Source organism: Nostoc paludosum FACHB-159 (assembly GCF_014698835.1).
GTDB classification, from domain to species: domain Bacteria; phylum Cyanobacteriota; class Cyanobacteriia; order Cyanobacteriales; family Nostocaceae; genus Nostoc; species Nostoc paludosum.
Window position 1 is genome coordinate 1 of sequence record NZ_JACJTU010000045.1, and the last position, 52,282, is coordinate 52,282.

Below are 52,282 nucleotides of genomic sequence, written 5' to 3' on the forward strand. Positions count from 1 at the left end.
GTGGGAGGTGTGGGAGGTGTGGGAGGTGTGGGAGGTGTGGGAGGTGTGGGAGGTGTGGGAGGTGTGGGAGGTGTGGGAGGTGTGGGAGGTGTGGGAGGATGGAGAAGCATTAATTCTCTTTCTTCCCTCACTTCCCCCACTCCCCTCTCTCCCGACTCTCCCCACACTCCCCACACTTCCCCATCTCCCCACACTCCCCTCTCTACCCACACTTCCCCATCTCCCTGGCAATTACAGGGTCATGTTGAGTTACGAAATGTCAGCTTTGGGTACAGTCGTGTAGAACCTCCTTTAATTGAGAATTTCAGCTTAGTTGTCAAGCCAGGGCAACGGATAGCGCTTGTGGGGGGTAGTGGTTCTGGTAAATCGACGATTGCGAAATTAATTTGCGGGCTTTATCAGCCTTGGGGAGGGGAAATCTGCTTTGATGGTGTAGGGCGATCGCAAATTCAGCGTTCTGTGTTGGCTAACTCGCTGGCAATGGTTGAACAGGATATCTTTTTATTTGCCGGGACTGTGCGGGAAAACATTACGCTTTGGGATTCTACTGTGTCAGAAGCTGATTTGGTGCGGGCTTGCCAGGATGCAGCTATTCATGATGCGATCGCGTCATTGCCTGGTAAATATGACTTTGAGTTAATTGAAGGCGGCATGAATATTAGTGGTGGGCAACGTCAGCGTTTAGAAATCGCCCGCGCTTTGGTGAAAAATCCGAGAGTGTTAGTACTGGATGAAGCAACCAGCGCTTTGGATGCCGAAACTGAGTTGACTATTAACAGCAACTTGCGACGGCGTGGTTGTTCGTGTATTGTAGTAGCTCACCGCCTCAGCACAATTCGTGATTGCCATGAAATTATTGTGTTGGAGCAAGGTAAAATCGTGCAGCGTGGCACCCATGAGCAATTATGGCAGCAAGGCGGAACCTATGTTCGCTTACTTCACTCAGCAGAAGCATAGTTAAGCTATGAGCAAGCGGCTGTACTCTTTGCAAGCAAACGAACCAGTACTGTTGAATGACCCAAAAACAGTCTGGGTGGTGCAGTCTGGAACATTGGCGGTGTTTGCAGCGATTAAAAACAGTACTGTTGAGGAACGTCGTCGCTATCTGTTCCATGTCAGTGCAAGTGAAGCATTGTTCGGTGCAGCGTTGTTACCTGAAGTAGTAGCACCAAGCCAATGGGGTTTTGTCGCGATCGCAATTGAACCCACTAAATTATGCCAGATATTGATAGTTGATTTGGTGAGAAAAGTTGCAGCGGCAGACCCACAAGCTGTGGCACTTTTAGAAGGTTGGGCGAACCATTTGGGACAATCTCTAACTGCCCAACAAACAGTCTTGGCAATGCCATTAAATGTTGTAGAGGCATTTGGCCGGGATTTTTCCTTATCGAGTGGTGAGGCTGTGTTATGGCAACAAACACTCGTGTGGGTGAAGTTGCAGCAAGGAAATACTCGCTGGATGGGAGTCGAGGAATTAAAGCTCAATTGTGCCTCGCCAATGTTTCCACTTACCAGTGCTATGTGGTTGGAGGCGGAAAATGCAGTTACCGGATGGATATTGCCAACCGCAGATATCAAAAATTGCGAAGAAATACTCACAAGTATAGTATGTTTCCATACTTATTTCTTTGAATACTTCAATTTGTTAGCAAGCAAGGAAGCAGAAGCAGAATTTCGTCAGTTTCAGCAACGAGAGCAATTTAATCAGCAAGTAATAGAAAACGCCCTCTCAGACTTGGCAACAGTATTGCAACCAGAGCCAGAAGTTGCTTTTTTTGAAGATGGGCCACCTCTATTAGTAGCACTGGGAGCAGTTGGACGAGCATTAGGAATAGAGATTCGTCCACCCGCAGATGATTTTGGTACTATTAATGACCCAGTTGCAGCGATCGCAGAGCGACTCCTTTGGAGTATCGCTAATGCATCCCAAGTTCGCATTCGACGGGTGACTTTGGCAGGCGACTGGTGGCGTCAAGACCAAGGGCCGATGTTAGCTTATACCGAGTTGGAACGCCCGGTGGCGTTGTTGCCTAAAGATAATGGAGATTATGCCATTTTTGACCCAGTGGCGCGGACTCGTACACCTGTAAATGAATCAGTAGCAAAAACACTGTCAGCCACAGCATATATTTTGTATCGACCGTTACCGCAAGTCGCACTCAGCGCCATCGACCTGCTGCGGTTCGGAATCAAAGGTTATGAAAAAGACATCGTTAATATTTGTCTAGTCGGCATACTAGGCACAATATTGGGAATGGTTGCGCCACAAGCAACGGCTATTTTAATCAATCATGCCATTCCCGAAGGCGATCGCGCAATGCTTTGGCAAATTGGATTAGTACTGTTTGCAGTCGCCTTTGCACAGTTCGCTTTTCAAATTGCCCAAAGTATTATTACCCTCCGAATCGAAAGCGCCACTAATAGCGTATTGCAACCAGCCATTTGGGACAGGTTGCTGAGATTAAGTCCGGGATTTTTTCGTCAGTACACTTCTGGAGACTTGGTTAACCGCGTGATGGCGGTGAGGGAAATTCATCAAAAAGTTAGTGGTGCTACCCAAAGAACTTTGTTGAGTGGAATTTTTGCCTTATTCAACTTGGTTTTGATGTTTATTTACAGCTGGCAATTAGCGTTTGTGGAAGTTGGTTTAACAATCCTTGCCGCTGTATTTACTGTTGTTTCTAGCTTTTTATTAGTGAAGAAATCACAAAAACAGCTAGAACTCGATGGCGCGATTCAGGGACTTAGCGTCCAACTCATCAACGGTGTTGCCAAGCTGCGGGTAGCTATGGCAGAAGAACGCGCATTTGCCGCTTGGGCAAAAAAGTATAGCCAGCAGATCCGGCTAAAGGCGAGTTGGCAACAAATTAAAGATGGTGTTTCGATCTTTAATGAAGCACTGCCTTTGGTAAATTCTATATTGATTTTCGGTGTCATGCTGTTGATGCAGACACGCTTGACACTTGGTACATTTGTTGCTTTTAACTATGCAGCGACGATTTTTATTAAAGGCGTAATTGACCTGAGCAATACGGTATCTGAGATTTGGGGCATTGTACCAATATGGGAACGGGCAAAACCGATATTGCGATCGCAACCTGAATATGACCCAACTAAGGTTAACCCCGGTAAATTAAACGGCCAAATTGCCTTAGATCGTGTCAGCTTTCGCTACTCAGAAAATGGAAGCTTAATTCTCAATGATGTCAGTATCCATGCCGAACCAGGAGAATTTGTGGCGATTGTCGGCCCTTCTGGAAGTGGCAAATCAACGATATTACGCTTATTGTTGGGGTTTGAGACTCCATTAACAGGCAATGTCTACTATGATGGCAAAGACTTGGCACAGATGGAACTCCAAGCTGTGCGGCGACAATTGGGGGTGGTGCTGCAAAACGGCAAAATCGGCACAGGCTCGATTTTTAAGAACATCACATCTGGGGCTTTGGTTTCTCTAGAAGAAGCTTGGTCAGCTGCACAGATGGCAGGCTTGGCTGATGATATTAAACAAATGCCAATGGGAATGCATACTATAATCGCTGAGGGCGGTAGTAATCTGTCTGGTGGACAAAGGCAACGGTTATTGATTGCGCGATCGCTAGTATCCAAGCCCAAAATTATTTTAATGGATGAAGCAACCAGCGCTCTCGATAATCGCACCCAGGCGATCGTCACTGAAAGTTTAGCCAAGTTAAATGCTACCAGAGTGGTAATTGCCCATCGCCTCAGCACAATTCGCGATGCAGACCGGATTTATGTAATTGACGCAGGCCATGTGGTGCAGGTTGGTAACTTCTCAGAGTTGATTGCCCAAGAAGGTTTATTTGCCCGACTTGTAGCCAGACAGCTAGAGAGTAATGTTTAACAATTAGCGATTAAGCGGGGCGATCGCCTTCAATCACTATATCTCCTATAGCGTTGCATCTTTGACTGTTACAGGTAAATCTGCGCCTACGCTAAAAAGTAATGCATAACCGTTGGTAAAAGTTTGGTTTGTCATGGGGTGGCTGATAAATGCGATCGCCTGATGATGAAAACTCAATATTTAGCGTTGCGGCATTTTAAATAAAAATATCTACAGTTAAGAGCGATCGCTCATCAGATTGTAGTATAAGGACATGGCGGTGTGAACGATATAAATTCTGTAATTGGAGGAGGCACAGAGTTTGTGATTAGCTTGCTTATGCAAGATTTTGGGAGTTCCTAAACTGTGATAACATAGACAACAAAATTTAGAAATTTCATTATTTTAATAAGGAAAGTATAATCAAACGTTAGTTGGCATCTCCCTACAGACCCTTGCTTATATTTACAGATGATTAGGCCTAGTCAATTGTCTAGAGACCAAACTTTAAGACTTGTATATTGGACTAATTTACCACTTATACCATCTTTTGCTATTAAAAAAATATCTCCTTTATTCGTGAACTCTGAAACATCAAAAGTTTGAATATACATATCATTTACAAAAAATTTAGCTTTTTTATCCTTTACAACTAAACTTAATTTGTTTGAGCTTCCCTCGGAAACATTAAGATTTGATAATTGACCGTTTGAAGATTTACTAATTCCACGGAAAAGCCATTCTTTTTCCTTAGAAGCAACCCATACATCGAACGATTTACGTTGGGGATCGTTAAGCTTATCGCTTGTATTTTCTTGAAATGCGAAACCATAAGTCCAATTATCCATCGCACCATCATAGGGGTTATAAAATTCAGTTTCAACAATAAAATTACGAAGGTTGACACCTGTAGGTTTAACTAGTACTACTCCTTCTCGATACCCTATATTTTCCTTATTAGTCTCAGACCAAACAAGTCCGGCTTTCTGTTTTAGCACTTGATATTCGACTAATTGACGTGTCAGTTTAAGAGATTCATAAATTTGATATCCTACGAATAACCCAATTAGAATAATTACACCACCTGCCAACAATTTGTTTTTAGCTTGAGCAATCTTTTCAAACAGCGACTGAGGCTGTGATGCAGTTCTTTGAGTTATATATTCCTTAGCAATATCCGGAATTAACAACTTGACTCCAGCAACATGAATTTCGTCTTTGGAGTCTATAATTTGACTGAGGAGATTTTTAGCCTCCGTTATATTACCTCTAATGAAGCTTTTCATCCCACTAACGTATACTAACAGAGGTTCATAGCCTGCCAAGGGTTCTGTAAGTGTTTCTACCAGCGAAATGAGGCGTATCCATTCTGACCCATCTTCAACATTCAAGCTTGCCAAGCTTGAAGCAATTTCACGCGCTGCTTCATGAGGTTGAGCATAAGCTAAAGCTGTCCACTTTTGAGCTTGGGCAAAGTCACGAGTATCAGGATTGGAGCTATTAAGCTGTTCTTGCATATAAGCAAGAAGAAAGTCTGAGAGTTCTAAAATTCTTTGCTGACCAAAGCACGGGTTATTCTTCAGTTGGTTCAAAAGTTCATTGCGAATTGCCCAATCTATCTCATAGAGTTCGTAACCAACTTCATTACAAAGGTTAGACAGTAGCAGGTCTGCGACAGCAATCCAGGGAATATTCAGTAAATTACTGTTAACATCTTGTTGGAAATTAGCCCACAAGCGATATAGCAAATCAGGAGTTAATGCTAATGGAAAAGCTGCATGGCAAGCTAAATAAAAATGTGGTTCCCCAAAGCGTTTACTAAATGACTCAATGCGCCGTTTTGCAGTTTTATATTTAGCTTCATTTGATGATGCTGGTGTGCGAGTCATTTTACACCTTTTAAAGGTTCTGCAAACTGTTGATGACGACCTCGCAGAGCATTAATGGCACCATCTAATCCCTCGCGGGTTGCCTCAAACATAGGAACTAATCCGGCTATTTCTCCAGCAGTTGTACCCAGCCAACGCTTTCTTGGTATGGGATTCAACCATGCTACATAACGAACATGCTGTTTTAACTGTTTGAGAAATGCCTCTGTCAACTCTATCCTCTCTGAATTCAGACCACCACGAGCAGCGCCAGCATCACTAAATATGAGTGCTACTACTCTATTCTGAGGCAGGCGAGCGAAAACATCCTCAATTGGCTGTGCTTGTTGATGCAGTGTATCGTAGTAGAGATACCCAACTGGACAATTATGAAAATAGTAGATGCCAGCTGCACCTAATTGCCCACCCCGCGAGGCAGTCTGACCCAAACGAATTGACAGAGAATGAAAAGGAACCATCGATCCGTCTTGGTCGATCAGCAACAGCAGTTCTGTCCGATTCACCCGCATTGGTGACAACACAGGCTCCAGCATCATTCCGTAACGTCCAATCTGGTTAACTGTAGCCTCGATATCCAATTCTGTAGCAATTCCCTCTTTAGTCAAACGGCGCAGGTATCGCCACATCTGCTTCATTTGCCTTTGAGTTACGGGCAAATAGTCCGTAGAGAAGAGAAAGCGATCGCCCAATACCTCCCCTCCACTAGTCACCTGACGTATCGCTTGGGCAACTTGTACTTCATCTTCAATATTACGAAATGATTCTGAAGCTAGCGTAGCAGTAGGTATGGGCTTAGATGGTTCTGTCTGTAAATGATTATCTCGATCGTGGCGCTTCATCAACAACCTTAGCAACCACAAACACCCCGAACTTACTGCCAAAATGAGCAACCAAATCAACCAAACTGGCCAATTTATTTGACTTTTATTTTGAGTAATTTGTGCAGTTGGGGTCGGTGCAATTGTTTCCACTGGTATTGGCAAAGATACCGTAGGGGAAGGTACACTGACTTGGTTTTTTGGGCGTGTAACCCATAGCGCTAACCCTACACCCAAAACCAACACTCCCACTAAAATTGCAAACCTAACAAGTTGAGTAGCTTGACTTTGGTTTACATCTGAAACTTGAGTTTGAGGAACAGTCTCACTACCAATTAATTGTTCAAAGTGATAATCAAATATATATTTTTCTTCAACTGATTTAACCCAAAGTAACCGACACAATCGAGCTAAAGCAGCTCTATTTGGAAGACCATAACCAGCTTGCAAAGCGTGTAACATCGACTGGTAATCATCCACACCTAAAGGTAGTCCTGCTTGGCGCAGTCGAGTAAATAATTCCAGTAGGGGTAAATCATCCATTATTTTTCGACTTTAGATAACGGATATGATCTTCCCAACTTTTTAACAACACACCAGGGTAAGGCAACTTACCATTGAGTTTTGCCAAAGCCTCATCTTCTGGGTAGCGACGCAAAGCCTTGAACCAGTCAATCAACTCACTAGTGCTGATTTTCTTGTTTGCTCCACCTTGGTTTTTTTTCATTTCTTCCCGCAGTTCCCAAAAACGCTCTACAGCTTGGCTGATCAAAACCTCTGATGCTCTGGGAAACAAAGTATTCATAATTTGGGTCAGCCTTTCACGGCTAGGAAATTCCACATAATGGAATAAACATCGACGTAAAAAAGCATCTGGTAAATCTTTCTCATCATTACTGGTGATTAAAACAATGGGTGCTGCCTTAGCTTCAATTTCCTGTCCTGTTTCCTCAACAATAAATCGTTTTTGATCCAGTTCCAGTAACAAGTCGTTGGGAAAGTCAATGTCAGCTTTATCAATTTCATCAATCAGCAGCACTGTGCGTTGCTCACTCTGAAATGCCCGCCCCAAAGGCCCCCAACGTACATAGTTAGTTGGGTTATCAATTCGCTGAATCTGTTCTGCTGTCAGGCGATCGGAAGCAGCAAGCTGAGCGTCCCGCAACCGTGCTACAGCATCGTAAGTATATAAGCCATCCTTTGCTCGACTAGTGGATTTAATATACCAAGCTTCTAAATTTAAACCCAGTTCGTAAGCGACAGCACTGGCCAGTAAAGTCTTCCCGCATCCTGGTTCGCCTTTTAGCAATAACGGTCGTTCTAAGTAAATCGCCAAGTTGACTGCTTCTACCAGTTCAGAGTTAGGCAAATAGGGAGATAACAGTTGTCCGTTGACTCCCTTTTCTCCTAGCTGGGGCTGGACTTGACCCGTATATTCCAAGAGTTTTCCACCTACAGCCTTAACCATTTTTCCTCTTCGTCATACCAATTACAGCCAGACAGGTGACAAATTTCGCCCAGTGCGGGTTCTGGAATGCCATTATCACTGTTTTTCAGTATTGTTTGTACTGTTTCATCTAACCGATCTATTAGTTTAGTTGGCAATTCGTCTGCTGCATACTCTAGCCAGTTAGTCAATTCATTGTCAGAAAATTGGTCAATCTCAGGTAGTTTTACAGGGTTATCTGGCTTCCAGTTAGGATCGAGTTTTTCTACAAAAGGAATATCCCAACTACCTACACAGCCATCATAATCTACTAAAAACATTAATAATTTGAATTGGCTTCCTTGGGGGTTAGTCGCATTAACTTTAGTCGCTAAAACTAACCAGAAATCTCTGATCAGTTCGTGCAAAAAAGTTTCCGAAAGACAATCCACGTCGTACAAAATTAACAAGACATTCTGAGTTCGCCACCATTGATAAACTCGTTCCGCAATTTCTGAAATTGAACTTTGCCTCTCCAGTCCGACTCTAGCAGCAAGTTCGCGCCACAAAGCAGCACTGTCACTTCTGCGAGCAATGCGACTGAGTTCAATTCGCACAACTTTTCCCGTGATGATATTGGGGACATTTTGTACTAATAATCGATTCAACAACCAGCGTTGACCATAGTAAAGCGAACCATAGATTAGAAAGGCAGCTACTGAGTGAGTCTCAATAAATCTCCGAAATGCTCGTGTTTGCTCTCTATAGCCCAATTTCAATAAAGCACGATACACTTTTCTACTAGATAAAGCTTGTTCTAAATCGTCAAGCTGCTGAACCAATTCGTTAAGTTCAGCTTCAGTTTGTTCAATTTGCTTTTCTAATTGGAAGCGAATCAAAGTATCTGCTGCGATCGCGAAATCACACCGTAGTCTACTTTGCTTCTCTATCAGTAAATCATACTGCTGTTGTAATGCTTGGCATTTCTGCTCTAAGTACTGCTCAGCGGACATTGAATTACTTTTTTAATGAATAATTGTTACTAAACAAGAGTAGCCAGAATGTCGATATAGCAATCTGAGCGATCGCCTTGTGTTTCAACAGCTGAAACATCATTCTGAGGCTAGATGTAAATTATTAGGATTTACGCAATCACTCTTTAAAACTTTTATTCCTCCTTATCTTCTCCATCGCGCCAGTTGCTACTCTACGCGTTCCGCGTTAGCGGTACAAGTCTGGGAACCGGCAAGGGCGCACTGGCTTGTGTGTGGTTCGATTTTCCCTTAGGTGTGCGTAAGTCTTGATTATCTAGTTTCTTCTAAGAGTAATTTACCACTTCCAGACCTAGTATAAAAATTAGTCTAGATAGTCCGCTTTTGCTTAATTTAACAAATTAGATGTTGTGTAGCCGATTATTCCTGACTTGGATTGAGTACAACGACAATTTCTGTTAGCTTAATTCCTAAAGGTTTCCAATGGGAATTGGTGGAGGAAAAAGTAGCATCCCCAGACACTGCTTGGTAGTCATTGGGAAACTTTTCGTAAGCATTAGGGGCAGCGTCTACGCGTAAAATTAGTTTACCTTGATAGCGGGATAATTTAGTACTATCTAACAAAATCGTACCGCCGTAATCCCAACCTAATCCATAGAGCTTAAAGTTACCTAATTGCTTGCGTAACTCGCTCAATGGGGTTCCAACGCCGATACCTTCACGGGTTTTCCAACCTGAACCCAAGTTACGCACATCTAAAGGTTTGGTACGGGTATTATCACTCCAGACTACCAAGAGCGATCGGCCTCCATCTAACTTTAATTGAGTAGCGGCAAAACTACCAATTCCTTCAGCACCAGAAATGGTTTTATCAACGACACGAGACGCACCAAATAACTTAACTAAATCTTGTTTGGTGGTTGTGCGTGTTATCGGCCCGACTCTTTCCCCAGGAATAATCAAAGTGTCTGTTAATGTTTGCGATTTAGCGATAGTAACTGAACTATCAATTTTTTGGGTTAATCCAACTGCTTCTTTTCCAGAATAAATTAGCAGCAACCCTAACGCAGCTGTAGCGATAGTTTTAATATATGAGTTCACGGTATACCTCGACGGACTGCAACTGAGAATGATTTCGTTAATGATTACTTTTCGGTTTTAACTTCTACAGTTTCGCAATTACGGATTCCCGATTTTATTAAGGATCTGTACTAAAACATGTTCCTTACTCGCTCAAAAACATGCCCGACTGACTAAAACATGTTGATTTGTCACTTCAGAAGGTGTCAGATCGACAAAAATGTCTTCATTTATAAATTAACAATAATTCGTTCGAGAAAAAATTCTTTTTGACTTATCGTTCGAGCACTTTGTATAAATAACAAATAAGTCGTTCTAGAACCACTTTAGTTTTATTTATACAAAAACACAAATTTCGAGCAAAACATGTCCATGTATAAGCTCAGCTTAAGTTGTTCTAGCTCTGGTTATTCTGGGTTTATACAAAGATAAGTTTTTGTAATTACAGCAGTTTTGGTAGTATTCAGACCACAATTGAGGCGGAGAATGGGGAGTAGCGAGTGGTGTAGTTCAATTACTTCAAAAGCGCTGTAATGTTCTACCTTATACCGTTTCTTTGTGAAGCTGCATATATTTACCCCCTGGCTACGGTGTACACACAAATCGGAGTTGCTTTTGAGATCCGGGTTTTACCCCCCTTACCAAGGGGGGAAACAAGAAAATCCAGTTCCCTCCCCTTGACAAGGGGAGGGTTAGGGTGGGGTAATTCGAGGACTGGTAGTGATTCGATAACTTGTGTGTACACCGTAGCCTTGCCTTATGTGCAGCTTCATACAGAATTGGTATTACGGAAAAATCAAACAGGAACAATCGCGTTTTAATCTCTTTCTGAATTCTGAATTCTTCACTTCATCACTCTAGTTGCGTTGAAAATTGCCAGCAAAGCTACTCCAACATCTGCAAAGACAGCTTCCCACATTGTCGCTATCCCTAAAATACCTAATCCAATAAATACACCTTTAATTGCTAAAGCAAACCCAATATTTTGCCAAACTATTTTCCGAGTTTTTCTAGCAATTTGTATTGCTTCTGCAACTTTTGATGGTGCATCTGTCATAATCACAATATCAGCAGTTTCTATGGCTGCATCTGAACCTAAGCCGCCCATTGCCATACCAACATCTGCTCTAGCAATTACTGGCGCATCATTAATACCATCGCCAATGAAGGCTACTTTACTGTGTTTACTGGTGGTGCTAATTAGTTTCTCAATGGCATTAACTTTTTCTTCTGGTAATAACTCTGCTTCGTAGATATCTATGCCAATTTGTTGAGCAATTAGAGAAGCGATCGCTTGATTATCTCCTGTTAACATTACTGTTTTTTCTACACCCATTTTTTTGAGTGTTTGAATTGCTTGTCTGGCATCTTCTTTGACTTCATCAGCAATTACTATATATCCAGCGTAAATATCATCTACTGCTACATGAATAACTGTTCCTTCTACTAAGCAATTATCGTGGGCAATGCGTTCTTTATGCAATAGGCGATCGCTTCCTGCTATCACTACCTTATTTTCAACTTTGGCTCTAATTCCATAACCTGCTATCTCTTCATAATTGCTAATATCAAATGCATCAATATTGTTGCCGTAAGCATTGCGGATAGATTGGGCAATGGGATGATTTGAATGAGATTCAACTTTGGCAGCTAATTGCAGTACTTCTTGCTGAGTAAAATTATTTTTTGGTACTATTTCTGCAACTTTAAATACTCCTTTTGTTAAAGTTCCAGTTTTATCAAAAACAACTGTGTTGACTGCATTCAGACTATCCAAAAAAGTAGAACCTTTAACCAAAATACCGCGTTTAGCTGCACCTCCAACACCTCCAAAGTAACCTAATGGAATACTGATTACTAGTCCACATGGGCAGGAAATAACTAATAAAATCAGGGCACGATAAATCCATTCTGAAGAAGTTGCCCCAGAAATGAATAAAGGAGGTAACAAAGCAATTGCTAAAGATGTAAAAACTACTATGGGCGTGTAATATCGAGCAAATTTAGTAATAAATTTCTCTGTTTCGGCTTTTTTGCTTTTGGCATTCTGCACCAAGTCTAAAATCTTAGCAATGGAAGATTCATCAAAAAGTTTTGTGACTTTAATGCTGAGAACACCGATTTTATTGATTGTTCCAGCTAAAACTGTTTCTCCCAGCTTCACAGTTCGCGGTACAGATTCTCCAGTTAACGCAGATGTATCAACTTGAGAATTACCTTCAATAATTTCACCATCTAAAGGAATCTTTTCTCCAGGTTTGACAACGATAATATCTCCAATTTTTACTGTGTCTGGCGATACTTTTTTCAGCCCATTTTCTGTCTGGATATTTGCATAGTCTGGGCGTATTTCTAATAAAGCTTTGATGGAATTACGAGAACGGCTGACAGCAATATCTTGGAACAATTCGCCAATTTTATAAAATAACATAACTCCCACAGCTTCGGGCAATTTATGAATTGCGATCGCTCCTAATGTCGCTACTGTCATTAAAAATGTTTCATCAAATATTCTGCCTCTAAGTATATTGCGCCCCGCAGTTTTTAAAACACTCCATCCACTTAATAAATAGGCAGGTATGAAAACCAAATATTCACCTATTGAGTAGAGTGTATTATGCAATTGGTTTTCAAAAATTACACCAGGTGCATACAAACTTAAAATCACTACTAAAGGAAATATCTCATTTTTAAGGTTGAATTCTTCACCGTGGTTATGATTATGGTCATGGTTATGATTCTCATCATGATGATGGTTATGATTCTCGTGATGTTCGTGTTCGCAACTGCAACAACCTGAAGATTCTGAATGTAGTTTTTGCTTCATTTTTTTTGGGGCTAGTAAGTTGTTTGATATAAAACCTTTCTTTTAAGGTAATAAAAAAAATAACTTTTTACAAGTTAATAATTTAAGAAAGATAATCGATATCAATAAGCTAGAATTCAGAACTCAGGAGTCAGAATTCAGAAGATTTAATGTTAAATCTTGCGATTAGTTGTTAGCAAGTACTAAGATTTATAAATTTCTTAAAGATTTTAATTTGATGATAAGTAATACGATTTCTTTGTGAGGCTGCGCCAAATTCTCTTAGCTTTCTTTCTTTCTTTCTTTCTTTCTTTCTTTCTTTGTGTCCTTTGCGCCCTTTGCGGTTCGTTCCTTATATACTTTGGCGCATCTTCGGCGCATCTTCATACAGAATTGGTATAAGTCGTCGCTAATATTTCAAGCTATATTAAGAAGCTTAAATGTAGGGTGCGTTGTCGCCAAGCGCCGCACTTGAAACTTTTGACGGTGCGTTAGCCTACGGCGTAACACACCCTACATCAAATTTATATTTATTCATACATATACTAAGTATTAATCTCACTCACTCAACATGTTTTGGGAGATCGTGAAATACAGGGAATAAATAATACTCAATACCCCATTCCCAATTCCCTAAAAATTTAAAATATCTAATGACTCTTCTATTTCTAAATCTAATATTCTTTGTTTTGTATCTTTGAGGGCTTCTAGCTTGCCTTCTTTACGGTAGATATCTGCGGCTTTTTGAAAATCTTCAATTGCTCCCTGTTTATCTGCCATTTCTAAACGAGTATTGCCACGATTATAATAAGCATCTGCATAATTAGAATTAATATCAATTGCTTGAGTATAATCTTCAAATGCTCCTTCAAAATCTTCTAAATCAAAACGAGCATTACCACGATTGTAATAAGCATCTATATAATTAGGATTAATCTGTATTGCCTGGGTATAATCTTCAATTGCTCCTTGAAAATCTCCTAAATCAGAACGAGCATTACCACGATTTTTGTAAGCTACAGCATCTTGAGGATTAACTTTGATTGCTTGGGAAAATACTGGTGGAGTTCCTAGTAAATAACGAGCAATACCACGATTTTTATAAGCATCAGCATAATCAGGATTAATTTTAATAGCTTGAGTATAATCTTCAATCGCTCCTTGATTATCTCCTAGATGAGAACGAGCTTCAGCGCGGTTTTTATAAGCTACGGCAAGGTTAGGGTTAATTCTAATAGCTTGGGTATAATCATTAATTGCTTCTTCTAATCTGCCCAGTTGATATAAAGCCAAACCTCGTTTGTTATAAAATTTCGCATCATTAATATTTATTTGTATTGCCTGAGAATAATCTGCGATCGCTGCTTCACAATCACCTATTTGATAGTGAGCTAAACCTCGTTTATAATACAAATCATCATCACTATGATTAACTTCTAAAACTTGATTATAATTAGCGATCGCATTTGCATATTCTCCTTTTTTGAAAGATTCATCACCTAATTTTAAGTAAAGCAAACTTAAATCTTCATCACGAGAATACAAATAGCTTTCTACATCAGGTTTAAAAGAAGATTTGAGCAACTGATTATTAGTTGGCTTAGGTGGCGTTTGTTGTTTGGGTAGATATTTATAACTTGGTGGCTGTGGCTTAAAATAGTTCTGATTTCCAGAAGATTGTAACTGTTCTAAATAGCAAAATAAACCACCGCCATAAAGTAATTGCTCTATTCCAAATGAAATTCTCCCAGTCTTCAACTTAATCATTCGGGTTGGGAGGAAGCCAGCTAAAAAAAGGTGATATTCAGATTGTGCTTCACTCACATCTTCTTGAATTAAAATGCAAACTACAACTGCATTTTTTTCAACTTCTTCAGAACTAATTGACCATCTAACTCTGTCAATACTACCGTGACGAGATTTAACTTCAATACCAATAGATGGGTCACAAGTCAAGGTAAAATCTATTTTACCATCACCGCCGAATCGCTTTTCATAATCAACTTCGGTAATAAAATCAGCTAAACGTTCCTTGACAACTTCCTCACCGAGTTTTCCTTTAAGATAGCTGATGAAAACATCACGAACTGGCAAAACACGCTTATATTTCTCAGCCATCTGCCAGCAAAATTCCCGTAGTGCCTTTAGCCTCTCTCCAGAAATTATAGTTACTTCGCTATGTTGACCTTCTGTTTCACAATGAAGCAGACAACCAGATGTTAACCTTTTGATAAAATCAGACTGTAGCGATCGCAGTAGCGTAATCCAGTCCATTTTGATTGCTGCGAATTTTTTGATGAGATTATTCTATTAAAATATTTATTCGCCGTAAACCTTTCAATTAGCTTGGGTGATATCCCCAAAAATTGCTTAACCTTATATATTAAATCTTAATTTAATTTAACGCAATTAATTTTGCAGAAAGCGACTGTATTATGACATAATAGCCTGTCATCAAATCTCACCTATTTTTACAGTCGAATTTGATTAGGAAATTATTGATAGATTTGCCGGAGTTCCTCTAAGGTATTGGCAGTTTTGATACTAGAGAGAATAGTTTTTAACATCTCTACATCCTGTATTTGGGAAATCTCTGGTAATATTGTTAATCCATCACTGCCAAATTTAAGTTCTAAACTGATTTGAATACCTTCAATAAATCCTTCTACTTTCCCCTGTTGCAGACCTTGTTGAAGACCTTGTTGAAGACCTTGTTCAATACCCCTTCTTTCTACACTGGTAATATACGGCATTTTCTTCTCCTGCTCATATTGAGTTACTTCTTGCCAAAAACTGTTTTCTAATTCTTCAGGTAATTTCATCACCCAATCGATAAACCGAAATAAGTTGATGATATCTTCGCGCTGATAGCCTTTTTCGTAAAGTCGTTTGGTTAAATCAACCTTCCACCGTTTACGCCCTTGATTATCTTGGCGTGTTTCTTTTGCTTTGAGATGAGCCATAACTACTGTAGCAAATGGGTTAGAAGTTGCTTCTAATTCTGTCCATAGCTGACTATATTCAAGTAATTTGACAATGGGAAATTTGAATTTGACTTCGCAACCCTATAATTCATCGCTAAACTGATTTGGTTTCCATGTGGGGCGATCGTCACCTAAAATGGCTAGACTAGCTATAGAACGATTGTAACGGTCAAACAATCGGTAGTGGTAGACGTACATCCTTTGGGCAAAGTTGGTTTCTTCATAACTTTGGACTTCGAGATGGATTAATACCCACTTTTCTTCGCCATTATGTTGCCAGACTTGAACGAGTTTATCAACGAATCTTTGTCCTAATTCTGCATCTCGAACGACTTGCTGTAACTCTTTGTCCAAAAATGTATAGCCTCGCTTCCAGTCTATTCCCTGGGCAGCGACAGGAAAGAAAAATTCAATGCATTCCTGAAAGTAGGTTTCTATGGCTTCTTTCCAAGGGCTGTCGTATTCATCGTTGGACATTGGCGTATTACATCAGTTTTGCAGGTGCAGACATGTTTGATTATGCCAGAGTTTTGAAGAGTTGGGGGAAGGGTGCGATCGCTCTGCCTCATCATTTGACCATTGTCTCACAAGATAGCGATTTTGAGCGTATGAGACAAGTGAGGGAGTTATCTTGTGAATCTTGGCTGTAATGATGGTTGAGGTGCGATTGCATTTCAACGGTGAATTATTGGGTGGTTTAGAGGTTTCTAATTTTAACTTTGATAAAACTGAAAAATTCTCAATTTATAGTGTCCTAGTTAACGGTAGTGACTTTCTATGGAGTAGATAGATAAAATTTTCTTAAGTTAAGCAAATATTATAAAAATAATCAAATTACAACACTGTATTTATAAATGACAAATCAGCCAACAGATGCACCTTTGTTTCAAGCTTATAAAGCTTATTTAGAAAAAATAGAACTTTTTTTGAATGAAGAAAAAGAAAAATTTCAAAAAACACTCAAAAGTACAGTCCCAAAAAATAAGGACAGTGATTACGAAAAAATTGTTCTGGATGCCAACAATAAAATCGTTGAAAAAATAGATGCTGCCATCAAAGAGATATCTACTTTTATTGAAAAATTAGAACAAGAAAAAAAGCGAAAAATTCAGAGCGCCCGTGATACTAGACCTTCTAAAAAAAGTAATATTTAAGGTATATTTCTCATCAAATAATCCAAATAATACTTCATCTCCTTAAAGGCAATTTGAGACAGGTTTTGGCTGCTAGCTGCTTTGTTTGAGACATATTCAAGCGCCTTTTTATAAAGACTGTTAGTTAACACATGCTTATGGACTAAATCATTTACTACTTCTTCTAAGTACTCAGTATTACCAATATCAAGGCTAGTGTGAATGGCGTGTAAGTAGTCCTCAATTTGTGATAAAAATTCCTCTCGGACAACTTTGCGAACAGACGAATCATTAATTAGAGCGTCATTGATTGCTTCATATGCCAATTGTTCTCTATTTCTTTCCAGCCATGTTTCAGCTTCTTTGCTGGCATCATCTCTTTTTGCTAGGTCTATCGATTCCTTTTCCAACTCCTCTTTAAGGTCTAATAAACTTTTTTTCTTTGTTTGATCGGGAGTTTGCTCTATTAGTGTATCAATAAATTTAAACAAATTAGCTAAACTTAATTTTTTTGATTTTTCTAATTTTTCTGAAAATAATTTTCCCGATTCTTTTTGCATGATATCTGTTTTAACCTTTTTCAGTTCTTTCTCGTTATTACCTGACTTTACGAGAGAAACAATTGCGGCAATTCCAGATAGTAGAGTGCCAATAGCATTCATAGATTCCCAATTAATTTGAGGTTGAGTGCTAGAAGATACCTGACTTAGACTTGTACTGGCTATTGGAGATGAAGTCGGGATAGCAGTTGAAGAAGATATTTGAGCATAGATGAAGGTGTTGGGTTTCAGAAAGCAAAACATAAAAATTACAGTTACTGGTACAGATTTAAGCAACAAAAGCAGTTTCTTCTGTTTTTCCATTGATTAAATGTCCTTCTCAAATAGAACTTTTAGTGTGCCTTGTCTAATATTAATAATGCTTAATTAATGCTTGGAGTAATCCTGATTCTTCAATCATTGCCTCACGAATACGCTCAATCATGTAGCCGGCTGTATTCTTATTAACCCCAATCTCTTTGGCAAGCTGACGCACACTAATACCCCCTGGAGAATTCAGCACAAGGTGAATCGCTACAAACCACTTTTGTAATTCTACATGAGTCTTGTGAAAAAGTGTACCCACTGTAACACTGTATGATGTAAAGCATTCGTTACAGTGATACCTGCGTTCATTTCTGTATGCAGTGGCGTTGGTTGATTCGCAATATGGGCACTTTGGCTTTCCATTCCAACGAATTTGCTCAAGTAGCGCAAGGCATTCTTCGTGATTTTGTGACATTGTTATTCTCAGAACTCTGAGATAACAATGTCAAAAATTACTCTTTTATGTTGCAGCAATATGTATTACATGCCAAAGAAAAATTCCAAGGCAATTAATCTTTTTGATACTTGTACTTAGTTGATTTAAATATTTATAGATTCTTTTATTACCGTACACCCTTCTCTTGCAACAGTGCATCTGCCCAAGCTGCATCTGTTTCTGATAATGCTGGTACTGGCTGTTGGCTATAATCTACTACCAAATCATAGCCGTAGATATCATATACCTGATTTAATAATGTCTGCAAATCTATAATTGGTTCTGTATCTCCAGAACGCAAAGGTAGTGGAAAGGATGGAATTATATCTTGTAAATTAAAAGCATATAAGTCAGCATAAGGACGGCGATCGCCACGACAAACTAAAATTCTATAGTGACTCTGAATATCATTACCTATCATCGGCATGGGGTCGCCTTTACGTAATAAATCAATTTCAACTAAATTACTGCGGCTGGCTAATACTTGTGCGCGTTTTTCTTCATAAATCTGCCGTCCTTTTCCTGTACGTTTATTCGTAGGAGATAAAATTTCAATAGTAGTAATTAATACCTCTGTCTCTACTTCTCGTACTTCTAAATATCCTTCCCTAATACTCACTGGCATAGGAATTTTGACTTTTATCGGTTCAGATCTCGGTGCGGCAACTGCTATATTTGTAATCGTAGAATCAGTTATACTTTGCCGATTTTTTACTATTATATCAGGAATACCAACAAGCAAGGAATTCTCATCAGTCGTTTCATACATCCGCACTTCTACTGCAACTCGATATTTAGGACGCAGTTGGAGAGATAAAAATCTGGCAATTTCACTAATGAGTAAGTGATGTAATCCTGGAAATAATTCCGGATGTTCTAAATAAGGATTCATTCCAGGGAAGATAGAAGGCATTGATTTAACTCCTATTTTCTTTTTTTAACGTAGTCTTTTATACCGTAATAATGCATCAACCCAAACTACATTCTCTTCTGAGAATTGTAACACTGGCTGTTGACTGTAATCTATTACTAAATCATAACTTCCACGGTCATAAATCCCAGCTAACAAATTCTGCAAATCTACCAAAGGTTCACTATCATCAGTTCGCAATGGCAAGGGAAATGTGGGAATTGCATCTGGTAAATTAAAAGCGTATAAATCAGATTGAGGACGATTTTCTGCGCGACTAACTAAAATCCGGTAGTCATTTTGCGTACCATCGCCAAAAACTAGCATTGGTTCTCCACCACGTAATAAATCAATTTCCACCAAATTTGTTAAGCTTCCCAACACTCTTTGTCGTTTAGTTTCGTATGCGTCGCGTCCTTCTCCTGGGAGTTTATTTTTTGGTGAAAGAACTTCAATTGCTGTCACTACTTCTTTTGTTCCTACCTTCCTCACCTCTAAATATCTCTCTTTGACTGTCTCAGGTATAGGAACTGTTACTGTTTTAGGTTCAACCGCAGATACCGCTACAGCTACATTAGGTATTTTAGGATTTACTACTGTCTGGGAATTTTTTATTATGACATCAGGAATACCAACCAAAAGTCTATCATCACCAGTAGTTTGATAAATTCGTTCTTCAATAGCGACAAAATATTTAGGGCGCAGTTGAGGAGATAATGAGTCTGCGATCGCTACTATTAGTCTCCCATGTATTCCTGGCCATAATATAGGATCTTCTAAATACGGGTTCATTCCTGAAAATGGAGAAGGCATAAGCAGTTTTAAATTCTAAATTGTCGCGTTCCAATGCTGGCAATTATATAAGAATTCAGAATGCAGAACTCAGAAGTCAGCATACTTTGAGATCCAAGCTTAATAATTTCAATAAAATCAATAAGCTATAACACCTTGATTTTTTAATTATTCTGGATTCTGACTCCTGAATTCTGACTCCTTATTTAAGAACAACTAGTAAGGGCTGCACCACATTGATCTTCTCTTTTCAGCCAACCCTTAACACCTTCAAATTCTACCTGCGCCCAGTCACCCTGACAGCCTAACAATTTGACAGGCGTATTAGCAGGAATTCTTCCCACTTTTCGGCTTTGTTCGTTGCTATTAGCATAAACCTCCACGCCATTCGTACCATAGCCTTGAGTTGATAAACCTAAATTTGGCACAAATACCCATCCAGTTCCTTGAAAACCATCACTAGCATTGGTAATCTGCACCCAATTTTTAACAGCAGCAACAACTTGAACTGTCTCGTTGCTGGGTATTTTCCCTAAAATTCTGTATTTCGTACTTCCACCACTCCGCACATTTAAACCTTGCGGATCTGTATCAGTAACGTAGGCAAAAATATCACACTTTTGTACATTAGTTGATTCCGCTAAAGCTATTTGATTAGCTATACCACTATTGAGCATTACACTAATACAACTGAATGCCAATCCGATCGCTAACTTTTTGGCTGGATTTTTGGCTTTTTTGTTCATAATTTCTCCAATCTGCTGGCATCCGTAATCAAAGCTGGAATTATATTCCTATTTCCTATCGTAATTATTATTAAAATTGATTTTCATCTGTAATAACTCGTGATTTTACAAAATTTAGTTATGCGATCGCTGATGAAGGAAACACAACCACAAAATTGAGTATTAAGATGTTAATATATGGTATGATTAGTGCCAATCGTGAGTTCAACAATTAATTTTTATTAAAAAAATATGAATATCAAAATACAACCAATATCAAATGGCATCGGTCAAGAGATTATTAATATAAATAATATCAGTGTCTTAGAATTAGACAAGGAAGAAATTATTAATCTCTTTAAATCTTATGGAATCTTACTTTTTAGAGGATTCCAGGCAAATGCTGAGATTTTTAAACAATTTAGCAATTCCTTGAGTACTGATTTTATAAATTATGCTGGCGGTGCATTCAGTAGAAGAGTAATTAATGGAGATGAGACTATTTTAAGCGTAAATGATTTTAACTCGGAAATTAAATTGCACGGAGAAATGTACTATCAGCAGAATATCCCCCTAATGCTATGGTTTTTCTGTGCTAATCCGCCGTTAAAAGATGGTGAAACTACTGTATGTGATGGACGAGAGTTTTTTAATAAACTTAGTAGTTCAACTAAAGAGTTATTTAGAAAAAATAATTTAAAATTTACTGTTACGATGTCTCAAAAAGACTGGCAGAAAAAATATCAAACAGATGATTTGAATAAGCTAGAAGAGATGTGCCATAAGAATAATACGCATCTCACAGTAAACGCTGACCAATCAATTATGCTCGAATACATTTGTCCTGCGATTATCCCTAGCCGATGTGGAAAGTATCAGGTGTTTATTAATAGCCTATTGCCCACAAAACAGTTAAGTCCAAAAATTTTAAACTTTGAGGATGGTTCAGAGATTCCTGATGAGGTTATGTCTGAACTTAATGAAATCGCTGAAAAAATCACCACGGAAATTTCGTGGCAGAAAGGGGATATTTTAATGATTGACAATACAAGAATACTTCATGGTAGAAGGGCTTTTAGTGACAATCAAAGAGATATTTATATCAGGTTATGTTCCCCTGCTTTTTCTTTCTAGGTAAAAGACCTGGTGAATGGAATTCGCGGTTATACAGAAAAAACCCACCAAGGTGGGTTTCAAATTCTTCAAGTCCGCCTGTATAGGCTTATTTTGTGTAGCCGGGATTTCTAACCGTCGAATATATTTGCTTTTGCGACATGAAAAGCTGCTTTTGCGACATGAAAAGCTGGTTTTGCGACATGAAAAGCTGCTTTTGTGACATGAAAAGCTGCTTTTGCGACATGAAAAGCTGCTTTTGTGACATGAAAAGCTGCTTTTGTGACATGAAAAGCTGCTTTTGCGACATGAAAAGCTGCTTTTGCGACATGAAAAGCTGCTTTTGCGACATGAAAAGCTGCTTTTGCAACATGAAAAGCTGTTATCTTTAAATTTAGGGTGCGTTGTTAGCCACAGCCTAAAGCACCGCGATCCACAATACTACTTCATATCGTAGCCAAATAAATTCGGGTCAACTTCTCCTAATTGCAACTCTGCCAAACCATACTCCGCCCATCGTCTATCTACCATCGCTGCGACATCTGGATCTGATTCTAAAGTAGCGCCCCATTCATGCTCTGTTTCTGGCGGCATTTTTGTGGTAGCATCAATTCCCATACGTCCACCCAAGCCAATTTTTTCGCTAGCAAAATCCAAACTATCAAAGGGCGTATTCGGCAAAATAAATACATCCCGAACTGGGTCAACTTTAGAACTAATTGCCCATACAACTTGACGTGGGTCGCGAATATTTATATTTTTATCGACGACAATCACAAATTTGGTGTAAGTAAATTGTGGTAAAGCACTCCAAAACGCCAAAGCTGCCCGTCGTGCTTGTCCCGGATATGCTTTGTCAATGGAAATAATCGCCGCTTTGTAACTCAAAGCTTCCATTGGTAAGAAGAAATCAACAATTTCAGAGACTTGTTGCCGCAGAATAGGTGTATAGATGCGATTAAGTGCGATCGCCATCATCGCTTCTTCTTTGGGTGGACGACCACTAAATGTTGTTAAGTAAATCGGATCTTTGCGGTGTGTCATACAGTTGAAGCGAACCAACGGCGAATCCTCAACGCCACCGTAATAACCCATGTGGTCGCCAAAAGGCCCATCCGGCAAAACTTCCCCTGGTGTAATGGTTCCTTCCAAAACAAATTCTGAATCTGCGGGAACTTCCAAATCTACAGTTTTACACTTCGCCAACTGCACGCCCGAACCGCCATAAAGTCCAGCAAACAGCCATTCTGATAAATCTACAGGAATGGGCGTAGCTGCTGCCATGATAATTAAAGGATCTACACCAAGTGCGATCGCTACTTCTAATTTTTTCCCACGTTCAGCCGCTTTTCGCAAATGCCTTGCGCCACCCCGCACCGATAACCAGTGAACCGTCATCGTATTTTTTGATTGTAGTTGCAAACGATACACCCCTACATTCGGCGTACCAGTCTCACAATCCTTGGTAATTACTAACCCCAGCGTGATAATCTTGCCAGCATCACCACAATAAGGACGTATTAAAGGCAACTTATTTAAATCCAAACCATCGCCTTCAATCACAACTTGCTGACAAGCCGGAAAAAAGTCCCGTCCCGGTTTCGCCTTCACCACGTCAAACAAAACCTTACCAAAATCTATCGCTTGAGAAATCTTCTTCGGTGGTTTTGGTTGTTGCAGCATACTCAACTTTTTCCCCAGAGTTTCCAACTCCTCTGGACGCTGCATATTCATTGCCCAGCAAATTCTTTCCACAGTTCCCATCAAATTCACCGCCACCGGGAAAGAAGCACCTTTGACGTTTTCAAACAACAACCCTGGCCCACCTTTCTGTAGCATCCGGTTAGAAATCTCAGCAATTTCTAAATCTGGGTCAACTAAAGCTGAAATTCGCCGTAATTGTCCTCTTTCTTCTAGAATTTTAATGAATCCCCGTAAGTCTCTGGCCATAGTTCTTGTAAAGCAGATTATTTAAGAAGTGTGAAGCGCTTTCTTATATTATTAGTCATTTGTCATTGGAAAAGAGGAGGCAGGAGGCAGGAGACAGAATGCAGAAGTTCTTTAATGCGTGAATTTTGTTAGCGCAGTAAGCCGTGTCTGCGAACGTCATTTTGAATTTTGAATTGATTTGTCTCCCTCATCCTCCCTACTCCCTATGTACCCTTAACTGTAAATTAACCTGATTGTTAACGTTTATTAACTAAGTTTTGCAAATATTTTAGTTATTGTAAGTGGGGAGACGCATTATTTTTGACAAATAAGCGCTAACCTAATCAAACATGGCCAGAATAAACTATACCTTCCTGGCAGGCTGTCTTGTTATGCGGCTCCTGCTAGGTTTATTTATTACAAACTTTAAACCAACACAAATTTTTCTGCCTCCTACTCTCTGGTTTTCTTTGCCAGAGATATACAGGAAATAATGGTTAAGAGGCAAATAAGAATTGATTTATGAATACAGCTAACCGCCACATAGGATTTTGCAAATTTATCAGCATTATTATTGTTGTTGTACTAAAGTTAATTTCTTAACGGTTCAGTTAAAGGCTAATTGTACAAAACTGTGGGATTTTGAGACGCGATAAATCGCCGTCTCTACAAGTTTTTTGGTCTTATCTGAACTATATTGGAATATAAATATGACCCCAACTCAAAATTATACGTCTAAAACACGATCAATTAACAATATTGACCTTTCCAGTGTCAAGATCGTAACAAGCACCAACAATTTTTAGTTTGCCAGCACGCAGCAATTTGGTTAAAATTACTGAGCTTTCTTCTAATTTTTTCGCTTGATATTTAACGTTGGCAATAACCGCATCATCGCTAGTATTACCAGTTGCCAAATTGATGTTTGCCAAAGCAGGTTTGATACCTTCAACAACAAAACCAATTCTGCCAGGAAGTGGTTCATTTTTAATTGCTTCTGTAACTGCGCCGCATCTTTTATGACCTAAAACTACAATTAACTGCGAACCTAATACAGCTGTAGAATATTCTAAACTGCCTATAGCCATGTCACTGGCGACATTGCCAGCTACTCGCACAACAAATAAATCTCCAAGCCCTTGATCGAAGACAATTTCCGCAGGTACTCTAGAATCTGCACAGCCTAATATTGCCGCAAATGGATACTGAGCTTTAGCAACTAATCGTAGGCGTTCTAATGTTTGATCGGGATATTTGCGTTGTTGATGAACAAATCTTTGATTACCATTGAGCAAGCGTCTAATAGCTTCATTAGCATTGACTGGATTAGCGTTAACTGGATGAACATCAGCCGCAGCAGCTTGTTGTGTATCCCAAAAGCCATGTCCAAAAGCAGCAGCCCCAATACCCATTACACTTGCGAATTTCAAGAAATCACGTCGTCCTACGAATCCATTAATTTGACTCATCAATCTACCTGACAACATTTTTCTTAATATCAGGAAGATATCAGATGCAAATAGAATGCAAGAGTACCCTGTTACACGGTTTAAGAGTTATTTAATAAAACAGAATTCAGAATTCAGTAGTCAGAATTCAGTAGTAAAAGAAGTTTTATGGTTGGTGTTGAAGCTAAGCTTGTGTACTTGAGCAACTTGAATTTGCTACATTTACTAAAAAATAGCTTTTTCAAAAGTACTTTTCACAAACTCATATACCTCTGGTTCATCTGAAGCTCTTGGTCCTGCAACATTAAGAATTACTATTTTATAGTTGGAGATAAATAATAATAATTCGTTCACAGGATTTACATGAGTAAACTCTTTACATATATGTTTACACGGTTTCTGATATTTTTGAGCTAATTCAGCAGTTAATAAAGTGCCTGCAAAAAGTTTTTTAGCAATAGAAAATATCACAGTTCCATCAGAATCGCGGACATTCCATTCAGTCCGCTGGGAATATTCATCTGATGGTGTTTCAGTTAGGTTATAGCGTGAATTAATAACACCATCTTCTGCTTTACGCCCTTTGGGACACCAGCCTCCATGAGGAATCTGATGAGTTCTAGCCCAATCCAACGCTGCGCGATCTGCTCCTGTTTGACCGCCAGAAACTATTTTTAAGCTGTTAGCCATTTTCTATTTTGAAAGACAGACAAACTATTCTAATTCAGAATTCAGAATTCAATGCCTTTTGCCTGCTCCCAGATACAGTTCGCCCACTTTCGGGTCATTCAATAATTCTTGACCAGGGCCGGAGATAGCATCACGTCCAGACTCTAGTACATATCCACGATGAGCCATTTCTAAAGCCTTGCGGGCATTTTGTTCTACTAATACGATCGCAGTACCGGTTTGATTAATGTGTTTAATCTGCTCAAAAACTTGTGTTACCAGGATAGGCGATAAAGCAGCAGAAGGTTCATCCAAAATCAGCAAACTAGGTTCCAACATCAAAGCTTTGCCCATCGCTAGCATCTGGCGTTCTCCTCCAGATAAGGTACCAGCGCGTTGATTGCGGCGATCGCTCAGTCTAGGAAACATACTAAATATTTTATCTTTGAGTGGTTTCAAAGAAACATTGAGAACAAAAGCACCCATCTCCAAGTTCTCTTCGATACTAAGGGAAGGGAAAACATTAACTATCTGCGGTACATAGCACATTCCCCGTTGCACAATTTGATTCGACTTTAGCCCCACAATATTTTCACCTTTGAAGGTAATTGCGCCAGTGTGAGGGATTAAAAGCCCAAAAATTGTTTTTGCCAAAGTAGATTTACCAGCACCGTTAGGGCCAATTACTGCCACCAATTCCCCTGGTGCAACATGAAAATTCACACCTTGTAGGATATCTACATCTTTGATATATCCAGCGTGGACGTTTTGAACTTCTAGCAGGGGAGCAGAATAACTTACTGAATCTGACATACAATCCGGTTAATAAGCACAAAATATATTTATTTGAACTCACGTTAGCTTAATTAGCATTACTTTCACAAAAAAATTTCAACAAAAAGACATAGGTATTTTACCTATGTCTCATTTCTATTCCGAGAAACTCAATTTGAATATTTGAATTATGCAGCTTTTGTTTTCTTGCTACACCTTACTCTCAATTTTGATTTTAATATGACTACGGGTACTACGGGGTTTTTTGCAACTCCGGCCGTTCTTCTGGAAGAATTGCTCCTTCGACTGGGCAAACTTGGAGACATATACCACAGTCAATGCAGGTGGCAAAGTCAATCCAGTACCAATCGGTTCCCTTGGCATTTTTACCTGGCCCTTCATGAATGCAAGCTACTGGACAGGCATCTACGCAGTCAGCAACGCCTTCACAGACTTCTGTAACAATTGTGTGCGGCATATTCTCGATTCCCTCTCTTCTGTATCGGCTATTTCTAGACTAGCAGGGGAGGGGATGCGGAGATGGGGAGATGGGGGAGCAGGGGAGCAGAGGGGCAGAGGAGCAGGGGAGCAGAGGGGCAGAGGAGCAGAGGAGCAGGGGAGAAGAGTTTTTCCTGCACCCTTCCCCCTGCCCCCTTGCTTCTTCCCATGCCCAATGCCCAATGCCCAATGCCCTATGCCCAATGCCCACTAACGCAATGATTCAATTTTGGGTGAGCCATCAGATTTGATCCAGGCGATTTGGGCAATGCCGCGATCGCGTGCATATTCGCGGATGGCGTCTGTATCCCTTCCTCCCAAATCCATTTCTACTCGCACCAAATGAGTGGAATCTCGTAGTTTTTGCGCGTATGCAAAGGCAGGAGCATCAGCACTCGGTGTCTCTGGCACTACTAACCAGTTGCTAGCTGGTGTTGTTTGCGGTAATTGCCCAGTAGATAATAAAACTTGGTATAAATCTTCGATATTGAGTACAAAACCAATTCCGGGTATGTTTTCTCCTTGTGGATGATATAGACCCAAAAGCTGGTCGTAGCGACCACCCTGCCCTAAAATTTGGGCTTGAGACGCAGTATCATTAACAACTTGAAAGACAATGCCAGTGTAGTAGTCTATGGTCTGGATTAGGCTCAGGTCGAGGATTAAGGAGAATTTTTTCTCTGATTCCAGTAACTCTACTAAGGATTTGAGGTTATTTACTGCTTGTTGCTGTTGTTCATCTAGCTGCAAGCTACTGACTTTTTCCAAGACTTCAGCACTTGGCCCGCGCAGATCCATCATGATGCGAGCGCGATCGCGTAGTTCGTCACTCAGAGGTAAGGTATCTATAGTGATGCGGTCAAGATTAGCGATCGCAGTGCGGACTTTCTCTTGTAAATTAGCACCAAAAGCATTCAGCAGCGATCGGGTAATTCCCGCTTCACCTAAAATTAAATGCCATTGGCGTAAACCCAATGCAGCCAGACAATCTGCTACCAATAGCAGCACTTCTGCATTTGCTAGCAATCCACCAGCACCTAATAACTCGACTCCAGCTTGATAAAACTCGTGCTGGCGATTATGCCTACTTTCCCAAGTGCGGCGAAATACGTTGGCATTGTAGTATAGCCGTTGGGGATAAGTTACACCTGCCATGCGAGTCACAACAGTGCGAGCAATAGAGGCTGTTAATTCTGGACGCAAACCCAATTCATCGTCTTCGCTATTTTGTAGTTGAATCACCATTTGGCGTTGGATTGCTTCCCCCGCCATCAAAGTATCCATCCGTTCCAAAGTCGAGGTGATAATCCTGTGATATCCCCAACGATGAAACACTTGTTGTAATCTATCTTCAATCCAGCGTTTTTTCGCCACATCTAAGGGTAATAAATCCCTGGCTCCCGCTGCTGGTTGATACACCATTATTTTTTCTTCCCACCAAACAAACCACCGAACAAACCACCATTACCAGATTTATCTGGTTGCTTATCTCCATTATTAGGAGATGAAGTCACCTTATGATCGGTAGGTTGTTGTCCTAAAGCTTTATCTATTTTAGGTTTCCATTGCGACGCTATTTGGTCATTAGGATCTAATTTCAGAGCATTTTCAAAATGGATTTTTGCCATTTTTAGCTGATTTTGCTTCAAATACACCATTCCAATCAAGCTATGGCAATGACTATTTTTCGGTTCTAGCTTCAAGGCTTCCTGCAACTCTACTTTGGCTTGGGCAAATTGGTTTTTGTCAATCAAAGATTGAGCGCGACGAACATACTGTTCTACAACAGAGTCTTCTTTTGGTGGTGCTGGTGGTGGCGCTGGTGATGCCTGTTTTGCGGTATCTGGCCCAGGTGTAGCCGAGTTAACTTTGGGTTGAGCAATTGATGGTGACGCTGCGGATGTTTTAGCTGCACTCCGCATTAAGTAGACCAAATTCAACTCACTAATTTGGGCAATGGCTTGGAGGGCTTGCTCTAAAGAATCATATTGGGTTTGGGCAAGTTTAGCGATCGCACTTTTATACGAATGATCGATATTAGCAGCATTAGCTAACTGTCTACCTAATTCTGTATATAAAGTCACCGAAGTCGATTCTTGCACCAGACGCTTGCCCATTTGCGACAAAATCAAAATATATTCTGTTCTAGTGCGTTCGTTAGCAAGTTTTTCGTAAGCTGGGTTAACCAACTTAGATAACAATTCATTACCTAGCTGTTTTTGTTCGGGACTTTCAGTAATACTACTATCCGGGTGTAAACGGCGGGCGATTTGAAGATACCGTTTGCGAATATCTTTAATATCCGCATCAACTGGAACGCACAATATTGCGTGATGATCTATGAAATCATATCTAAATAATCCACGATCTATTTTGAAAGACATATAGCAGTTTGCACCAAAGGAGCAATTAGATTTTTTCTAGTTTACTTCGCTCGATCGGCGATCCGTCAGTAGCAAATTGTCATTTTTATTGGGCATTGGGCATGGGGCATTGGGCATGGGGCATTGGTTATTATTCCTTGTCTCCCTTGTCTCTCAATCTCCCCGCGTCCCCGTGTCCCCGTGTCTCTCGATCTCCGTCACTTCCAAGCTGACAGGGGTGGAACTTGTAATAGTTCGCAACTTACGGTGTCGTGAATATGACCATTTGTGGCGAGAATTCTACCTGATTCAATTTTTAAGGGAGTGCCATCGTAGGCGGTAACTTTGCCGCCAGCTTCTTGTACCAAAATGATACCAGCGGCAATATCCCAAGGTGAAAGTCCCCGTTCCCAGTAGCCATCGACACGTCCACAGGCAACATAGGCTAAATCTAGGGATGCGGAACCGCTGCGTCTGACTCCTTGAGTTAGGTGGGTGAGGTGACAAAATTCTGCATAGTTGTTATCAGAGGTTTCGCGGCGATCGTAAGCAAATCCACTTACCAGCAGGCTTTTGTTTAGTTCTGAGGTTGTGGAAACTGTGATGGGGCGACGGTTGCGTGTTGCTCCTAAACCCGCAGCAGCACGAAATAGTTCGTTGTGAAAGGGGTCATAAATGACCCCAACTTGTGGAACGCCATTAATTAACAGCCCGATGGAAACGGCAAAGAATGGGTATTGATGAGCGTAATTGGTTGTGCCATCTAAAGGATCTATTGCCCAGAGGTATTCACTTTCGCGATCGCCTAATTTTCCTGATTCTTCAGCGAGAATAGAATGTTCCGGAAAATGGCGACGTAAAATTTCTAAAACCAACTCTTCTGAAGCTTTATCAGCAGCAGTAACTAAATCACCAGGGCGTCCTTTTTCAATAATCGCATCTTCTAACTTACCTAAGTAACCTTGGAGTATGCCACCACCAGCTAAGGCCGCTTCTGTCGCAATGTCTAGAAAAATTTGTAGATTAGTCATTTGTCATTTGTGATTGGGTATTGGGGACTGGGGATTGGGTACTGGGGATTGGAAGTGCTGAGTCTTGAGTTAGCAGTTAAGAGTTAAGAGTGAGGGAGTTATTCTCCTAATCCCCTTGTCTTCCCAAACTTCCCATTCCCCAATCCCCAGTCCCTAGTCCCCAGTCCCCAATTCTCAAAGATTTTGACGGCGAAACTCAGCGGGAGTAAGGCGCATCGGTTTTTCTGGGTTCCAAATTCCTTGTCCCATGAGTCTAGCCCATTGTTGGGCACGTTCTAAACGTTGGTCATATTTGTGATTAGGCGATCGCCCAACGAACAATGCATTCCCTTGTTTGACTAATTCCTCATTCAACAAAATCTTATTTTTCCATACATAAGCTAGAGTTCGCCCAATTTTGTCTTTTGCTTCTAAATCAAACTCCAGTGTTACTGATTGTTCTCCACCACCAATAAGATTTTCTAGCTGTTCCTTTGCTTGTTCGCCCCAAGGTCGCTGTCGCACATCTGGTGCATCAATTCCCACTAACCGCACTTGAGAAATCAGATTTGGTTGTTCGGCCATACCCAAAACTTCCAAACTTTGCCCACTAACTACCCGCGCTACTTTCACCTGCGTCTGATTGTTTGGCAGCGCATTTTTACCCTGGCAACTCACCAGGAGTAAAAAGCAAACCAAAATGACTATTTTTCTTGCCCAAACACCAAAACGTACTAACAAAGCAGTAATTTTCTCCTCTATCCCTCTGCGCGAACAAAATCCTATTCTTCATCTAACGGTAAACCCGCTTTAACCCGACCCCTACCAAAATACCGTCCAAACTGGAGTTCATAAACTTCATCTTCGTCTTGTGTTTCCACCTCTAAATCGGAACGGGGGTAACTCACACACAACAGGGCATAACCTTGGCGACGTAACTCTGGCGATAATCCGATCGCTTCTGGTTGGTAAATTTCTCCTGACAACACTCTCACCGCACAAGTGGTACAAGCCCCATTACGGCAAGAAAACGGCAGTTCTGCTCCTTGTTTTTCGGCAGTGTGCAGAATGTAGCGGTCTTCTGGCACTTCTAGGGTGTGTATTTCGCCAGTGGCGCGATCGCGAACTCGAATTGTATATCTACGGGACATCTGGATTTAGCTCTTAAGACTTGAACTTTGAGATTAACCTAAAAAATCTTTTTTTATCTTTGCACTTTTTGGAATTCTATAGTAAGATTGTAAATCGTGACATCTGGAGAGATGGCCGAGTGGTTTAAGGCGCAGCACTGGAAATGCTGTAATGCGGAAACGTATTCCAGGGTTCAAATCCCTGTCTCTCCGCTATAAAGTATACAGGGTAAAGCTTTTTGGCTTTACCCTTTACTCTTTTAAGGTTTTATGCATTCCGAAAGTGGTTTAAAAAGTGGTGTATGTGGTTGAATGATTTTAACCAAAATCACAACACTAATTTTTCGCCGCTCAAAATTAATAAGGGCAAAGTATTCCTTTGCCCCTAAAATATCGATCGCTCCTAATCTGATTAAAAATCAACAGATGGCAGTTTGCCCTGTATTAACTCAAACTGTGCTTCAGCACAGTTGGCACAATTGCAACCGAGTTGATCGATAATCGGATTAGATTTGTGAATCAATTGTGGTGCTGCCAAACTAGGAATTCCTTGTGTCGATACTACTGCGATCGCTGGTGTAGTATATGCAGATTTCAGACTAGATGCTTGTGCCGGATTGGCTAGCATTAATATGGATGCCAGAAAAGCAGGACAGGCAAGTAAAATCAGTTTGGCTATGTTCATAATTTACAGCAAGTATACGTTTGTTCATACAGCATAGCTAATAAATTGACGATGTTCAATACTCAGTGGTTAGTCTAAGTACTGAGTTAGGATTTATTCTTCTTATCCCTTGCCCTCCATTTCCCTAATCTTAATTACGCCCAAATCCCTAACCTTGCAAAAGTTGTGACCAAATAACTAATTCGCCTTTTTCACCGCCTGCGGCTAGGAATTTGCCTTGGGGATGCCAAGCTAAGCTAGAAAAGCCTCCAGAGACACCTGTGATTATTTGGGATACTTCTTGGGCTTTGTCCCACAAACACAACCAGCCATCGGCACCAGCTGAAGCGAGAAGGAAGCTTTTAGGTGCAAAGGCGATCGCATTAATTACATCGACATGATTAGTTAAAACTCGTGCTTCCCAACCTAAGTTATCATCTTCTAATTTTTCCCACACTACAATACCTTCAACGCTAGACGATGCTAGTATTGGCGCACCCAGGTTTGTAGTAGCTTCTGACCATGCCAATTGGCGAATTTTTCCAGGGAAGCCGCGCATTACCCAAGGATCGGGATTGTTCCATTCCAAAACGGTAACGCTTCTATCCATGTTGCCTGAAGCGAGGAATTTACCATCGGGTGACCAAGCCATAGCTAAACTGACGGTAACCATATCTAAAATGTATGGTTCGTCATCCCAGTTTTCACTCTGCCAAATCTTGACTCCTTTATAACCAGCAATGGCTAGGTACTGGCCGTCAATGCGCCAATCTATCCCCAAGACTGATGAGTTATCGAAATTCAATGTGACGACAATTTCACGAATATCTGCGTCCCACACTTGGACGTAACGCCCCAAACTAAAAGCTAGTTGGTTACTGGTGTAATTCCAAGCTAGTTTGTCAACCCATGCAGGCGCATTTTCCAATGTGGCAATTAATTCAGTGTCTTGCCAAATTTTGACTTGTCCATCTTGTCCGCCGACAGCTAAAAATTTTCCATCGTGAGAAAAGGCAAGGCAATCTACTGATTTACCATTACCAGTTTGCAAGGTTGTGAGTTCGCCATCATTCCACAGTACAACTTCCCCAATTGCGGAAGTTGCTGCTAAAGTTTTACCTTGGGGTGACCAAGCGATCGCAGTTACATAATCTGCAAGTATCCCTGAATAGTGTTGTTCAAATAGTTTAGATTTGCTGGTTGTGGGGTTCATATCTTTGAAAAGGGGGAGTGAGGAGTGAGGAGTGAGGAGTGAGGAGTTTTGAATTTTTAACTCATAACTCATAACTCCTAACTCCTAACTTTTTATTTAAGCTATACAAGCAAGAAAATCTTGCTTAAGTTGTTCTGCGTCAAGGTTGCGACCGATGAATACTAGTTCGTTTTTTGGAGTTTCGTTAGGTTTCCAGGGGCGATCGGGTCTACCATCAAATATCATATGCACTCCTTGAAACACAAATCTATTCTCTTCTCCAGCGATATTTAATATGCCTTTCATGCGAAAAATATCTGGCCCTTGGGTACGCAGTAACTCAGAAAGCCAAGCGTTTAATTTTTCTCCATCGACTGCACCTTTTTCTACTAAAGCTACAGAAAAGACGGTTTCGTCGTGTTCGTGGGCATCTTCGCCTAAAAAATTTGGATCTATTTCTAATGCCCTATCTAAATCAAATGCTTTGACACCTAACAAAGCATTCATTTCTAATTCCGAGTTGCGGGTACGATAGATTTTTGCCATAGCATTCATTGACCGAATTCGCTTTTCTAATTCGTCCAATTCTTCTGATGCTACTAAATCTGTTTTATTAAGTAAAATTACATCTGCAAAGGCAATCTGTTCTTGGGCTTCATCTGCATCCCAATGCTGCCAAATATGCTTGGCATCTACGACTGTTACCACTGCATCTAAAGATAGTTGATTTTGCAAATCTTCATCCACAAAAAATGTCTGAATTACTGGTGCAGGGTCAGCTAGTCCGGTTGTTTCAATTACCAAATGGTCAAATTTATCGCGCCGCTTCATCAAATTGCCAATGATGCGAATTAAATCGCCACGCACTGTACAACAGATGCAGCCATTATTCATTTCAAATATTTCTTCATCGGCATCGATAATTAGTTGATTATCAATGCCCACTTCCCCAAATTCGTTAACAATCACAGCAACTTTTTTGCCGTGTTCGTAGGTGAGGATGTGATTAAGTAGAGTCGTTTTCCCTGCTCCCAAATAACCTGTAAGAACAGTAACGGGAACTGAATTTGTGCTTACGTCAGCCACCATACTCTAAATTCCTTTTGTCTCACCTTATGGATAATCGTTATCGCCTATGATAATTCTTTTTATTTTTTTGTGCGAAGTTGGCTTAAGAATTCAGAATTCAGAATTCAGAATTGGTTAGTAAAACAGGCTTTATACCCGAATACAAGATGAATCATTGTGCCTTTCAGCTTCCTTTAAATCTACGAAATCTGCTGTAGTCGAATCAAGAAATATTTTATTTTCATACATGTGTAATAAGTAATAAATATTAACAAATTATGAAAAAACAATGTTTGCTCAACACGGTTTTAGTTTGTAGCTTGATAACCTGAAAAATTAGTGATAATGATTATCATTATTTAGATTATACCATTTTAGGAAATTTCTGCTACAAACACGTTCATAGGGGCGTACAAATGTACGCCCCCACAGGGGATTAAGTTGAAAATATTGTTAGTTCTCAATTCTGAACAAAAAATTCTCAACCGCTGCTAAAACTTCTGCTGGGTATTCTTCATGGAGTCCTAAAGAACCAGGAATAACGACGCTTCTTACTCCCGGTAATGCTGCTAAAGCGTTCATTTCTTCTCGTGATTTGGTAGGGCTGGATTCTCCAATTACCACCATCAGTGGTACGGTTAAAGACTGTGCGAGTTGAAGAAAATCGGATTGTTGGCGTACAGCATCGAGATTACCCGTTACAAAGGCAGCAGAAGCAAATCTCGCTCCTGGTTGTTGAGTTGTCTGCCATTTTTTATCGATGAAACTGGGTGTAAGTTTAGCCGTGTCAGTAAAGACATGACGGCGGTACATAAAATTTAAGAAAGATGGAGTAGTGTTAAGTTTGTAGAGAGCTTGACCAACTATAGGCGATCGCACTAATTTTCTCACCATACCAGCTATCTGCTCACTTGCCCCCATTGTCGGCAAAGGCCCGCGCCAAGTAGGAGCTAACAACACAATTTTTGAGAATGCAGCTGGTTGTTTCACAGCTAATTGTAAGACGTAAGTAGAAGCATGACCAGCCGCCATTACAGTAATTGGAGTATTAAAAATCGCCTTGACGAAATCTGACAAAAATTGTTGATATATTTGCGGCTGATAATTTAAACTAGGGCGAGAAGATTCGCCAAAACCAGGCCAGTCTACAGCTACAACTTGAAAATTGGGAGCTAATAATCTAGCAAGTTCGCCCATTTCTAAACGCGTCGAAACACTGCTAAAAGCTGGTAGCAACAATAGCGGTGAACCTTTACCAAGGGTTTCATAAACAACGCGCAATTGCTGGTTTTCCCAATTCCAGAAATATTCTTGAACTACTCCACCAAATCCAACGGCAGCAGAAGTAGATAATAAATTTGTTGACATGAGATTAAATTTTCTCCTTTGTCATTTGTTATTAGTCATTAGTCATCAGTCATTTGTTTATTCACCAATGCCCAATGCCCAATACCCGATGCCCAATGCCCAACTATTAGTTACCTACATCTAACTTACATTCCAAGGCTTTTTTTTGCATGGTTTTAAAAATGTTGTAAAATCCATTGGCACGGGAAGGTGTGAGACTAACATTTAAACCTGTTTCTTGAATAAAATCTGGAGTAAGTTGCACAATCTCAGTTGGCGTTAGTCCATTCAATCCTTCAACTAAAAGTCCGACTAATCCTTTGGTTAACTGGGAATCAGAATCACCTTGGAAAACAACTTTACCATCACTCAAGCTTGCTGTGATATAAACTTGAGAAACGCAACCAGGAACCTTATTATCAGGTAATTTATCACCTTCTGGGAACTCATTGAGCTTCTGAGCATACCAGATTAGCTGTTCGTAACGTCGCTTCGGTTCGGAAGCGCGTTGAAAGCGTTGGACAATTTTAGCAAGTGCGGGTGGCAAAGAATCTAGAGTTGAGGACATAACAGAAGCTGGAAATAATCGCTATCATCTTGAGTGTAAATTATCTTGAGAGCGATGCCTACGGCAGGCTGAGCCTACGCGTCTGTATTTCACCTTAACTAGAAGTTGCCAAATCCAGATAATTGATGCGATGTTTGCGACGGGCTACGCCTACGCACTCATGTCGGTCAGATTTTTTAATCTGTGTAATTACAATAACTTCATTTCCTTCTAAGCAGGCTTTGACGGCAACTGCTAGAAGTTTTAGTCGTATCAGTGTAGGCTTTAGGCTATTACGTAAGTGTTTGCGAAGGGTGAAATTTATGTGTCGTTTGATGCAAAGATATTTGTAATTTTAAAGACATCCACTACAGCCTTTTGGAATTATTTTCTTGAAGTTGGGCTGTTTGCATACTCTACTGAATTTGAGAGCTAGTGAATTAATAAGAATCGGTTCAAATGTACTACTGTTGATTCAGATTTTAGGAGCAAAATACCCAATGTGGGGCAGATTATATTAAGTAGTAAGAATAAGTGTTAAATATTGATGCAAAATCGGGTGTTTTGTTGAATTAGCTTCGGGAATTTTCAGATTATATTTTCAATCATTAATAAATTTCAGGAGCAAATCAGGTGTTTACTTCAACGTTACTTGCTGCTGCAACCGCACCCCTGGAATGGAGTCCTTACGTTGGCCTGACTATGGTTATCGCCAACATAATTGCCATTGCCTTTGGCAAATCTACCATCAAGTATCAAAATGCAGAACCAAAACTACCATCACCCAATTTCTTTGGTGGTTTTGGTGCGCCTGCTTTATTAGCAACTACCGCCTTTGGTCATATCTTAGGGGTGGGCGCTATTTTAGGACTGCATAACTTGGGTAGACTTTAGTTCTTCCTCAAGTTAGCCGTTATTTGATGATTTTTTGTCTCCAGCTTTGAGCCAGAAAATTACTTATCTGGCTCTTTTTTGATTAGATACTGAGTTGTAAAGGCTCTAGGCAATCGGCTGAAAATTCCCTTGGAGTGAGGGTTTGACCATCGGTTTGTAGCTTAACCTAGCTGACAACTGCCATAGGTATCTAACTTTTAACAAACGTCCACTCTAATATCTTGATGGGGGCTTGTTGTAGTGCTTGAGTAAGTTCGGCGTTACTCTCAAATTTGATCTGGGAGAGGTCGCAAGCTTCGATGTTGACGGTGAATTGCTCGTCTTGGAAAGGCCAAGGTTTGACAACAACTAAGCGATCGCTGCGTTGCATGATATCATAGCGTTGACCGTCGGGGCCTTTGGTAATTTCTAAAAAGCGTTCGTCAGCAGGTAATTCATGTTGACAGAGGATCAGAGAAAGGCGATCGCACCATTGCATAAATGCGTAAGCTGCGTCAACTTCTTCCTTTTCAATACCTAGTTCCTCGCGCCAATGTTTTTGATTTTCGAGTTGCTCGTCTAAAAGTTTGTCTAGTTTTGGAGACTGACCCCGGCTTGGCTCATTTAAACGACTAATGTGCATAGAAATTAATAGAGCTACCCACCGTCCACGGTAAAGAGCATTCTTAGCCAAATTAGCAGTTTTCTGAACACCTTCTTCTATATCACTGTCTGTCATCAGAGTGAAGTCTCTTGGCGCACCAGCTTTAGTCAGATTATCGTCTTCCCACTCTTTTTCTAAATCATCGTGATGGGAAATTGCAGCTATTGTTTCATATAATCGGGCTGGAGCATCTTTACGTCGCCATTGCCCTCCTAGCTGAGCTGCTAACAAAGCATGGGCACGATGATAAATAATTTCCCAACCATTTTGAGTCGCGTTGACAATCACAAATCAATCTCCTACTCTACATTTTTGATTTAACGTGAATTCGGCAGACTTCACCCACCCAGCCTTCCTCTCCTCAAAGGAGCTAGGTGTACACACAAGTGGGAAGTAGTTGATAAATCCGGGTTTTACCCCTCCCTAACCCTCCCCTTGTAAAGGGGAGGGAACAAGATCCCCTTGCCAAGGAGGGATTAAGGGGGGTAATTCGACTTATGTGTACACGGTAGCCTCAAAGGAGAGGGAGGAGGAAAAATTAGGCTTTTTGCTCCCCTCTCCTTGAAGGAGGGCTGGGGGTGAGGCCAAAATCCTATACATCGAATTCACGTTGATTTAGGAAATGGAATTCAAAATTCAGCAGTGAAACAAGCTTTCTGCTTACCAACTAGACTAAAAGCGTTTATTTCACTCAATCTGCTGCAATTTCTGAATTTAGAAACATTACTCTCTATTGTTGTGTGTGGCTGAATATTTATAGCCATTCGTAGGGGCACACATCTGTGTGCCCCTATGGTGTGTCCTATCGAAATTAAGATCGGCAAATACAGCTTGGCAATGATTCAAAATATTTGCTGAAATTCACTTATTTTGTAACTGCAAGCTATGAAATTAAGAGTGGCTTTCTAGCGGATTTGCAATGTATTTGAATGTTGGCTCAGAATTCCAAGGGCCACGCTCATCTTTACCATTACCGTTTGTAGATAGGTTATAGTAAAGCGCAACAGTTTCATCTGGTTGAATGTTACCAAAGAATGGATCTGTTAACTTACCCAGAGAATCTAGAGCTTTCATAAACATCTGGGTATGAGAAATTTCTCGTGTTAAAAGATGAACTAAAGTTTCTTTGGTTCCTTCATCAGTTGCTAGCTTAATCAACTCTTCGTAAGTCTGACGAGCGCCGGCTTCAGCTGCAATATTAGCTCTCAAATCACGGACCACATCTCCGCCTTCATTCAAGTAACTTGCAGTCCAAGCGTTACCCTGACTATCTAAAAAGTGAGGGCCCATACCTCGTACCGCAAAGAGAGTACTTTTATAAGCTTCTGTTTGATCGGTATTTTTGGTATGAACTTCGATGAGTTTGCCAACCATTTCTAGATGGCTAAATTCTTCGATCGCAATATCTTGGAGCATATCTTTAATTCCAGCGTTTTCCACGTGGAATGATTGAACCCAATATTGCAAAGCTGCGCTTAGTTCTCCGGTCGCTCCCCCAAATTGCTCTAAAAGTAATTGAGCAAAACGAGGGTTTGGTTCCTTAACGTTGACTACATGAATAGGATCTTTTTTGTGAAAGAACATAGATTTAAGCTTCCAAAAAACTGTTTGACAAAATAGATGGACTGGTATTAGTTCCTAGTAGTATTTCCCAAATGCATCGGGTTAAATAGAGATTAGATAGCTCCTCAATTGGAAAACTACGAGAGAATTAAATACCAGTGGTAATTTCATGATTAATAACTGCCATTTAGTAATTAGGCGTTACTACTTCTTCTGATTAGTCCCCATAGGTAGATAGCAATAATCGCGCCAAGGACAGCTACTAAAATACCAGGAATAGTTAAGCCAGCGCCTGCCGAAGTAATTTGCAGAGTTCCGGTTCTTAGCAATGTAAAGAGACTTCCACCGATGAAGGCACCAATGATACCTAAAATCATTGTGGAAAGAATACCACCGCCTTGATATCCAGGATAAATGGCTTTAGCGATCGCACCTGCCAAAAGTCCTAAAACTACCCAAGCAATAATACTCATAATCAATAAAGACCTCATCAATTCGACTTGTATATAACTTATCAACTTTAATTCACAATTCTTTCTATCACGCGGGATAAATGCTAAATCCAAAAGTTAGATAAAAGAGGCTGTATCGAGATTACATGAGAATTGGCATTTGGCATGTATACCATGAAAATCGTTAATGAAAGTTGTTGCTAGCGAAATAAGTTAGTCAATTATTAAATTTTGAATTTTATATTAGACTTTATTGATTACAAAACTAGATTACTGAAAATAACATAATTCTCGATTAGTGAGAAAAATAAATAATCTTAGCTTTGCTATATCTATCTGAAGATGTAATGTTTTTATCTAACTTTTTGTAGATGTAAAATTTATAAAAAATTAAATCCCCAACTTCCTAAAGAAGCCGAGGAGCTAAAAACTGCAAAATTTCACAAATGATTTAGCATTGCATGTAGCAATCTCAATCATTCATGAAAAAATCTATTGCCTATTGCCTTAAATGGCACGAGAGAATTTTGACTCTCGCGTTCTTGTATGAGTATCAAATACGACGGCAATATTTCTGACTAGTAATCTACCGATGTCTGTGATTTGGATGTGATTTTTTGATAAACTCACCAGACCATCGGCTTCTAGTGGTTTTAACGCCTCTAGTTCCTCAGAGAAATATTCATCAAAACTGATATGATACTTATTTTCAATGTCTTGCTTATGTAACTGAAAGTGAGACATGATAGACATGATGGCATCTCGTCTGATGATATCATTTTGAGTCAGTTTAATACCTTTACTAATAGGTAAATTACCTGCTGCAATTGTCTGATAATAATCCTTTAATTCTTTGTGGTTTTGAGCGTATGCATCTTCTAGCATACTGATGGATGTGGCACCAAAACCAAAAAGTTCTGTTTCAGCGTGGGTAGTATAGCCTTGAAAATTGCGCTTGAGAGTGCCATTACGTTGAGCGATCGCTAGTTCATCATTAACTTTAGCAAAATGATCCATCCCAATAAATAGATATTGGTTATTCGTCAATTCTTCAATGGTCATTTTCAGAATTTCTAACTTTTCCTGGGCTGCTGGTAGAGCTTCTTGAGGAATATTTTTTTGCGTTGGTTTCAGCCAAGGTACATAAGCAAAATTAAAAACCACAATTCGGTCAGGGTCTAATTCCATAGTCTTTTGCACCGTCTCCCGAAAAGTTTCGCGAGTTTGATAAGGTAAACCATAAATTAGGTCTACATTCACACTTTCAAACTTCGCTTCTTTAATCCAACTCATGACATCAAACAACATTTCTTCGGGCTGGATGCGGTTCACAGCTACTTGAACTTGGCTATTAAAATCCTGAATGCCAAAGCTAATGCGATTAAACCCAATTTGTCTGAGAAACAGAATATAGTTTCTATCAATGTAGCGGGGATTAATTTCGATGGAGATTTCTGCTTGGGAATCAATGTTGAAGTAATGATTGATGTTTTTCCATATAAATTCTACTTGGTCGCGTTCCAAATAATTAGGAGTACCACCACCCCAATGAATTTGCAGCACTTTTCTTTCTGAATCGATTAAGGCTGCTGTGTTTTTAATATCTTGAACCAAATACTCTAAGTAAGGTTCAGCAATTTTCTTGTTGTTAGAAATTACCGTGTTACATCCACAGAAATAGCAAGCACTTTGGCAAAAGGGAATGTGGAAATATAAAGAAAGAGGAGTTTTGCGTTGATTCGAGGCGGCGATCGCAGTTTTAAAATCAGTTTGGGTGAATGTTTCGTTTAATTCTGTAGCCGGTGGATAGCTCGTATATCTGGGTGCGCGAGTGTCATATTTTTGAATCAAATCCAAATCAAATTTGACACCAGGTAATAGAAAAACCATTGAATTACTTTCCAATAAATGTGTGAGGGGAGGGGAAGACGCGGGGATGGGGAGATGGGGAGATGGGGAGGCAGAGGAGCAGAGGGGACAATAATTAATGACTCTTGACCAATGACCAATGACTAATGACTAAATTGCAGTTATTTCTGTGCTGCCTGGGTTTTGAGAACGAGTCAGGTTATTAAATACAACTTGGCCCAGGGCTTTAATTAAACTTCCTTCTAGTTCCTGAGCCATCTTTAAATTCAACCCAAAGGCATTGTTGGCTTCTGCAACAATGCGTTCTGCTGTAGCATCATCAATGGGTAGTTCATTTAATGCCTGACGATACTTATCCTTAAATGCTTTTTTATCAGGAATTCGCTCAAAATTGTAAAAAGACGTGCCTTCATAGCCAGAAAGCTTAAGGGCTGACTGAGCAATTTTTTGTAACATTTGACCCCCGGAAAGGTCGCCCATGTAGCGAGTGTAGGCATGACCTAGCAATAAAGCCGGTTCATTAGCAGAAATTTCCCGAATGCGGTCAATGTAAGTCTGGGCAGCAGATGAGGGGGTGACTTGCTCTCTCCAATTATCCCCATAATAGAACATCATGTCTTTTTCGAGCGCAGCTTGGCGATTAAGTTCGGGAAAATAAACCGCACTAATCACAGGATAGTCTGCATGGCTTTCTATGGCTGCTTCTAGTTCGCTGTAGATGTAATACAAGTTGCTTAAGAACTTGGCGAAGCAGTCTCTGTCTACAACTCCTTTGAGAAAACATTTCATAAATCCCACGTTTTCTGCTGAGGTGTGGGCTTGTTGAGTTCCAGAGCGCAGTTTGATGGCGAGATTGCTACTCATTGTTGCTTCCTTGATGTTCAAGTGCAAGATTTCCAGGCAGTCATCACTCAGAATGCCTGCTAGTACCATTAAAAAATTGTTATTCCAGGTTTAAAGAGGATCTACATTACTCTATCCAGCAAATACCACTGCTGATGTAGCTCCCATCTGTTTTTATTTCTCCTAAGATTATTTAACTATTAATATTTGCATAACTATTGAGTTATTAAAATTTATTTATATTTGAGGAGTTAAAATTTTTAATACACGGTCTTACTTAGTTATAAATTTCTATGTAATTTTGATATCAATTTTTACCGATTTTTCAGGAATATTTCTATTCAAAAACTAACTATATTTGAGTTTGAAAATGTAGCAAATATTCTAAAAATAAAGTGCGATCGCTTTGGATACAAAGGCAGAAAGATTGCTACCTTGTCTTCCTTGTCCCCCTTGTCCTCTTTCCATGCCCAATGCCCAATGCCCTATTCCCTACTCCCTTTTTTCTCTCTTCTCCCAGACTTAGGACGAGTAGTTTTTCCTGCTACTGACTTGTTTTGCAGAATTGCAATTTCCCTTTGGGCATCTTGATAACTATCTTTTTCGCCTTGCTGTTGGAATAATTTTGCAGCTTTTTTGAAATCTGCGATCGCTCCTTGTTTATTTTTCTGTTTGGCGCGAATTACGCCCCGATTATAATAGGCTAAGGCGTTGTTAGCATCAATGGCGATCGCTTGTGAATAATCCTGATTTGCAGCTTTTTTATTTCCTAGTTCGAGATAGGCGTTACCACGGTTATTGTAAGCTGCCGCATCATTAGGATCTAGTTTTAGCGCTTCACTATAATCTTGAATAGCGCCTTTATAATCTCCGAAAGAAAAACGGTGAATACCTCTGTGGATATAAGCAGCAATAAATTTTGGATCTAGCTGTAAAATAGTATTGTAATCTTCAGTAGCTTCTATTTTGTTGCCTAAATCGCTATAAATATCACCCCGATTTAGATAAGCTTCTATATATTTAGGATTGATATTAATGGCATCAGAATAATCTTTCAAGGCTGCATATTTTTGTTTATTAATAACTTGAGTTAAACCCCTTTGATAATAAGCTTTGGCATCACTAGGGTTAATTTTAATTATTTTATCAAAATCTTGGATTGATGCTTGTCTGAGTTTGAGGCGACGGCGGAGAATACCTCGTTGCAAGTAGGCTTCAGTATACTCAGGTTTGATGGCGATCGCTTTGCTAAAATCTCCCAGCGCCCCTTTATTCTCTTTAATTTGAACGCGGGCTAATCCCCGGCCATAATAAGCGTATGCATCTTGAGAATTTAACTTAATCGCTTGGGTATAATCAGCGATCGCTTCTTTATACTTGCCTAATTCATACAAAGCAAATCCCCGGTCATAATAGGCATTAGCATCTTCAGGATTGAGCGAAATTGCTTGACTAGAGTCTGCTTGTGCTTGCTCATAGTCTCCCAAGCGATAATAAGCATCGCCTCGCTTATTATAAGCCAAAGCATTTTTTGGTTCTAATTGAATCAGCTGACTAAAATCTCGAATTGCTCCTTCATAGTTTGCTATATCATATTTATTTACTCCCTCTTGATATAATTTTTTTTGAGCATTACTTTCAGATTTTGGTAACTGAAAAAACCACCCTGTAACACCAAGTGCAAAACAGCCAGCTATCCCCGTCATGGCTATGAATAATTTTTTTGGATGCTGGTTTTGCTGTTCGCCTTCAACACTTGTTAACTTTTTTAAATCATCTAAAACTTCAGTTGCATACTGATAGCGTTTTCGATAGTCAAAACGCACCATTTTATTAATAATTTTTACTAATTTTTTGTTAATTTTTAAATCTTTGTTTTGCCAAACAATTTCACCTGTAAGCCGATTCTTCTGGCTTCGCAGATGAGATATTTCGTTTGTTGGTAAACCGAGAAGTGCAGCGATCGCAACTATACCTAAAGCATAGATATCGCTATTGTATTTTAGGTTGCCATTAACTTGCTCTATAGGTATATATTCAAGACTATTAAAATTTGTGCTAACTTCATTAATAGTATTAAAGTCAACTAAAACTAACTTTTTATCTGAATCACGGCGAATAATATTTTCTGGTTTAATATCTTGGTGAATTACTCCACGGCTATGCACAACTACCAAAATTTCTAATATCTCTGATAATAGGGTAATTACTTGGTCTTCCCTCAAAGGTTGTGCTGGTAAAATTTCATCAGTCAAAGGTAACCCAGGAATAAATTCTTGGACTAGATAAAATTCTTCATTTTCTTCAAAATAAGCAACTAGTTTCTGGATTTGGTCGTGTTCTTGTCCGAGTTGCTCTAAAGTTATTAACTTATTATCTAACAAGCGGTGCAGGATTGTTAAATTTTGGGGATTGCTAGTGGAAAGATATAGTCGCTTGACTACAAATTGTTTGCCAGGAAGATTAATATCTTCTGCTAAATACGTTTTTGCCTTTTCCCGATCATTGAGAACTTTTAGTATTCGGTAGCGTCTATCTAGGAAGTGACTATCCATCAATATCAATTATGGTCTTATGTCTGAATATTTTATTTGATTATAGTGTACGTGTTATTACTGGTAATTTTAAAATAAAAAAACTTCTGAAAAGAAAAATAATCATAGCAAAATCCCATTTATAAGTCGGATTAATTAGCTAATACTGCATATTACTACTAATATTTTTCTTTTTTGGTAGGATGTTACTAGCTGTATACGGTTATATGCTACCAGACTTAGGTAAGATTTCTGCATAAAAAGAGACTTGGGATGAAGAATGAGAATATTAAGAGGTTATTTTGATCCCTATTCTTCAGCAATCCCACCCATGACACGCGATCGCAAAATGCGATAAAAATAGCGGATCGAATGCTAAATATCCGCGTCTAGAAGATTGAAAATCAACAGATTTGGGCAAAAAAAAGACCAAGTGGCTACTGTGAAGCGCCAATTACTTGAGGCGCTGAGTCGTCGTGACATAGCTGCTGTTAGTAACTTGATTGTAGGCTGGCAAAAAGTTGTGGGAACGGAAAAGTTAACTAATTTGATTGTTAACGAAGTAATGGTGGAATGCGACTCTGATAGTCACCGTTGGTTTTGTCGAATTTTTCTTGGGCAAGCGCAATACGAACAGATGCAAGAAAAAGCCCAAACTAACGTTTTTCAAATTCTTTTAAGTGGAGGTTTAGAACCGGGAAAAGACTTCAGCTTTGGATCTGATGGCAGACTTTTGATGAGCGATCGCGCCAAAGAAATTTTACTATGTCAAGTGCCACAGCAACGTAAATTTTTGTTTGAAGCACAGTTAGAACCTTTGTTAAACGAAGATCGAGTTATTGCTATTGAACAGCAGTTAGGGTGTGCATTTTTTAGCAATTTAACTGAAATCGCTATCCAACAAATTCAGGTATTAAGCAATTCTCAAGCAGCGGCTTATCTGGGAGTACTAGTGGCTGGGTTAGTTTCACGTCATCCTCAACTTCAGGATGCAGACTTTCCCACACGATTTATACTTACTATTCTCCAAGGATTACCCGAAGAACGAGCAATCCTAATTCTCAACGATCCGGAAGAAAATCCTCAGTTTGATGAGCCGATCATTTTTCAACATTTATTAGCAGCAATGGGAGATAGAGAACATCACCGCATTGCTGAGGAAGATGGCGGTATCAGCCTTGACCAACTCAAAAAACTTGATTTAGTTTGGCGTGGCGAACGCGAAATTTCCGAAATCATAGCCATGATGGAAAGATGGCATCTCAAAAATAGATAAGTCTTCAACCGAACCTAATCTGATTACGCTGGTACAACAAATTTTTCAGTCCCAGCCAGTCCAAAGGCGGTATGAATAGCTTGTAAAGCTTTAACACCTTGGTCTTGTGCCACGACACAGCTAATTTTGATCTCTGAAGTGGCAATCATTTGAATATTTATTTGTTGTTGGGCTAAGGCTTCAAACATTTTAGCGGCAACACCTGGTTGTCCTACCATCGCCGTACCGACAATACTTACTTTAGCGATCGCACTATCCAAAACAACTTCACCCCATCCTAATTCTGCTGCTACTTGAGTGAGCAGCTGTTTTGCATTTTCCCCATCCATCCGGGAGACAGTAAAGGCAATATCCCGCCTGGGAATACCATCAATTACCCGACAACGCTGAGATTGGATAATCATATCAACACTGATGTTGTGTTGTGCTAATAACCCAAACAACTTTGCCGCCATCCCCGGCCGGTCTGGTAATTGGCGAATCGCCAGACGCGCTTGTTTCAAGTCTAGGGCGACGCCGCGAACGGGAGGACAATTTGGCAGAAGGGCAGAGGGGCGGAGGGGCAGAGGGGCAGAGGGGCGGAGGGGCGGAGGGGATGAACTCTCCTCTGCTCCCCTGCTCCCTTGCTCCTCTGCCTGCCCTAACGGATAAACACCTGTTTCTAAAGAGTTCTCCCCTGCTTCGATTTCAAATGCTTTACTAAGTGCGGTAACAGCGCGATCGCATTCTGCTGCATCTACTACGCAACTGACTTTCACCTCGCTGGTCGAAATCATCTGTATATTTACGCCTGCTTCGGCTAAGGTGGCGAACATTTTCGCAGCTACACCGGGACGCCCAATCATACCTGCCCCTGCGATGCTGACTTTGGCAATGTTATTTTCTACCATTACCTCGGCTTCGTCAGCTTTGGGGTTGGATGCACTTCTTAGGGCTGGGGCGATGGCTGCTGCTACTGCTTCGGCTCGTTTTAAAATCGGTGTCATCACAGTGAAGGCAATGTCATTACTATTACCTTCATGAATTGACTGAATAATTAAATCTACATCTACTTTTTGGCGGGCAATTTCGCCAAATAACCTAGCTGCCACACCTGGCTTATCGGGAACGCGCAATAAAGCGACCTTTGCTTGGTCAGTATCAAATTCTACAGCATCCACTGGACGGGCAATTTCTAGATTGATGAGCGATCGCCCTTGGGATTTGGCAGAGGTAACCCAAGTACCTGGATCGTCCGTCCAGCTAGATCTGACTACAAGGGGAACACCGTAGTTACGAGCAATTTCTACAGCACGGGGATGCAACACTTTTGCTCCCAAGCTAGCTAGCTCCAGCATTTCATTGCAGGTGATGGCATCCATCAACTGAGCTTCGGGAACTAAGCGCGGGTCTGTAGTTAAAATCCCTGGAACATCTGTATAAATTTCACAAAAATTTGCCTGTAATGCTGCTGCCAAAGCTACCGCTGAAGTGTCCGAACCACCACGTCCCAAAGTTGTGATTTCCATTTCTCCGGTGCTGGATATCCCTTGAAATCCAGCTACGACAACCACTTTCCCTGCCTTGATGTGGCGAGTTAAACGGCTAGTTTCAATATGCAAAATCCGAGCGCGGCTGTGTTCAGCTTCAGTAACAATTCCTACCTGAGCACCAGTCATAGAAATTGCTGGTTGTCCAAGTTCCTGCAACGCCATACTGAGTAAGGCAATGGTGACTTGTTCGCCAGTGGAAAGCAGCATATCCATTTCCCGGCGGTTAGGATTTGGCGAAATTTCATTAGCTAGTTTGACGAGTCCATCAGTGGTTTTGCCCATTGCCGAAACCACTACAACCAGAGAGTTTCCAGCTTTGACAGTTTTATAAACGCGCTGTGCAACAGCCTGAATGCGTTCAACTGAACCGACAGATGTACCACCATATTTCTGAACTATGAGCGCCATAACTTTTAGCCAATCAATTGTGTCTGTATTTGCTCAATGCCCCCGCCGGGTTAGGAAGCTTTGAAAGTAGTATTATGATAAGCTGTCGCGCATCTAAAGCCGCACATCTTTTCGTGTTGGCTGTTGACTGTTGAGTGTTAACCGTCAGCGGTCAACGAACCTTATGAGTCACTGTGCAATTTCAAAGCGTAATAGCTTATTTACTTTACTAACTTATCAGAATCAATTGACACAAAAAATCTGAAATTGATATTTTGTCAGAAATTTTTTAGATATACGCCTAATTTTATAAAAAAGCGTCTTTCATCCCATACCTTCTACGGATGGAATAAAAGACGCTCCAAGCCCTTGCCTGTTCGCGGTTAACACTCCCTACTCGCCATTCCCCACTTCCTTTTTCAACACAGCCAATCAAAAATTAAAATTGAGTAAATAATAAAAACCCTGTTTGAAATAGTCCAACAACGAAACCCAAAATACCACCTAAACTGACAATCGCCTGTAATTCATTTTTCACAATTCCTTCGATCGCAGCTTCTAAATCAGCAGGCGAAGTTGATTTTACACGGTCAACTATCACTTGATCTATAGACAAAATTGGAATTACTTGGGCCACAATTGCCTCTAAATCTTTTTCCAAATACTTCTCTAAAATGAAAGCCAATTCTTGACTCATCACTTCTAAAGAAGTATTGACAACAGGTGAAGTACTCAAGCGGTTCAACAATACTACAGCAATATTTTCCCAATTAACAGAATCAGTTAATCCTTGTAGTAAATCACTGCCACTACTTTGCAAGTAATGACGCACACTTTCGCGTGTGGTCTTTCGTAGCTGGCGCACTGTTCCAATCGGCAAGTTTTGTAATGATAAATTTTGCAATAATTTGCGAATGCGATCGCGCATTTGCAAATCTTGAGTTAATTCCTGCAACCGACTATTGGTAGCTTCTTTTTCATCTAAGCAAAAAGTCCTTAGTCGCGTCAGAGTATTACGTAAACCAAACAAATTTGCTACTACCCAGTAAGTACCACTGGTTTTTTCCCGAAAGCCTTCATCAATAATTTGAATTGTGCGATCGGTCAAAAAATCAACTATTGCTTGGCGCAATACATCTGGCGGTAAAACCACTTGCAATAACCAATCTGCAAGCCTCGTGGCTTGTTCTTCTGTCAATTGAAATTCCAGCAGAATCTGGTCAAAAACTTGATTGATCTGCGCTTCTAAAAAGTCTTCTCGCCGTGACAAAACCTTCAGCAATCTTGGCAAGGATTCTCCTAACAAATCCCGCAAAATTCCCGCTACAATTTTAGCGGTTTTCTGGTTTTTATCTGTTTTGACTTGTTCGATCGCCAGCCGTAACAACCAGAGAATTGCTCCTTGTACGCGTTCTGTTTGTAACAGACGCCGCGCCAGATTTTGTAATTCCTCTGGCGTTAATAGCGACCCCATGATTGTATTAGAAATGTTCAGAGCCAGACGTTCCTGGTTGCGGGGAATTAATCCAGGAGTGAAGGGTACTCTTCGTCCAGCAATATAAATTGCTCGGTAGGGACGGAACAACATTTTGATGGCTATATCATTTGTAAAATAGCCGATAATTCCACCCAGTATAGGGGGAGACACATAAAGCCAAAGATGAGACCAGTCCACAGGATTTTGGATTTTCGATTTGAGAGTGACGAGTTAGGAGTTAAGAATTAAGAGTTAGGAATGATAAGTTCTCAATGAGAATTTATCACTACTCATAATTCATAACTTTATAATTCCTAACTCTTCACTCATTTTTCTTGACTACTAGCACTCCCATCATACCGTTCGCAATGGGGTAGTGTGTGGCAGTACCAAAACCAACTTGATGAGCTAACTCTACTTGCTTTTTGCCAACGGGAAAGCGGTCTAAGCTGGGGCTGATGTAAGCATATTCTTCCTTTAAGCCCAAATAATCAGCAATCGGCACAACAAAATTGTCCAGATACCACTGCTGAAAACCGCGTAGCTGGGGATTACTCGGTCGATGAAAGTCTAAAATCGCAGCTTTAGCACCCGGCTTTAGGACACGGTATAACTCTTGCAGACTCCGGGAAATATCTTTAACATTTCTTAAACCATAGCCCATTGTTGCGGCGTCAAATTGGTTATCGTCGAAAGGCAAATTTAGCACGTCAGCTTCCACCCAGGCGATAACAGGTTGGGGGTACTGCTTTTGCGAGCGTTCTTTAGCAGTTTCTAGCAAGTTTGGAGAGAAGTCTACTCCGTACACTTTTCCTGTTGCTCCCACACGCCGTGCCAAACGTAAAGCTAAATCACCGCTACCGCAACACAAATCAAGTGCAGTGTCACCAGATTTAGCCGCACTCCATTTAACTGCCATTTCTTTCCAGATTCGGTGTTGTCCCAGACTCAACCAATCGTTCAACTGGTCATAAACTGGAGCAATGCGGTTAAAAATGGACTGAATTTCGTTAGTCATTGGCTATGGGGCATAGGGCATGGGGCATTGGGCATTGGGCATTGGGCATTGGAGATTAGTTTTCACAAATGACTAATGACTAATGACTAATGACTAATGACAATTACACAATGGTTTGATGGCAGCGACTACTAGTCAGAGCGATCGCCATCAGTTGCGTTGATAAATCAATCAGCTTTAATTCATCTTCTCGCAAAATGCACGGTTGTTTCCACTGTAGTGATAATACGCCCAAAAGTTCATTCCGGTAGCTAATTGGCATCACTAAATGTGCTTGTACGCCTGAGTTTTGGTAGTGAACAGCATCATTTAATTTGTTGTCTTTGGGTATATTCAAGGAAAGTTGAATTTTTCCTGTGGCGATCGCTTCTTGGGTGAGGAGGTCTTGGGAAAGCCAATTTTCTAGTGTACCTGTATCGCTGTAATTTCCTTGAGTTGCAGCCAGATTATGTCCATGTATAAGTTGTATAATACACCCCTGGGTGCCAAAAGTTTCAGCAAAAGCCCTAGCAATTGGGGCAAGAGTTTCTTCTAAGCTAGAAGCTGCTTGAGTCACCTGCACCAAAACACTCAGCAGTGCCATTTGAGCGTGGGCGCGGCGTAACTCTTCTGTACGCTGCTTGAGCAAGTCGTAGGTTTCTGCTGCTCTTTGGACTACTGCTTTGAGTTCCCCTGGGTCCCAAGGCTTGGTAATGTATTTGTAAACTTGTCCAGCATTAATCGCTTCTACCAAGTCTTCAATATCAGTAAATCCCGTGAGAATTATCCTGACTGTATCGGGAAACTGAGGTACCGTCTTGCTGAGAAACTCAGTTCCTTTCATTTCTGGCATCCGTTGATCGGAGATAATCACAGCTACCTCGCCTTCGGCTGCCAAAACTTGTAGGGCGTTCACCCCACTATCAGCTTTCAAAACATTAAAATCGCGTCGAAAAGTGCGATAAAGCAGATCGAGATTATCTGGCTCATCGTCAACCACCAGAATTTTCAGTTTTTTTGGTCGTTCAAGAGTCATCACTTGATACTGGATTTTCTCAATTTCGAGGCTAGGATTATCCATAAGATATTTCCCTTAAATATTTGATTATCTTGTTATATTCCATACCAAGCTTAATCGAGAAGAGCAGTATTTTGTCATGGGTTATTACGGAGTAAAATCATGTTTTTAGGCACATTTAATTGTTCAGCACGGGAAAAATTGTTTAGGGGCTAGGCATTGGGTATGGGGCAAACAGGAGGTGTGGGAGGTGTGGGAGGTGTGGGAGGTGTGGGAGGTGTGGGAGGTGTGGGAGGTGTGGGAGGTGTGGGAGGTGTGGGAGGTGTGGGAGGTGTGGGAGGTGT

General features: G+C 40.4%; 48 protein-coding genes and 1 tRNA gene. 8 read left to right on the forward strand and 41 right to left on the reverse strand.

Going from position 1 to position 52,282, the window contains the following annotated elements:
* Nucleotides 1-957, forward strand: a 957-nt coding sequence (locus tag H6H03_RS30300) for an ATP-binding cassette domain-containing protein (protein WP_242065752.1), incomplete at its 5' end; no start/stop codon positions are given.
* 7 nt (nucleotides 958-964) lie between these two features.
* Nucleotides 965-3,865 (forward strand): NHLP bacteriocin export ABC transporter permease/ATPase subunit, encoded by a 2,901-nt coding sequence (locus H6H03_RS30305; RefSeq protein ID WP_190958756.1) that lies wholly within the window; start codon nucleotides 965-967, stop codon nucleotides 3,863-3,865.
* A gap of 45 nt (nucleotides 3,866-3,910) precedes the next feature.
* Here H6H03_RS30305 and H6H03_RS41535 read toward each other — a convergent pair whose 3' ends face one another.
* The 10 genes from H6H03_RS41535 to H6H03_RS41855 all read right to left on the reverse strand — a co-directional run bounded on the left by H6H03_RS41535 (nucleotide 3,911) and on the right by H6H03_RS41855 (nucleotide 16,316).
* A complete protein-coding gene (locus tag H6H03_RS41535; RefSeq protein WP_277926201.1) occupies nucleotides 3,911-4,042 on the reverse strand; it encodes a hypothetical protein in 132 nt (43 codons plus the stop codon).
* 287 nt (nucleotides 4,043-4,329) lie between these two features.
* Entirely contained in the window at nucleotides 4,330-5,733 is a 1,404-nt protein-coding gene (locus H6H03_RS30310; RefSeq protein WP_190958757.1) for a hypothetical protein, read from the reverse strand.
* The gene (locus H6H03_RS30315) at nucleotides 5,730-7,094 is read right to left on the reverse strand and encodes a hypothetical protein (protein ID WP_190958758.1); all 1,365 of its coding nucleotides are present in this window, start codon (nucleotides 7,092-7,094) and stop codon (nucleotides 5,730-5,732) included. The genes H6H03_RS30310 and H6H03_RS30315 overlap by 4 nt, the downstream gene beginning before the upstream one ends.
* Entirely contained in the window at nucleotides 7,087-8,019 is a 933-nt protein-coding gene (locus H6H03_RS30320) for an AAA family ATPase (protein WP_190958759.1), read from the reverse strand. The genes H6H03_RS30315 and H6H03_RS30320 overlap by 8 nt, the downstream gene beginning before the upstream one ends.
* Complete coding sequence (locus H6H03_RS30325; RefSeq protein ID WP_190958760.1) at nucleotides 8,004-8,990, reverse strand: hypothetical protein; 987 nt, start codon at nucleotides 8,988-8,990, stop codon at nucleotides 8,004-8,006. The genes H6H03_RS30320 and H6H03_RS30325 overlap by 16 nt, the downstream gene beginning before the upstream one ends.
* A 399-nt stretch (nucleotides 8,991-9,389) precedes the next feature.
* Nucleotides 9,390-10,070, reverse strand: a complete 681-nt coding sequence (locus tag H6H03_RS30330) for a hypothetical protein (RefSeq protein ID WP_190958761.1) — start codon at nucleotides 10,068-10,070, stop codon at nucleotides 9,390-9,392.
* 823 nt (nucleotides 10,071-10,893) lie between these two features.
* Nucleotides 10,894-12,876 carry a heavy metal translocating P-type ATPase gene (locus H6H03_RS30335; RefSeq protein WP_190958762.1) on the reverse strand — a complete coding sequence of 661 codons (1,983 nt, stop codon included), beginning with the start codon at nucleotides 12,874-12,876 and terminating at the stop codon, nucleotides 10,894-10,896.
* 612 nt (nucleotides 12,877-13,488) lie between these two features.
* Nucleotides 13,489-15,129 carry a tetratricopeptide repeat protein gene (locus tag H6H03_RS30340; protein WP_190958763.1) on the reverse strand — a complete coding sequence of 547 codons (1,641 nt, stop codon included), beginning with the start codon at nucleotides 15,127-15,129 and terminating at the stop codon, nucleotides 13,489-13,491.
* A gap of 221 nt (nucleotides 15,130-15,350) precedes the next feature.
* On the reverse strand, nucleotides 15,351-15,818 hold the full coding sequence (locus H6H03_RS41850) for a hypothetical protein (RefSeq protein ID WP_313931959.1): 468 nt from the start codon (nucleotides 15,816-15,818) through the stop codon (nucleotides 15,351-15,353).
* A gap of 102 nt (nucleotides 15,819-15,920) precedes the next feature.
* Nucleotides 15,921-16,316, reverse strand: coding sequence for a hypothetical protein (locus H6H03_RS41855; RefSeq protein ID WP_313931960.1), 396 nt, complete (start codon nucleotides 16,314-16,316; stop codon nucleotides 15,921-15,923).
* Nucleotides 16,317-16,348: 32 nt separating this feature from the next.
* Here H6H03_RS41855 and H6H03_RS30350 point away from each other — a divergent pair, with 32 nt between their 5' ends.
* Together H6H03_RS30350 and H6H03_RS30355 are read left to right on the forward strand one after the other, a co-directional pair.
* Complete coding sequence (locus H6H03_RS30350) at nucleotides 16,349-16,489, forward strand: hypothetical protein (RefSeq protein ID WP_190958764.1); 141 nt, start codon at nucleotides 16,349-16,351, stop codon at nucleotides 16,487-16,489.
* Between the two features lie 204 nt (nucleotides 16,490-16,693).
* Entirely contained in the window at nucleotides 16,694-16,993 is a 300-nt protein-coding gene (locus H6H03_RS30355; RefSeq protein ID WP_190958765.1) for a hypothetical protein, read from the forward strand.
* On the opposite strand, the gene H6H03_RS30360 is transcribed toward H6H03_RS30355, so the two are convergent.
* The 5 genes from H6H03_RS30360 to H6H03_RS30380 form a co-directional block, all read right to left on the reverse strand.
* Nucleotides 16,990-17,835: a hypothetical protein gene (locus H6H03_RS30360; RefSeq protein WP_190958766.1), complete on the reverse strand. Its 846-nt coding sequence runs from the start codon at nucleotides 17,833-17,835 to the stop codon at nucleotides 16,990-16,992. The genes H6H03_RS30355 and H6H03_RS30360 overlap by 4 nt on opposite strands.
* Nucleotides 17,836-17,884: 49 nt before the next feature.
* The gene (locus H6H03_RS30365; RefSeq protein ID WP_199339138.1) at nucleotides 17,885-18,253 is read right to left on the reverse strand and encodes a transposase; all 369 of its coding nucleotides are present in this window, start codon (nucleotides 18,251-18,253) and stop codon (nucleotides 17,885-17,887) included.
* A 148-nt stretch (nucleotides 18,254-18,401) separates the two neighbouring features.
* Nucleotides 18,402-19,187, reverse strand: a complete 786-nt coding sequence (locus H6H03_RS30370; RefSeq protein WP_190958767.1) for a DUF4058 family protein — start codon at nucleotides 19,185-19,187, stop codon at nucleotides 18,402-18,404.
* A gap of 24 nt (nucleotides 19,188-19,211) precedes the next feature.
* Nucleotides 19,212-19,997, reverse strand: coding sequence for a DUF4058 family protein (locus H6H03_RS30375; RefSeq protein ID WP_190958768.1), 786 nt, complete (start codon nucleotides 19,995-19,997; stop codon nucleotides 19,212-19,214).
* 185 nt (nucleotides 19,998-20,182) lie between these two features.
* Entirely contained in the window at nucleotides 20,183-20,722 is a 540-nt protein-coding gene (locus H6H03_RS30380; RefSeq protein WP_190958769.1) for an SH3 domain-containing protein, read from the reverse strand.
* Nucleotides 20,723-20,953: 231 nt separating this feature from the next.
* Between H6H03_RS30380 and H6H03_RS30385 the strand changes: the two genes are divergently transcribed.
* Complete coding sequence (locus tag H6H03_RS30385; RefSeq protein WP_190958770.1) at nucleotides 20,954-21,835, forward strand: TauD/TfdA family dioxygenase; 882 nt, start codon at nucleotides 20,954-20,956, stop codon at nucleotides 21,833-21,835.
* 88 nt (nucleotides 21,836-21,923) lie between these two features.
* Here H6H03_RS30385 and H6H03_RS30390 read toward each other — a convergent pair whose 3' ends face one another.
* From H6H03_RS30390 to H6H03_RS30440, 11 genes are all read right to left on the reverse strand, one after another.
* The gene (locus H6H03_RS30390) at nucleotides 21,924-22,187 is read right to left on the reverse strand and encodes a hypothetical protein (protein WP_190958771.1); all 264 of its coding nucleotides are present in this window, start codon (nucleotides 22,185-22,187) and stop codon (nucleotides 21,924-21,926) included.
* 68 nt (nucleotides 22,188-22,255) lie between these two features.
* Nucleotides 22,256-23,764: a UbiD family decarboxylase gene (locus H6H03_RS30395; protein ID WP_190958772.1), complete on the reverse strand. Its 1,509-nt coding sequence runs from the start codon at nucleotides 23,762-23,764 to the stop codon at nucleotides 22,256-22,258.
* Nucleotides 23,765-24,489: 725 nt separating this feature from the next.
* Nucleotides 24,490-25,212 (reverse strand): carbonic anhydrase, encoded by a 723-nt coding sequence (locus tag H6H03_RS30400; protein ID WP_190958773.1) that lies wholly within the window; start codon nucleotides 25,210-25,212, stop codon nucleotides 24,490-24,492.
* A 204-nt stretch (nucleotides 25,213-25,416) separates the two neighbouring features.
* Nucleotides 25,417-25,881 (reverse strand): putative molybdenum carrier protein, encoded by a 465-nt coding sequence (locus tag H6H03_RS30405; RefSeq protein WP_190958774.1) that lies wholly within the window; start codon nucleotides 25,879-25,881, stop codon nucleotides 25,417-25,419.
* Nucleotides 25,882-25,929: 48 nt separating this feature from the next.
* Complete coding sequence (locus tag H6H03_RS30410) at nucleotides 25,930-26,673, reverse strand: ABC transporter ATP-binding protein (RefSeq protein WP_190958775.1); 744 nt, start codon at nucleotides 26,671-26,673, stop codon at nucleotides 25,930-25,932.
* Between the two features lie 214 nt (nucleotides 26,674-26,887).
* Complete coding sequence (locus H6H03_RS30415) at nucleotides 26,888-27,112, reverse strand: indolepyruvate ferredoxin oxidoreductase subunit alpha (RefSeq protein WP_190958776.1); 225 nt, start codon at nucleotides 27,110-27,112, stop codon at nucleotides 26,888-26,890.
* A 230-nt stretch (nucleotides 27,113-27,342) separates the two neighbouring features.
* Nucleotides 27,343-28,554, reverse strand: a complete 1,212-nt coding sequence (locus H6H03_RS30420; RefSeq protein ID WP_190958777.1) for an ATP phosphoribosyltransferase regulatory subunit — start codon at nucleotides 28,552-28,554, stop codon at nucleotides 27,343-27,345.
* A complete protein-coding gene (locus H6H03_RS30425; protein ID WP_190958778.1) occupies nucleotides 28,554-29,516 on the reverse strand; it encodes a J domain-containing protein in 963 nt (320 codons plus the stop codon). The genes H6H03_RS30420 and H6H03_RS30425 overlap by 1 nt, the downstream gene beginning before the upstream one ends.
* Before the next feature lie 197 nt (nucleotides 29,517-29,713).
* Nucleotides 29,714-30,526, reverse strand: coding sequence for an inositol monophosphatase family protein (locus H6H03_RS30430; protein WP_190958779.1), 813 nt, complete (start codon nucleotides 30,524-30,526; stop codon nucleotides 29,714-29,716).
* 174 nt (nucleotides 30,527-30,700) lie between these two features.
* Entirely contained in the window at nucleotides 30,701-31,246 is a 546-nt protein-coding gene (locus H6H03_RS30435) for a thermonuclease family protein (protein ID WP_199339139.1), read from the reverse strand.
* A 41-nt stretch (nucleotides 31,247-31,287) separates the two neighbouring features.
* A complete protein-coding gene (locus tag H6H03_RS30440; RefSeq protein WP_190958780.1) occupies nucleotides 31,288-31,656 on the reverse strand; it encodes a 2Fe-2S iron-sulfur cluster-binding protein in 369 nt (122 codons plus the stop codon).
* Between the two features lie 105 nt (nucleotides 31,657-31,761).
* Between H6H03_RS30440 and H6H03_RS30445 the strand changes: the two genes are divergently transcribed.
* Nucleotides 31,762-31,848: transfer RNA gene (locus H6H03_RS30445), tRNA-Ser, on the forward strand.
* A gap of 199 nt (nucleotides 31,849-32,047) precedes the next feature.
* On the opposite strand, the gene H6H03_RS30450 is transcribed toward H6H03_RS30445, so the two are convergent.
* The 5 genes from H6H03_RS30450 to H6H03_RS30470 all read right to left on the reverse strand — a co-directional run bounded on the left by H6H03_RS30450 (nucleotide 32,048) and on the right by H6H03_RS30470 (nucleotide 36,474).
* The gene (locus H6H03_RS30450) at nucleotides 32,048-32,320 is read right to left on the reverse strand and encodes a hypothetical protein (protein WP_190958781.1); all 273 of its coding nucleotides are present in this window, start codon (nucleotides 32,318-32,320) and stop codon (nucleotides 32,048-32,050) included.
* Nucleotides 32,321-32,468: 148 nt separating this feature from the next.
* Nucleotides 32,469-33,512 carry a WD40 repeat domain-containing protein gene (locus H6H03_RS30455; RefSeq protein WP_190958797.1) on the reverse strand — a complete coding sequence of 348 codons (1,044 nt, stop codon included), beginning with the start codon at nucleotides 33,510-33,512 and terminating at the stop codon, nucleotides 32,469-32,471.
* 96 nt (nucleotides 33,513-33,608) lie between these two features.
* Nucleotides 33,609-34,580, reverse strand: coding sequence for a CobW family GTP-binding protein (locus tag H6H03_RS30460; RefSeq protein ID WP_190958782.1), 972 nt, complete (start codon nucleotides 34,578-34,580; stop codon nucleotides 33,609-33,611).
* 432 nt (nucleotides 34,581-35,012) lie between these two features.
* Complete coding sequence (locus tag H6H03_RS30465) at nucleotides 35,013-35,927, reverse strand: alpha/beta fold hydrolase (protein WP_190958783.1); 915 nt, start codon at nucleotides 35,925-35,927, stop codon at nucleotides 35,013-35,015.
* A gap of 106 nt (nucleotides 35,928-36,033) precedes the next feature.
* Nucleotides 36,034-36,474, reverse strand: coding sequence for a SufE family protein (locus H6H03_RS30470; RefSeq protein WP_190958784.1), 441 nt, complete (start codon nucleotides 36,472-36,474; stop codon nucleotides 36,034-36,036).
* A 612-nt stretch (nucleotides 36,475-37,086) separates the two neighbouring features.
* Here H6H03_RS30470 and psaK point away from each other — a divergent pair.
* Complete coding sequence (gene psaK, locus H6H03_RS30475) at nucleotides 37,087-37,347, forward strand: photosystem I reaction center subunit PsaK (protein ID WP_190958785.1); 261 nt, start codon at nucleotides 37,087-37,089, stop codon at nucleotides 37,345-37,347.
* A gap of 190 nt (nucleotides 37,348-37,537) precedes the next feature.
* On the opposite strand, the gene H6H03_RS30480 is transcribed toward psaK, so the two are convergent.
* From H6H03_RS30480 to H6H03_RS30505, 6 genes are all read right to left on the reverse strand, one after another.
* Nucleotides 37,538-38,278: a DUF3891 family protein gene (locus tag H6H03_RS30480; RefSeq protein ID WP_190958786.1), complete on the reverse strand. Its 741-nt coding sequence runs from the start codon at nucleotides 38,276-38,278 to the stop codon at nucleotides 37,538-37,540.
* 603 nt (nucleotides 38,279-38,881) lie between these two features.
* Entirely contained in the window at nucleotides 38,882-39,574 is a 693-nt protein-coding gene (locus H6H03_RS30485) for a manganese catalase family protein (RefSeq protein ID WP_190958787.1), read from the reverse strand.
* A gap of 173 nt (nucleotides 39,575-39,747) precedes the next feature.
* Nucleotides 39,748-40,026, reverse strand: coding sequence for a GlsB/YeaQ/YmgE family stress response membrane protein (locus H6H03_RS30490; protein ID WP_096539000.1), 279 nt, complete (start codon nucleotides 40,024-40,026; stop codon nucleotides 39,748-39,750).
* A 486-nt stretch (nucleotides 40,027-40,512) separates the two neighbouring features.
* On the reverse strand, nucleotides 40,513-41,895 hold the full coding sequence (gene hemN / locus H6H03_RS30495) for an oxygen-independent coproporphyrinogen III oxidase (protein ID WP_190958788.1): 1,383 nt from the start codon (nucleotides 41,893-41,895) through the stop codon (nucleotides 40,513-40,515).
* A gap of 129 nt (nucleotides 41,896-42,024) precedes the next feature.
* Nucleotides 42,025-42,738 carry a biliverdin-producing heme oxygenase gene (locus tag H6H03_RS30500; protein WP_190958798.1) on the reverse strand — a complete coding sequence of 238 codons (714 nt, stop codon included), beginning with the start codon at nucleotides 42,736-42,738 and terminating at the stop codon, nucleotides 42,025-42,027.
* Between the two features lie 464 nt (nucleotides 42,739-43,202).
* Entirely contained in the window at nucleotides 43,203-45,272 is a 2,070-nt protein-coding gene (locus tag H6H03_RS30505; RefSeq protein WP_190958789.1) for a serine/threonine-protein kinase, read from the reverse strand.
* A 412-nt stretch (nucleotides 45,273-45,684) separates the two neighbouring features.
* Here H6H03_RS30505 and H6H03_RS30510 point away from each other — a divergent pair, with 412 nt between their 5' ends.
* Complete coding sequence (locus H6H03_RS30510; protein WP_313931961.1) at nucleotides 45,685-46,527, forward strand: hypothetical protein; 843 nt, start codon at nucleotides 45,685-45,687, stop codon at nucleotides 46,525-46,527.
* Nucleotides 46,528-46,550: 23 nt separating this feature from the next.
* Here the strand turns inward: H6H03_RS30510 and H6H03_RS30515 are convergent, their stop codons facing one another.
* From H6H03_RS30515 to H6H03_RS30530, 4 genes are all read right to left on the reverse strand, one after another.
* Nucleotides 46,551-48,467, reverse strand: coding sequence for an aspartate kinase (locus H6H03_RS30515; protein WP_190958791.1), 1,917 nt, complete (start codon nucleotides 48,465-48,467; stop codon nucleotides 46,551-46,553).
* A gap of 418 nt (nucleotides 48,468-48,885) precedes the next feature.
* Nucleotides 48,886-50,121 carry a DUF445 domain-containing protein gene (locus H6H03_RS30520; RefSeq protein ID WP_190958792.1) on the reverse strand — a complete coding sequence of 412 codons (1,236 nt, stop codon included), beginning with the start codon at nucleotides 50,119-50,121 and terminating at the stop codon, nucleotides 48,886-48,888.
* A 124-nt stretch (nucleotides 50,122-50,245) separates the two neighbouring features.
* A complete protein-coding gene (gene ubiE, locus H6H03_RS30525) occupies nucleotides 50,246-50,941 on the reverse strand; it encodes a bifunctional demethylmenaquinone methyltransferase/2-methoxy-6-polyprenyl-1,4-benzoquinol methylase UbiE (RefSeq protein ID WP_190958793.1) in 696 nt (231 codons plus the stop codon).
* A gap of 103 nt (nucleotides 50,942-51,044) precedes the next feature.
* Nucleotides 51,045-52,001 (reverse strand): response regulator, encoded by a 957-nt coding sequence (locus H6H03_RS30530; RefSeq protein WP_190958794.1) that lies wholly within the window; start codon nucleotides 51,999-52,001, stop codon nucleotides 51,045-51,047.
* Between the last annotated feature and the right edge of the window lie 281 nt (nucleotides 52,002-52,282).

Bases quoted from the DNA above. Each gene is read 5' to 3' on its own strand.
- H6H03_RS30305 (WP_190958756.1), top strand. From the start codon at position 965: ATGAGCAAGCGGCTGTACTCTTTGCAAGCAAACGAACCAGTACTGTTG.
- H6H03_RS30310 (WP_190958757.1), bottom strand. From the start codon at position 5,733: ATGACTCGCACACCAGCATCATCAAATGAAGCTAAATATAAAACTGCA.
- H6H03_RS30315 (WP_190958758.1), bottom strand. From the start codon at position 7,094: ATGGATGATTTACCCCTACTGGAATTATTTACTCGACTGCGCCAAGCA.
- H6H03_RS30320 (WP_190958759.1), bottom strand. From the start codon at position 8,019: ATGGTTAAGGCTGTAGGTGGAAAACTCTTGGAATATACGGGTCAAGTC.
- H6H03_RS30325 (WP_190958760.1), bottom strand. From the start codon at position 8,990: ATGTCCGCTGAGCAGTACTTAGAGCAGAAATGCCAAGCATTACAACAG.
- H6H03_RS30335 (WP_190958762.1), bottom strand. From the start codon at position 12,876: ATGAAGCAAAAACTACATTCAGAATCTTCAGGTTGTTGCAGTTGCGAA.
- H6H03_RS30340 (WP_190958763.1), bottom strand. From the start codon at position 15,129: ATGGACTGGATTACGCTACTGCGATCGCTACAGTCTGATTTTATCAAA.
- H6H03_RS41850 (WP_313931959.1), bottom strand. From the start codon at position 15,818: ATGGCTCATCTCAAAGCAAAAGAAACACGCCAAGATAATCAAGGGCGT.
- H6H03_RS41855 (WP_313931960.1), bottom strand. From the start codon at position 16,316: ATGTCCAACGATGAATACGACAGCCCTTGGAAAGAAGCCATAGAAACC.
- H6H03_RS30350 (WP_190958764.1), top strand. From the start codon at position 16,349: ATGTTTGATTATGCCAGAGTTTTGAAGAGTTGGGGGAAGGGTGCGATC.
- H6H03_RS30355 (WP_190958765.1), top strand. From the start codon at position 16,694: ATGACAAATCAGCCAACAGATGCACCTTTGTTTCAAGCTTATAAAGCT.
- H6H03_RS30360 (WP_190958766.1), bottom strand. From the start codon at position 17,835: ATGGAAAAACAGAAGAAACTGCTTTTGTTGCTTAAATCTGTACCAGTA.
- H6H03_RS30365 (WP_199339138.1), bottom strand. From the start codon at position 18,253: ATGTCACAAAATCACGAAGAATGCCTTGCGCTACTTGAGCAAATTCGT.
- H6H03_RS30370 (WP_190958767.1), bottom strand. From the start codon at position 19,187: ATGCCTTCTATCTTCCCTGGAATGAATCCTTATTTAGAACATCCGGAA.
- H6H03_RS30375 (WP_190958768.1), bottom strand. From the start codon at position 19,997: ATGCCTTCTCCATTTTCAGGAATGAACCCGTATTTAGAAGATCCTATA.
- H6H03_RS30380 (WP_190958769.1), bottom strand. From the start codon at position 20,722: ATGAACAAAAAAGCCAAAAATCCAGCCAAAAAGTTAGCGATCGGATTG.
- H6H03_RS30385 (WP_190958770.1), top strand. From the start codon at position 20,954: ATGAATATCAAAATACAACCAATATCAAATGGCATCGGTCAAGAGATT.
- H6H03_RS30390 (WP_190958771.1), bottom strand. From the start codon at position 22,187: ATGTTGCAAAAGCAGCTTTTCATGTCGCAAAAGCAGCTTTTCATGTCG.
- H6H03_RS30395 (WP_190958772.1), bottom strand. From the start codon at position 23,764: ATGGCCAGAGACTTACGGGGATTCATTAAAATTCTAGAAGAAAGAGGA.
- H6H03_RS30400 (WP_190958773.1), bottom strand. From the start codon at position 25,212: ATGAGTCAAATTAATGGATTCGTAGGACGACGTGATTTCTTGAAATTC.
- H6H03_RS30405 (WP_190958774.1), bottom strand. From the start codon at position 25,881: ATGGCTAACAGCTTAAAAATAGTTTCTGGCGGTCAAACAGGAGCAGAT.
- H6H03_RS30410 (WP_190958775.1), bottom strand. From the start codon at position 26,673: ATGTCAGATTCAGTAAGTTATTCTGCTCCCCTGCTAGAAGTTCAAAAC.
- H6H03_RS30415 (WP_190958776.1), bottom strand. From the start codon at position 27,112: ATGCCGCACACAATTGTTACAGAAGTCTGTGAAGGCGTTGCTGACTGC.
- H6H03_RS30420 (WP_190958777.1), bottom strand. From the start codon at position 28,554: ATGGTGTATCAACCAGCAGCGGGAGCCAGGGATTTATTACCCTTAGAT.
- H6H03_RS30425 (WP_190958778.1), bottom strand. From the start codon at position 29,516: ATGTCTTTCAAAATAGATCGTGGATTATTTAGATATGATTTCATAGAT.
- H6H03_RS30430 (WP_190958779.1), bottom strand. From the start codon at position 30,526: ATGACTAATCTACAAATTTTTCTAGACATTGCGACAGAAGCGGCCTTA.
- H6H03_RS30440 (WP_190958780.1), bottom strand. From the start codon at position 31,656: ATGTCCCGTAGATATACAATTCGAGTTCGCGATCGCGCCACTGGCGAA.
- H6H03_RS30450 (WP_190958781.1), bottom strand. From the start codon at position 32,320: ATGAACATAGCCAAACTGATTTTACTTGCCTGTCCTGCTTTTCTGGCA.
- H6H03_RS30455 (WP_190958797.1), bottom strand. From the start codon at position 33,512: ATGAACCCCACAACCAGCAAATCTAAACTATTTGAACAACACTATTCA.
- H6H03_RS30460 (WP_190958782.1), bottom strand. From the start codon at position 34,580: ATGGTGGCTGACGTAAGCACAAATTCAGTTCCCGTTACTGTTCTTACA.
- H6H03_RS30465 (WP_190958783.1), bottom strand. From the start codon at position 35,927: ATGTCAACAAATTTATTATCTACTTCTGCTGCCGTTGGATTTGGTGGA.
- H6H03_RS30470 (WP_190958784.1), bottom strand. From the start codon at position 36,474: ATGTCCTCAACTCTAGATTCTTTGCCACCCGCACTTGCTAAAATTGTC.
- H6H03_RS30485 (WP_190958787.1), bottom strand. From the start codon at position 39,574: ATGTTCTTTCACAAAAAAGATCCTATTCATGTAGTCAACGTTAAGGAA.
- H6H03_RS30490 (WP_096539000.1), bottom strand. From the start codon at position 40,026: ATGAGTATTATTGCTTGGGTAGTTTTAGGACTTTTGGCAGGTGCGATC.
- hemN (WP_190958788.1), bottom strand. From the start codon at position 41,895: ATGGTTTTTCTATTACCTGGTGTCAAATTTGATTTGGATTTGATTCAA.
- H6H03_RS30500 (WP_190958798.1), bottom strand. From the start codon at position 42,738: ATGAGTAGCAATCTCGCCATCAAACTGCGCTCTGGAACTCAACAAGCC.
- H6H03_RS30505 (WP_190958789.1), bottom strand. From the start codon at position 45,272: ATGGATAGTCACTTCCTAGATAGACGCTACCGAATACTAAAAGTTCTC.
- H6H03_RS30515 (WP_190958791.1), bottom strand. From the start codon at position 48,467: ATGGCGCTCATAGTTCAGAAATATGGTGGTACATCTGTCGGTTCAGTT.
- ubiE (WP_190958793.1), bottom strand. From the start codon at position 50,941: ATGACTAACGAAATTCAGTCCATTTTTAACCGCATTGCTCCAGTTTAT.
- H6H03_RS30530 (WP_190958794.1), bottom strand. From the start codon at position 52,001: ATGGATAATCCTAGCCTCGAAATTGAGAAAATCCAGTATCAAGTGATG.